At 63.2% G+C, this 57,671-nt stretch carries 45 protein-coding genes and 2 pseudogenes; 20 read left to right on the top strand and 27 right to left on the bottom strand.

Going from position 1 to position 57,671, the window contains the following annotated elements:
* Positions 1 to 212, bottom strand: a pseudogene (locus tag BMYO_RS03745) (hypothetical protein); the annotation flags it as partial.
* 416 nt (positions 213 to 628) lie between these two features.
* On the opposite strand from BMYO_RS03745, the gene BMYO_RS03750 reads away from it, so the two are divergent.
* Positions 629 to 898, top strand: coding sequence for a hypothetical protein (locus tag BMYO_RS03750; protein ID WP_094667205.1), 270 nt, complete (start codon positions 629 to 631; stop codon positions 896 to 898).
* 162 nt (positions 899 to 1,060) lie between these two features.
* On the opposite strand, the gene BMYO_RS03755 is transcribed toward BMYO_RS03750, so the two are convergent.
* From BMYO_RS03755 to BMYO_RS03775, 5 genes are all read right to left on the bottom strand, one after another.
* Entirely contained in the window at positions 1,061 to 2,800 is a 1,740-nt protein-coding gene (locus BMYO_RS03755) for an LpqB family beta-propeller domain-containing protein (protein WP_094667206.1), read from the bottom strand.
* Positions 2,797 to 4,524, bottom strand: a complete 1,728-nt coding sequence (mtrB, locus tag BMYO_RS03760) for an MtrAB system histidine kinase MtrB (RefSeq protein WP_233428128.1) — start codon at positions 4,522 to 4,524, stop codon at positions 2,797 to 2,799. The genes BMYO_RS03755 and mtrB overlap by 4 nt, the downstream gene beginning before the upstream one ends.
* 5 nt (positions 4,525 to 4,529) lie before the next feature.
* Positions 4,530 to 5,255, bottom strand: coding sequence for an MtrAB system response regulator MtrA (gene mtrA, locus BMYO_RS03765; protein WP_094667208.1), 726 nt, complete (start codon positions 5,253 to 5,255; stop codon positions 4,530 to 4,532).
* Between the two features lie 108 nt (positions 5,256 to 5,363).
* Positions 5,364 to 6,731 carry a replication-associated recombination protein A gene (locus BMYO_RS03770; protein WP_094667209.1) on the bottom strand — a complete coding sequence of 456 codons (1,368 nt, stop codon included), beginning with the start codon at positions 6,729 to 6,731 and terminating at the stop codon, positions 5,364 to 5,366.
* 225 nt (positions 6,732 to 6,956) lie between these two features.
* A complete protein-coding gene (locus BMYO_RS03775) occupies positions 6,957 to 9,596 on the bottom strand; it encodes a DEAD/DEAH box helicase (RefSeq protein WP_233428129.1) in 2,640 nt (879 codons plus the stop codon).
* Positions 9,597 to 9,695: 99 nt separating this feature from the next.
* On the opposite strand from BMYO_RS03775, the gene BMYO_RS03780 reads away from it, so the two are divergent.
* Positions 9,696 to 10,796: a zinc ribbon domain-containing protein gene (locus BMYO_RS03780; RefSeq protein WP_094667210.1), complete on the top strand. Its 1,101-nt coding sequence runs from the start codon at positions 9,696 to 9,698 to the stop codon at positions 10,794 to 10,796.
* 11 nt (positions 10,797 to 10,807) lie between these two features.
* Here the strand turns inward: BMYO_RS03780 and BMYO_RS03785 are convergent, their stop codons facing one another.
* From BMYO_RS03785 to BMYO_RS03805, 5 genes are all read right to left on the bottom strand, one after another.
* On the bottom strand, positions 10,808 to 12,289 hold the full coding sequence (locus BMYO_RS03785; RefSeq protein ID WP_094667253.1) for an acid phosphatase: 1,482 nt from the start codon (positions 12,287 to 12,289) through the stop codon (positions 10,808 to 10,810).
* Positions 12,290 to 12,602: 313 nt separating this feature from the next.
* A complete protein-coding gene (locus tag BMYO_RS03790) occupies positions 12,603 to 13,862 on the bottom strand; it encodes an amino acid ABC transporter permease (RefSeq protein WP_233428134.1) in 1,260 nt (419 codons plus the stop codon).
* Positions 13,863 to 13,866: 4 nt separating this feature from the next.
* A complete protein-coding gene (locus BMYO_RS03795) occupies positions 13,867 to 14,544 on the bottom strand; it encodes an amino acid ABC transporter permease (RefSeq protein WP_094667211.1) in 678 nt (225 codons plus the stop codon).
* On the bottom strand, positions 14,544 to 15,383 hold the full coding sequence (locus BMYO_RS03800; RefSeq protein WP_094667212.1) for a glutamate ABC transporter substrate-binding protein: 840 nt from the start codon (positions 15,381 to 15,383) through the stop codon (positions 14,544 to 14,546). The genes BMYO_RS03795 and BMYO_RS03800 overlap by 1 nt, the downstream gene beginning before the upstream one ends.
* A gap of 213 nt (positions 15,384 to 15,596) precedes the next feature.
* Positions 15,597 to 16,451 carry an amino acid ABC transporter ATP-binding protein gene (locus tag BMYO_RS03805; RefSeq protein WP_395954688.1) on the bottom strand — a complete coding sequence of 285 codons (855 nt, stop codon included), beginning with the start codon at positions 16,449 to 16,451 and terminating at the stop codon, positions 15,597 to 15,599.
* 295 nt (positions 16,452 to 16,746) lie between these two features.
* On the opposite strand from BMYO_RS03805, the gene BMYO_RS03810 reads away from it, so the two are divergent.
* A complete protein-coding gene (locus BMYO_RS03810) occupies positions 16,747 to 17,343 on the top strand; it encodes a hypothetical protein (RefSeq protein WP_094667213.1) in 597 nt (198 codons plus the stop codon).
* Positions 17,333 to 17,665: a transcriptional regulator gene (locus BMYO_RS03815; RefSeq protein ID WP_094667214.1), complete on the top strand. Its 333-nt coding sequence runs from the start codon at positions 17,333 to 17,335 to the stop codon at positions 17,663 to 17,665. Before BMYO_RS03810 ends, BMYO_RS03815 begins: the two co-directional genes overlap by 11 nt.
* An 18-nt stretch (positions 17,666 to 17,683) precedes the next feature.
* Here the strand turns inward: BMYO_RS03815 and BMYO_RS03820 are convergent, their stop codons facing one another.
* The gene (locus tag BMYO_RS03820; RefSeq protein WP_094667215.1) at positions 17,684 to 18,685 is read right to left on the bottom strand and encodes a helix-turn-helix domain-containing protein; all 1,002 of its coding nucleotides are present in this window, start codon (positions 18,683 to 18,685) and stop codon (positions 17,684 to 17,686) included.
* Positions 18,686 to 18,700: 15 nt separating this feature from the next.
* A complete protein-coding gene (locus BMYO_RS03825) occupies positions 18,701 to 19,252 on the bottom strand; it encodes a YbaK/EbsC family protein (protein ID WP_094667255.1) in 552 nt (183 codons plus the stop codon).
* A gap of 338 nt (positions 19,253 to 19,590) precedes the next feature.
* Here BMYO_RS03825 and BMYO_RS11835 point away from each other — a divergent pair, with 338 nt between their 5' ends.
* The gene (locus tag BMYO_RS11835; protein ID WP_211276819.1) at positions 19,591 to 20,568 is read left to right on the top strand and encodes a MerR family transcriptional regulator; all 978 of its coding nucleotides are present in this window, start codon (positions 19,591 to 19,593) and stop codon (positions 20,566 to 20,568) included.
* Between the two features lie 354 nt (positions 20,569 to 20,922).
* Here BMYO_RS11835 and BMYO_RS03840 read toward each other — a convergent pair whose 3' ends face one another.
* Positions 20,923 to 21,483 carry an ATP-binding cassette domain-containing protein gene (locus BMYO_RS03840; RefSeq protein WP_211276820.1) on the bottom strand — a complete coding sequence of 187 codons (561 nt, stop codon included), beginning with the start codon at positions 21,481 to 21,483 and terminating at the stop codon, positions 20,923 to 20,925.
* A 498-nt stretch (positions 21,484 to 21,981) separates the two neighbouring features.
* Here BMYO_RS03840 and BMYO_RS03845 point away from each other — a divergent pair, with 498 nt between their 5' ends.
* Entirely contained in the window at positions 21,982 to 22,974 is a 993-nt protein-coding gene (locus BMYO_RS03845; protein ID WP_094667257.1) for an endonuclease domain-containing protein, read from the top strand.
* 384 nt (positions 22,975 to 23,358) lie between these two features.
* Here the strand turns inward: BMYO_RS03845 and aspS are convergent, their stop codons facing one another.
* A complete protein-coding gene (gene aspS, locus BMYO_RS03850) occupies positions 23,359 to 25,158 on the bottom strand; it encodes an aspartate--tRNA ligase (RefSeq protein WP_094667217.1) in 1,800 nt (599 codons plus the stop codon).
* A gap of 49 nt (positions 25,159 to 25,207) precedes the next feature.
* Positions 25,208 to 26,599, bottom strand: coding sequence for a histidine--tRNA ligase (hisS, locus tag BMYO_RS03855; protein ID WP_094667218.1), 1,392 nt, complete (start codon positions 26,597 to 26,599; stop codon positions 25,208 to 25,210).
* Between the two features lie 100 nt (positions 26,600 to 26,699).
* On the opposite strand from hisS, the gene BMYO_RS03860 reads away from it, so the two are divergent.
* Positions 26,700 to 28,157 (top strand): DUF349 domain-containing protein, encoded by a 1,458-nt coding sequence (locus BMYO_RS03860; protein ID WP_094667219.1) that lies wholly within the window; start codon positions 26,700 to 26,702, stop codon positions 28,155 to 28,157.
* A gap of 594 nt (positions 28,158 to 28,751) precedes the next feature.
* Here BMYO_RS03860 and BMYO_RS03865 read toward each other — a convergent pair.
* The gene (locus BMYO_RS03865; protein ID WP_094667220.1) at positions 28,752 to 30,683 is read right to left on the bottom strand and encodes a bifunctional metallophosphatase/5'-nucleotidase; all 1,932 of its coding nucleotides are present in this window, start codon (positions 30,681 to 30,683) and stop codon (positions 28,752 to 28,754) included.
* Between the two features lie 213 nt (positions 30,684 to 30,896).
* On the opposite strand from BMYO_RS03865, the gene BMYO_RS03870 reads away from it, so the two are divergent.
* Positions 30,897 to 32,585 (top strand): acetolactate synthase large subunit, encoded by a 1,689-nt coding sequence (locus tag BMYO_RS03870; protein ID WP_211276821.1) that lies wholly within the window; start codon positions 30,897 to 30,899, stop codon positions 32,583 to 32,585.
* A gap of 386 nt (positions 32,586 to 32,971) precedes the next feature.
* Here BMYO_RS03870 and BMYO_RS03875 read toward each other — a convergent pair whose 3' ends face one another.
* A complete protein-coding gene (locus BMYO_RS03875; RefSeq protein WP_094667221.1) occupies positions 32,972 to 35,596 on the bottom strand; it encodes an ATP-dependent Clp protease ATP-binding subunit in 2,625 nt (874 codons plus the stop codon).
* Positions 35,597 to 35,746: 150 nt separating this feature from the next.
* Here BMYO_RS03875 and BMYO_RS03880 point away from each other — a divergent pair, with 150 nt between their 5' ends.
* Positions 35,747 to 36,712 (top strand): universal stress protein, encoded by a 966-nt coding sequence (locus tag BMYO_RS03880; protein ID WP_094667222.1) that lies wholly within the window; start codon positions 35,747 to 35,749, stop codon positions 36,710 to 36,712.
* A gap of 1,259 nt (positions 36,713 to 37,971) precedes the next feature.
* On the opposite strand, the pseudogene BMYO_RS12410 reads toward BMYO_RS03880, so the two are convergent.
* The 6 genes and pseudogenes from BMYO_RS12410 to BMYO_RS11760 form a co-directional block, all read right to left on the bottom strand.
* Positions 37,972 to 38,967 (bottom strand): annotated as a pseudogene (locus BMYO_RS12410) (DUF3027 domain-containing protein); the annotation flags it as partial.
* 9 nt (positions 38,968 to 38,976) lie between these two features.
* Complete coding sequence (locus tag BMYO_RS03895; RefSeq protein ID WP_094667225.1) at positions 38,977 to 39,366, bottom strand: cold-shock protein; 390 nt, start codon at positions 39,364 to 39,366, stop codon at positions 38,977 to 38,979.
* 66 nt (positions 39,367 to 39,432) lie between these two features.
* Complete coding sequence (locus BMYO_RS03900; RefSeq protein ID WP_169834038.1) at positions 39,433 to 41,673, bottom strand: HAMP domain-containing sensor histidine kinase; 2,241 nt, start codon at positions 41,671 to 41,673, stop codon at positions 39,433 to 39,435.
* A 13-nt stretch (positions 41,674 to 41,686) separates the two neighbouring features.
* Positions 41,687 to 42,418, bottom strand: a complete 732-nt coding sequence (locus BMYO_RS03905; protein ID WP_094667226.1) for a response regulator transcription factor — start codon at positions 42,416 to 42,418, stop codon at positions 41,687 to 41,689.
* Positions 42,411 to 43,178 (bottom strand): TPM domain-containing protein, encoded by a 768-nt coding sequence (locus BMYO_RS03910; RefSeq protein WP_094667260.1) that lies wholly within the window; start codon positions 43,176 to 43,178, stop codon positions 42,411 to 42,413. The genes BMYO_RS03905 and BMYO_RS03910 overlap by 8 nt, the downstream gene beginning before the upstream one ends.
* Positions 43,147 to 43,374, bottom strand: a complete 228-nt coding sequence (locus tag BMYO_RS11760; protein WP_169834039.1) for a hypothetical protein — start codon at positions 43,372 to 43,374, stop codon at positions 43,147 to 43,149. The genes BMYO_RS03910 and BMYO_RS11760 overlap by 32 nt, the downstream gene beginning before the upstream one ends.
* Positions 43,375 to 43,397: 23 nt before the next feature.
* On the opposite strand from BMYO_RS11760, the gene BMYO_RS03915 reads away from it, so the two are divergent.
* The gene (locus tag BMYO_RS03915) at positions 43,398 to 43,688 is read left to right on the top strand and encodes a WXG100 family type VII secretion target (protein ID WP_094667227.1); all 291 of its coding nucleotides are present in this window, start codon (positions 43,398 to 43,400) and stop codon (positions 43,686 to 43,688) included.
* Positions 43,689 to 44,013: 325 nt separating this feature from the next.
* On the opposite strand, the gene groL is transcribed toward BMYO_RS03915, so the two are convergent.
* The 3 genes from groL to BMYO_RS03930 all read right to left on the bottom strand — a co-directional run bounded on the left by groL (position 44,014) and on the right by BMYO_RS03930 (position 47,150).
* Entirely contained in the window at positions 44,014 to 45,639 is a 1,626-nt protein-coding gene (groL, locus tag BMYO_RS03920; RefSeq protein WP_094667228.1) for a chaperonin GroEL, read from the bottom strand.
* Between the two features lie 348 nt (positions 45,640 to 45,987).
* Complete coding sequence (locus tag BMYO_RS03925) at positions 45,988 to 46,224, bottom strand: cold-shock protein (protein ID WP_094667229.1); 237 nt, start codon at positions 46,222 to 46,224, stop codon at positions 45,988 to 45,990.
* A gap of 215 nt (positions 46,225 to 46,439) precedes the next feature.
* The gene (locus tag BMYO_RS03930; protein WP_094667230.1) at positions 46,440 to 47,150 is read right to left on the bottom strand and encodes a LytR C-terminal domain-containing protein; all 711 of its coding nucleotides are present in this window, start codon (positions 47,148 to 47,150) and stop codon (positions 46,440 to 46,442) included.
* A 115-nt stretch (positions 47,151 to 47,265) separates the two neighbouring features.
* On the opposite strand from BMYO_RS03930, the gene BMYO_RS03935 reads away from it, so the two are divergent.
* The 10 genes from BMYO_RS03935 (at position 47,266) to purB (ending at position 57,599) form a co-directional block, all read left to right on the top strand.
* Positions 47,266 to 47,958, top strand: a complete 693-nt coding sequence (locus BMYO_RS03935) for a uracil-DNA glycosylase (RefSeq protein ID WP_094667231.1) — start codon at positions 47,266 to 47,268, stop codon at positions 47,956 to 47,958.
* 347 nt (positions 47,959 to 48,305) lie between these two features.
* Positions 48,306 to 49,394 carry an AAA family ATPase gene (locus BMYO_RS03940; protein ID WP_094667232.1) on the top strand — a complete coding sequence of 363 codons (1,089 nt, stop codon included), beginning with the start codon at positions 48,306 to 48,308 and terminating at the stop codon, positions 49,392 to 49,394.
* Positions 49,395 to 49,429: 35 nt separating this feature from the next.
* A complete protein-coding gene (locus BMYO_RS03945) occupies positions 49,430 to 50,386 on the top strand; it encodes a DUF58 domain-containing protein (protein WP_169834040.1) in 957 nt (318 codons plus the stop codon).
* Positions 50,383 to 51,018 carry a hypothetical protein gene (locus tag BMYO_RS03950; RefSeq protein WP_233428136.1) on the top strand — a complete coding sequence of 212 codons (636 nt, stop codon included), beginning with the start codon at positions 50,383 to 50,385 and terminating at the stop codon, positions 51,016 to 51,018. Before BMYO_RS03945 ends, BMYO_RS03950 begins: the two co-directional genes overlap by 4 nt.
* Positions 51,019 to 51,020: 2 nt before the next feature.
* Positions 51,021 to 52,079 carry a vWA domain-containing protein gene (locus BMYO_RS03955; RefSeq protein WP_094667263.1) on the top strand — a complete coding sequence of 353 codons (1,059 nt, stop codon included), beginning with the start codon at positions 51,021 to 51,023 and terminating at the stop codon, positions 52,077 to 52,079.
* On the top strand, positions 52,076 to 53,113 hold the full coding sequence (locus tag BMYO_RS03960) for a vWA domain-containing protein (protein ID WP_094667233.1): 1,038 nt from the start codon (positions 52,076 to 52,078) through the stop codon (positions 53,111 to 53,113). The genes BMYO_RS03955 and BMYO_RS03960 overlap by 4 nt, the downstream gene beginning before the upstream one ends.
* Positions 53,110 to 53,760 carry a DUF6466 family protein gene (locus BMYO_RS03965; protein WP_233428138.1) on the top strand — a complete coding sequence of 217 codons (651 nt, stop codon included), beginning with the start codon at positions 53,110 to 53,112 and terminating at the stop codon, positions 53,758 to 53,760. Before BMYO_RS03960 ends, BMYO_RS03965 begins: the two co-directional genes overlap by 4 nt.
* A gap of 184 nt (positions 53,761 to 53,944) precedes the next feature.
* Positions 53,945 to 54,259: a hypothetical protein gene (locus BMYO_RS03970; RefSeq protein WP_094667234.1), complete on the top strand. Its 315-nt coding sequence runs from the start codon at positions 53,945 to 53,947 to the stop codon at positions 54,257 to 54,259.
* Complete coding sequence (locus BMYO_RS03975) at positions 54,259 to 55,857, top strand: PGAP1-like alpha/beta domain-containing protein (protein WP_143249104.1); 1,599 nt, start codon at positions 54,259 to 54,261, stop codon at positions 55,855 to 55,857. The genes BMYO_RS03970 and BMYO_RS03975 overlap by 1 nt, the downstream gene beginning before the upstream one ends.
* Positions 55,858 to 56,162: 305 nt before the next feature.
* Positions 56,163 to 57,599 carry an adenylosuccinate lyase gene (gene purB, locus BMYO_RS03980; RefSeq protein ID WP_094667235.1) on the top strand — a complete coding sequence of 479 codons (1,437 nt, stop codon included), beginning with the start codon at positions 56,163 to 56,165 and terminating at the stop codon, positions 57,597 to 57,599.
* The last annotated feature ends 72 nt before the right edge of the window (positions 57,600 to 57,671 follow it).

Genomic DNA, 57,671 nt, shown 5'->3' on the forward strand with positions numbered 1-57,671 from the left:
CAGCCGAAATCCTGGTGACGCCAACGACGCACGCCGCCGCCACGGTCATAGCCACGACGCTTCCGCCCGCACCTCGAGCACCTGAGCATGCCCGCGCGCGGGCGCACCCGCACCTCGAGCACGGGCTCGGGACGCATGGGACCATCGACGATGCGAACATCCTCGACGACCATGCCTTTGACGTTGAGAAGACGTTTGAATAAGCTGTTCATCAGGCGCTTTGCGGTTGTGTGTTTATCTTGGTCGAAAACATCCTACCCGGAAAGCGCTCTTCTCTTACTCCCCCAACACCTCAACCACGAACCACCACCCACGAAAACAGCAATAGCGCCCCAATTCTTCCTGAAAAACTCCTCCTCGAGCAGTTACTCTGAATGATCGTTCATTCACATTGATGACGTCTTGTCATCGACAATCTCCAGTATGGAACGAACAGCGCGGTTGTTCAATCGTGAGCGGTAACAGTTTGATAACAGGTTTATAACAAATCGATAACAGTGCGGCCGAACCGCGAGAATACGCCGTTTCAGGCATGGAAACAGGCCATAATAGACCGTGGTTGCGTAGTGGCAATGCCGCTCGTCAACCGAGCGACAGAGCCGCCGACTCAAGTAAAGGAAAGGTTATTATGAACACCGTTTTTCTCATCATCAAGCAGATTGATGGCGTCAAGCACCTGGCCGGCGTGGCCGCCACCATCGGCGACGCGGCCGACCTGCTGGCCAAGTGGGAGCCGGAGTGCCCGGACAACTTCAACTTCCTCGGTACCAAGCAGGAGTACGGCGTGACCCGTCACCTGTTCAACATCCCGTTCAACATGCAGTACCTCATCTACGAGGTGCCGATGAACTCCGAGGTACCCGCCGAGCTGTTCAAGAAGGAGTACGGCGGCATCTGATCCGCCCATTCGGCCGGGCCGCATCGCTGCTTTGCCGACCTCGCCCAATATCACTCGCCCAATATCAGCGGAAAAGCCTCCCCGCGTGGAATGCACGCCGGGAGGCTTTTCCGTCTGAATGTCGTCCGGAAACCGGCCACTGCACAGGGTCACTGCGCACGGTCACTGCACCCCCAACGCGGTGACCTGACTGTCGGCGATGGACCAGGAGCCGTCGAGCGAACCGGAGACCGAACGCACGATGCCGGCATCGTCCAACACGGCAAGACGGCGGTACAGACTGATCTGCCCCGAGGCCATGGACACCACGGTGGCATCGGGAAGACGCTGCACCTGCGCGGGCCCGGGCGCCACCTGCCTCCACGCCTCCTGATGCCTATCCTCATCGTTGGGGGCCGTCGCGTACACCAGATTGAGATCGTTATAGAAAGTGAGCATGCCGACGTTCCTCGCGACGCTCACGGTGATGGGTGTCCTGGACAGTCCGGTCACCTCGTCGTTCCCGTCGCGCGCCACGCCGATCATCAGCACACCGTTGCGCTCTTCCCCCGACACGGCCAGCGCCAGACGCTCGCCTTCCGGCGAGACGGCGAGCGCGGTGATGACGTCACCGGCCGCGAGCCAAGGCAACTGGATCTCGCTCTCCTTGCGGTTTCGGGATACGTAGAGCGCACGTCCGTTGTCGGCAACCGCCCATATCTCGCCGTCCAGCCCTGCGGCGACGGCGCTCATCGCATCGCCGTCGAACATCCGGCCGCAAGCGGAACCGTCCTTCTCCAGGCATTCCACGATGCCGTCCGCGCGCAATACCGCGCCTCCCGCGGAGTGGAACGCGAATCCCTTGGCGTCGTCGTAGCCCGGCACCTCGCCCACGCGCAGCGGACTTGAGCTGGCCAGAGAGACCACATGCCCGCCGGTCAGCGTGTAGACGCTCACGCTGGGCTGCTCGGTACTGAGCTTCACCTCCGCATCGGCATCGGAATAGTCCACGCCGTCGCCCGTGACCTTCAAGGCGTATTCGGTATTACCGTCACCCAATGTCAGACGGATGCGATGCACGAGGATGGCCCGGTCCTCGGCGGTGAGCGTACCGATGCCTTGGGTGAGCTGGACCGTGATCGTGCTGTCCTTGAGCGGCACCGAATCCACGGCGAGCGTGGTGCCGCCGGTGACGGACCCGCGCACCGCGCCGGACAGCCAATCGGGCACATCGTCCAGCACTTCCTTGACCGCCTGGGTGCGCCAATTGCGCCAGCTGAGCCAACGCACGTCCGGCACCAGCTGTCTGCCCGATGCGGCGACCTGGTAGACGGATACCTGACGGAACACCTGCTCGAAATCCGCGGAGGAGATCACCACACCGCCGTCAAGCGAGGAGATGCGCCATTGTCCCTTCGTCTTGATGAGCGTATAGGCAAGCTTGCGGGTCTTGGTACCATCCTCGGGACGGTACAGACCGTGCTCGTCGAGCGAGCCGACCACCTGCAGCTCCACCTCCACGATCAGCGAGCTCTCCGCGCCCTGCGGCGCGCCCATGGTGTTCGCGCGACGCCGGAAATCGGGCGTCCCTTCGTACACCACGGCCGCCGTGTCGCCGTCCCAATCCGAGGATGCGGACGGCGTGAGGAACTGACGGGCCACATGGTAGCCGTCCGACTGCACACCGGCCGGCATGGCGTCGTAGAACCCCTTGACGATGGTTTCGGGCTGGGCGTCGTCAGAGGGACCCTCCGGATTGGTGTATACGCGCCGCGTCTGCTGTTGCGCGGGGGCGAATGTCTGCACGGCGCCTTTGGTGGGCAGACCGAGCGGGCTGGAGCACGCCGACAACGCCAGACAGCAGGCCAGCGCCGTGCCCGCAGCGGCGATCGCACGCATGACGCTTCCGTTCCTCTTGCTCATAGCGGCCTTCCCATCATGCTGTCAACGGTGTCCCGGCGACTCTCCTGTGCTCCGGCGACATGGCTCTCCGCCACGCCGAACCCTCCGGTGATACGCAGGTCGTCCGGCTTTGCAGAGGCGAAGTCCACGGGCAGGTCAGCGTCCGCCACCTCACCCTGATCGGGGTCGCGCGGCAGCAGCACCAGAAACCATGTGCCCTCCCCCAGTTCGGAGCGCACACGGATGATGCCATGGTGCAGCAGCGCATCGGTCATCGAGATGGACAGACCCAAACCGGTGCCGCCGGTGACCCTCGAGCGGGAGGGATCGCCTCGCCAGAACCGGTCGAAGACATGGGAGATCTTGTCTTCGGCGATGCCGACACCATAGTCGCGTACGCTGATCGCCACGGCTTTGCGGTTGGCGGCGATGCGCACCTCCACCGGACGGTCCTCGGCGAAGTCGACGGCGTTGGCGAGCAGATTGCGCACGATGCGGATCACGCGGCGTGAATCGATGCGCGTAAGCACCTGAACGTTCGGCAGATACAGGTGGATCGGCACCTGTTTGGCCTGCGCGATGCCCGCCACCTGATCGGCGGCGGTGGACACCGGCTCGCGCAGGTCGGTCTCGACCAGGTCCAGTGCGGCGTATCCGGCGTCGTAGCGGGAGATCTCAAGCAAATCGGCGAGCATGTCCTGGAACCGGTTGATCTGCCCGGCCAGCAGTTCCACCGTGCGCTTGGCGGACGGGTCGAAGTCGTCCTTCTTCATCTCGAGTAGATCGGAGGCCATGCGCATGGTGGTCACCGGCGTGCGCAGCTCGTGGCTCACATCCGAGACGAAGCGTTTCTGGGAGGCGCTGGCCTCCTCAAGCTCGTCGATTTTCTGGTTGAGCGAATCGGCCATGGTGTTGAACGAATGCTGCAGCACGCCGATCTCGTCCTTGCGGTCCACCGCCACGCGCGTGTCCAGCTCGCCGGAGGCCAGGACCTCGGCGGCGGATGCCACGCGCTCTATCGGTCGTACGATGCCGCGGATCACCAGCCACATCACCACGCCCACCATGATGGACAGCAGCACGCAGATGGCCACCAGATTAAGCTGGATCTGGGTGAGCGACTGCTGTTGCAGCGTATACGAGTAGATGGCGAAGAACTCGAGGTTGCCTGCCACGCCGAATTCGAGCGTGGTTCCCAGGACCGCGCCTGGCGTGCCCCCTCCAGGCATGCCGGGGATGCCCGCCATCCCCGATTCAAGGGTCAGGTCCACCGGCTGATAGAACACATTCTCGTTCACATCGGAGGCCACCGCGGACCGCATGTCGTCGGAGATCAGCGGTTCGTAGCTCGGTTCGGTGGAGACGGGGATGATGGACCGCGGCGAGGAGGTGTCCCGGCTCCACAGATAGACCCCGACGAGGTTCGAGGCGCCGTCGGACTGCAACGTGGAGGCCAGATCATTGGCCAGCTGCTGAATCTGCACCGTGGCGGACACATCCGCCGCGTCAAGGCTGGTCTGCGCCTGCTGGATCATATTGGAGTAATCCGCCCGAGACTGCGAGGTGATCTGCGTGAGCAGCGAGACGCGCACGGAGACCATCGAGACCATCGACAGGACGATGGCGACGGCCAACGTCAGTATCACCGTCAGCGCCACCGTACGCGCCTGCAGCGAACGGCGCACCTCGGAGCGCCCGTGGCGCAACAGCCGTGTGAAGCTGAAGCTGCGACGCAGTTTCGGCACGTTCATCAGCCTTCGGGGGTGACGAACTTGTAGCCGATGCCGCGCACGGTCTGGATGATCTGCGGATTCTCCGGATCATCCTCCACCTTGGCCCGCAGACGCTGGACGTGCACGTTGACCAGGCGCGTATCGCCCGAATTCTCATATCCCCAGACGTTCTTGAGCAACGTGGAACGGCTGATGGCCTCGCCCGGCGCGGCCGCAAGCACGAACAGCAGCTCGAACTCCATCGGCGTCAGGCCCAGGTCCTTGCCGTCCTTGGTGGCGGTGTGCTCGAGCCGGTCGATGACGATCGGACCGCGTTCGAGATGGTTCTTCTGTGCGGCGGACGCTCCCGACGCCGAACCGGCCGTGCCCGCCTCGCCTGCTGGCCGTGCGATGCGGAAACGCGCGCGGATGCGGGCCAGCAGTTCTGCCACCTTGAAGGGCTTGGGCACGTAGTCGTCCGCACCGGCCTCGAGTCCGGCCACCACGTCGAGGGTGTCCGATTTCGCGGTGAGCATGATAATCGGCACATCGGAAACGGCGCGGATGCGTCGCGCAACCTCGGTGCCGTCCAGTCCCGGCAGCATGACGTCGAGCAGAATCAAATCGGGTTTGACGGTCGGGAACATCTCCACGGCCCGCATGCCATCCATGCAGGTCACGGTCCGGAACCCCTCGTTCTCCAGCACCAGACTCAGCATCTCACCGATGGCCTGATCGTCATCCACGATGAAGATGGTCGTCATTGCCCTCTCACGCTCCTCTAGTCATGCCATCATCTCCGATGGTTCTCCGTCATTCCGCCGACGGCCTCGCCACCGGCATCGTTACCGCTTCGTTACACTGTACTCCCCTCATCCCTCCCCGTGAAGGATGGGACGAATCTTGGCCAGCCGCTGGCTCACCTCGTGCTCGTAGCCCCGGTCGTTGGGGTGATAGTACTCCGTGCCGCGCAGCACCTCGGGCATGTACTCCTGCGGCGCCACCGCGCCGGGCCAGTCGTGCGCGTACTTGTAGCCCTCGTGGTTGCCCCACTCCTTCATGAGCTTGGTGGGGGCGTTACGCAGGTAGAGCGGTACCGCGCCGATCTTGCCGGCGTCCACGTCGGCGAGCGCCGCATTGATGGCGTTGTAGCTGGCGTTCGACTTGGGCGCGGTGGCCACGGCGATCGTCGCCTCGGCCAGAATGATGCGCGCCTCGGGCATGCCGATCATCGCCACGGCCTGCGCGGCGGCCACGGTGACCTGCAGAATCTGCGGGGCCGCAAGCCCGACCTCCTCGGCGGCGGCGATCATGATACGTCGGGCGATGAACCTCGGGTCCTCGCCGGCCTTGAGCATGCGGGCCAGATAGTGGATGGCTGCGTCCGGGTCGCTGCCGCGCATCGATTTGATGAACGCGGAGATCACGTCGTAGTGGTCGTCGCCGTCCTTGTCGTAGCGCACAGTGGCGGTGTCCATCACGTTGGCCACGACGTCCGGTGTGATGATGGGGCGGCGGGCGCCCTTCTTGCGCGCCTCGTCGCCGGTGACAGCCCCGGCGGCCGCCTCGAGGATGGTCAGGCTCTTGCGCGCGTCTCCCCCGGACATGCGCACGATGTCGGCTATGGCCGCGTCCGTGGCCTTGACCTCGCCTTTGAGTCCGCGGTCGCTGGCGAGGGCGCGAGTGACCAGTTCGGTGAGTTCGTCCGGCTCCAACGATTCGAGCTTGACGACCACCGAGCGGGACAGCAGCGGTTTGATGACCGAGAAGCTGGGGTTTTCGGTGGTGGCCCCGATGAAGGTGACGTCCCGGTTCTCGACGGCCGGCAGCAATGCGTCCTGCTGGGATTTGGAGAACCGATGCACCTCGTCGATGAACAGCACGGTCTCCTGACCGCGCGAGACGAGCCGTTCGTGGGCGCGGGCGAGCACGTCGCGCACATCCTTGACACCGGAGGTCACGGCCGACAGCTCCTCGAACACGCGGCCGGACTGCCCGGCCACGATGGTGGCGAGCGTGGTCTTGCCCACTCCGGGAGGCCCGAAGAGAATCACCGAGCTCGGGGCCGTGAGGCTTCCCTTGCTGGCCGGATTGGCGAGGCGGCGCAGGGGACTGCCCTCCCCCAGCACATGTCGCTGCCCGATGACCTCGTCCAACGTGCGCGGCCTCATACGCACCGCCAGCGGCCTTGTGACCGACTCAGGCGCGTCCATCGCCCCAAACAGATCGTTCTCGTTCATGGTCCCACCCTACCGCACTGCTCGAACATCCGTTCGACGACGGCGCCGACGCCCTGAAGGGACGGGACGTGGAGACCGTACGTGGAGACTGTAAGTACGCGTTCCGTCGAAGGTCCCGCGTACTTACCGTCGGTTTCGGGCCTCTGAGCGACTGTATGTACGCGGCCGCTTCGTCGCGCCGCATACATACAGTCCCCGAAGTCCCCGAAAACGCCGGCACAGCTCTTAGTTGCCGACGTTGTAGTCGTAGAAGACCACTTCACCGCTCTCCTGGGTGGCGTCGAGGTCCACAACGCCTTCGATGGCCCAGTCGTGGTCGCCATCGGAGTCGTCGATGATCTGGCGGACCTTCCACGTATGCTCGTCGCGTTCGTGCGAATCGTCCAGCATGAACAGCTTGGGCGAGCGCGCGGCCGCGTCGATGCCCACGTATTCATGCTCGTCGTAGTAGTCGTCGAGCGCGTCCTCCCATTCGTGCACGCCGTAGCCCCAGTCCTTGTCGAGGGCACCGAGCGCCTCCGGATCATCGAGGTCCATGAGCTGCACGCGGCGGAACAGGGCGTTGCGCACCAGCACGGTGAGACCGCGACGGTCCTCCACCACCTCGTCGCGCTTGCCGGGCGCCGCGAGCGAAGCGGCCGCCTCGGAGGCGTCGGACGAATCGGCGCCGGCGCTCTCCCACTCGTCCACCAGCGAGGAGTCGATGGAACGCACGAGCACGCGCAGCCAGGCGATGATGTCCTTGAGCTGCTCGTCGCGCTTCTCCGGCGGCACGGTACGAGCCAGCGTGCGGTAGGCGTCCGACAGGTAGCGCAGCAGCGTGCCCTCGGAACGGGCGATGTTGTACCGGGCGATGTAGCCGGTGAAGTCGGAGGCGGTCTCCACCATGTCGCGCACCACGGATTTGGGGCTCAGGAAGTAGTCGTTGGCCCACGGCACATCGTGGCGGTACTGGTCGAAGGCGGCCTCGAGCATGTCCTCCAACGGCTTCGGGTAGGTGATCTCCTGCAGCTTGTCCATGCGCTCGTCGTAGTCGAGGCCATCGGCCTTCATATCCGCCAGGGCCTTGTCGCGCGCGGCGTGTTCCTGCGCGCGCAATACCTGCTTCGGGTCCTCGAGCGTGGCTTCGGCCATCGAGATCACGTCCAGCGCGTAGGTGGGCGACTCGGGGTCGAGCAGCTCCAGCGCGGCCAGCAGGAACGGGGAGAGCGGCTGGTCGAGGGCGAAGTCGTCCGGCATGTCGAGCGTCATGTAGTAGTTCTTGCCGCCGTCGGAGCGGGGTTCGGTCTCGATCACCTCGGTGTCGAACAGGGTCTGGAAGATCTCGTCGGCGCGCTGGTGCAGATGCTCTTTCTGATCGGGGGTCTGCGCGGAGTCGTCGATGAGGTCGTCGATGCGCTGGCGGGCGTCGCCGCCCTGCTCCACCTCGTTGAGCACCATCGAGTGCGTGATCTTCAGGTGCGGGACCAGCGTTTCGGGTGCGGCGTCGATGAGCTTGTCGAACGTGTTCTCGTTCCATGTCACGAAGCCTTCGGGCGCCTTCTTGCGCTTGACCTTCTTGAGCTTCTTCGGGTCGTTGCCGGCCTTGGCGAGCGCCTTCTGGTTCTCGATCTCGTATTCTGGCGCCTCGGCGATCACCAGTCCTTCGGTGTCGAAGCCCATGCGCCCCGCACGTCCGGCGATCTGGTGGAACTCACGGGCCCGGAGGCGACGCATCTTGGTGCCGTCGAACTTGGTCAGGGCGGTCAGCACCACCGAATGAATCGGCACGTTGATGCCCACGCCGAGCGTATCCGTGCCGCAGATCACCGGCAGCAGGCCCTGCTGGGCGAGCTGTTCGACTAGACGACGGTAGCGCGGCAGCATGCCGGCGTGGTGGATGCCGACGCCCGTGCGCAGCAGTCGCTGCAGGATCTTGCCGAACGCGGTGGTGAACTTCACGCCTTTGATGGCCTCGGCGATGGCCGCGCGCTGCTCCTTGCTCGACACCCCGGTGGAGGCGAGCGCCTGTGCGGTCTCAAGGGCGGCGTCCTGCGAGAAGTGGACCACGTAGATCGGCGTCTCGCCGTTGCGGAAGGCGAGCTCCACGGTCTTCTCGAGCGGGTCGGTCGTGTATTCGTAGCTCAGCGGCACCGGGCGCGGCGCGTCGGCGATCACATCCACATCCGGGGTGTCGTTGAGGTCGGCGAGCTTGTCCGCGATGGCGTCCACATTGCCGAGCGTGGCGCTCATGAGCAGGAACTGGGTCTGCGGCAGGGTGAGCAGCGGCACCTGCCACGCCCAGCCGCGTTCCGGGTCGCCGTAGTAGTGGAACTCGTCCATCGCCACAAGGCCCACGTCCGCATGTTCGCCCTCGCGCAGGGCCTGATTGGCAAGGATCTCCGCGGTGCAGCAGATAATCGGCGCGTCCGCGTTGATGTGGCTGTCGCCAGTGATCATGCCCACGTTGTCACGGCCGAACACCTCGACGAGGTCGAAGAACTTCTCGGAGACGAGCGCCTTGATGGGTGCGGTGTAATAGGAGCGGCGGCCGGTGCACAGCGCGGCGAAGTGCATGCCAAGCGCCACCAGTGACTTGCCCGAGCCGGTGGGCGTGTTGAGGATCACATGGTCGCCGGCGAGGATGTCCATGATGGCCTCCTCCTGATGCGGCCACGGCTCGATGCCCTTGACGTCCGCCACCCAGCCGAAGAACCGCTCGTAGATGTCGTCGGCCGTGAGGTTGCGTTCCCGTTCGTCGCCATCCCATTCGGGGGCGAGCCGGCCCAGCGAACCGTAGGCCCTATCGTCGTCCTCGCCGCCACGGCCATTGCCGTTGTCCTCGCCACGCACGTCCACGTCGTCGTATTCCTTCTCGTCAGTCATGCTTCCCCAGCTTACTAGCGCTCGAGGAACGGGAGCGCCCCGCGCCGTACAATGGGGAGGCACAGGTCCGGCAACGGGCCGGAGAGGGGAAAAACGGCCATGAACTGTCCTCAATGCGGCACGCCGCTCGAGCCCGACAGCCTGTTCTGTTCCGAATGCGGCTATCATCTGTCCGATGCGGAGGCGGCACAGGCGATGCAGGCGGCACAGGCGGCACCATCACTGTGGCCGACACCATCAACGTATCCGGCATCGGCGTCACCGATCCCCCAGCCTGTGAGGCAGTCGGGCATCCCCACCCAGCCGCTGCCGGTCATGCCCGGGCTCGGCTCCTCCCTATCCAACGGCGCGGATGCCAGTGCCTCGGCGGCGAGCGCAGCCGGCAATCCCCCGGCATACGCCAGTTACGCCACGTCCTCCGGCGTGCGCCCGCCCGCCTCGGCGGCTCCCGGCATCGCAACCACCACGGCCACGGCGACCGGGCTGACGCGAGGGCAGAAGATCATCGTCGCCTTGGGCGGCATGCTGGCGGTGCTGTTGATTGTGCTGTGCGTGATGCTGTGGATGTCGATGTCCGGCTCGTCCGGCGCACCCGCCGCCGGCTCCTCCACGACCTCGCAGTCCAGCGAATCCGGGGCGTCCGACAATGCGAACGGTTCCTCGAAGGACTCGAACGACACTTCGGACGGCGATGCGTCGAACGGTTCCTCATCCGGCACATCAAAGAACTCCGGCACATCCGAGAATCAGAACGACGATTCCGACAAGGCCGACAGCCAGTACGGCTCCACGAGCGAGCCGCCGTCCCCCACACTCAAGTCCTATTCCAAGAACGGGTTCATGGTGAGCGTGCCGGACAATTTCAAGGAATACGGCACCAGCACGAACGAGAGCCCCGGCTACACCTTCACCGGTTCCGGCATGGAGATCACCGCTTGGCGCGTGGCCAATAATGGCGTATCATCCGCCGACGAGCTCGCCCGACTCAAAGCCAGTGCCGAAGTGGACGTCGCCTATGAGCTCGACGCAGACCCGTCCGTCTATGTCAGCTACGAGCGGGACGGCGACATCTATTACATCCGCGAGATCGTCTCGGACGAAGGCATCATCGGCGTGCAGCTGCGGTATCCGAAGGCCCACCGGTCCATGTACGACTCGCTGACCGAGACCATCCCGCCCACACTCACATTCAGCGAGTGATCTGAACTCGCCTACGCCCTCCGCCGCCTGACAACAGTGACTGCCACGCCGGCGATCACGGCCACGGCCAGTGCGATGCCCACGGCGATGACCGCGGAGCGCTGAGCGGTATGCATCGTGGTGAGGTCTGGCCCGGCGGCTGCCGCGCTGTTCTCACCGGCAGCCGCGTCGGAGGCGGGGTGACCGCCCTTGTCGGCGTACTGGGCGTTGACCACAGTGGGACCATCCAGGGCGACCTTATCGGCGGTCTCCACCTTGGCCACATCACCGTTCTCGTCGAGGGTCACGCGGGCGGACAAGGCCTTGGCCCAATTGATCCGCTGCCAGCCGTCGCTCGACTTCCACAACGGATAGCCGGAATCAAGCGCGGTAGCCTTGAGGATGGCCTCGCGTTGGTCGGCGTGCAGCTGCGGGTAGGCGAGCCGCAGCACATCGGCTGCTCCGCGCGGCGCCTTGAATTCGGCACCCGCCTCGGACTTGACCTGCGGGAAGGTGTAGGTCATGCGCGCGGTGTAGACACGCACAGCGGAGGCCTGGTCCTTGACCGGTTCAGTGGCCACCGGATCAAGGAAGTCATTGGAATACCCGCCCGAACCGTTGGCCTTGAGATCGGCGATGCACTCGGCGAGCGTCGAGCCATGGCCATCGGCCTTGCACCGTTCGGTCAGGTAGTCGCGCAGTTGTCGGGCGGCGGGCACGATGGCCGAGGAGTATTCGTTGTGCCAGTACTGCCCGTTCTGCGCGGAGGCGCCGATGCGCCCGCCCATGATGTCGAGCGGGTAATGGACGCCCAGCACAATGCGGTTGTTGCCCGCCTCGGAGGCACGGGCGAGAATCTGCGGGGCCAGCTCCGGAAGGATGCCGGCCAGCGCGATGCCCCACGAATAGGCTGCGGTGGTGTGCCCGGAGGGGTACGAGCTGTTCTTCTGCAGGTTGGAGTACCCGGGGATGTGTTCGAGCCACGAAGGCGACAGCTTGATATCGAGTGTGGCGGGCAGTCCGGCAAGGTCGTTGGTGCCGTCGAAGGTGCTCACGCTGCGGTCGAGGTACGGTCGGGGATGCATGGCCGCCCTCTTGGATTGGTAGGTGGAGGCCACGTTGAACTTGAACAGGTCGGAGATGCGGTTGAGTCTGCCCTGCTTGAAGCCCTCGCTCATGTACTTGCCGAGTACCGGACCGAGCGCGTCGGGCATGGTCTCCTCGCCGTACAGGTCGGAGTCGATGAGGGCGCGTTTGCGCTGGTCGGTGAGTCCGTTCTCATCAGCCCCTTCGGCCGCGCGATGGTTGATGTCGAGGGTGATGTCCTCGTCGAGCTTCATGGTCGTGGCGTCCAGCACCTTGCCGCCCTGCTGCTTGCTTTTCGGTGCCTGCCAGTAGTCCTTCTCGTAATCGGAGAGCAGGGCGACCCAGTCCGGGTTCGGCAGTTGGTCGGCTTGGGCGACGGCAGGGGTCGCGGCCGACAGGGCGAGCGGGATGAGCAATGCCGTCGTCATCAGCGCCGCCAGCGGGATGCGGGCGCGGGACCGGGAACGAGCACCGGCAGGGGCGCAGGCGCGGGAGCATGCATCGGCAACAGTACGGACGGCGGCCGGGACGCGCACGGAATTAAGCCCGGAAACGAACACGGCGGATAGGTTTCGGAACAGCTTCATGTGTTCCAACCTATCCGCCGTGCCGCTACGTAGTGCGGAAACCAGTCGAATACTCGGTGAACTCTTCGTGCCGCCCTAGCGCATGGCTAGTGGACCGCTCCGCATAAGAGAGAATCCATAACGAAACGGAGCCGGCGGCTGCACTATCCAAAAGTCAGATCTTCGGACGCCCTCCGAGGTCGGTGTGTCCCTTGCCGATGTCGTTGCCGTGCTTGAAGTTGCGCTCGATCTTCGGCATGGGATTGACATGACCATTCTTATGCTGCTCGGCTCCGGACGCCCCGCCATCGCCCTGCGCATGACCTTGCGCCCCCTTCGGCTTGCGCTTCGGCTCGGGCATAAGGAACGCCGGGAACTCGCCGGTGGGCGGATCGATCTGCGACTCGGGCTGCGTGGCATCGTATCCCTGCTCGTACCGGGTGCGACGCCAGTTGCGAATCGAGGCATTGGTGCCACGGTGATGCACATGGTACTTGCGCGGCGTGCCGCCGAGCGGCAGTTCCTCGACCTCCTTGGCCACGGCGATCTGGTTCACGTTGGAGGCGTCGCCGGCCGCGATGGGCGCCACCGGCTCGGGTTCGGCAGGTGCGGCAGTGCGCTGCTGCATACGAGCGGGCAGCCATTCGGCCAGTCGCGACAGCAGCCAACAGGCGATGAAGTAGATCACGGCCGCCATGACCAGCGTCTGCAGGATGTTGAAGTACATCGAGCCCAGACGGCGCGATTCCTGCAGCAGGTCGGTGTACATGATGATCGAGCCGAGCGCGGTGTCCTTCAGCACCACGACCAGCTGGGTCACGGCCGCCGGCAGCATGGCGTACACGGCCTGCGGCACCTCGATGGACATCAACGACTGCGATTCGGTCAGTCCCAAGGCAAGCGAGGCCTCGCGCTGGCCGTTCGGCAGATTGCCGACGCCGGAGCGCACCAGCTCGGCCACGACGGAGCCGTTGTAGAGCACGAGAGCCAGCACCACGGCCCAATAGGATGGACTCGGCAGACCGGCGAAGGCGAACCAGCGCCAGAAGAAGATCATGAGCAGCAGCACGGGCACGGCGCGGCAGAACTCGACGATGACTGCGGACACGCCGCGCACCAACGGGTTCGGCAGCAGTCGGCCGACACCGAAGACCAGACCGAACGCCACGGCGCCGATCACGGCCACCACCGTGGCCTTGACGGTCATCCACAGGCCCGGCAGGTAGAAGTCGGTCCACGCCTCACGCTCCAGCGCCGGCTTCCACAGCTCCCAGCTGAGCTGGTTCTCACCGTCCGGCGGATTGTGCAGCCGCATGAGGATGAGCACGAGAACAACCGCGAACACCAGACCGGCGATCCAGTTGGCGATGCGGATGGTGCGCCGGCCCTTGGGACCGGGCGCGTCGAACAGCACGGAATTCGAAGTATCGGCCATGACGTCACCTCCTCACGGCGAGCTTGTTGGACAGGTACGTGGTGAGCATGCCGATCGGGATGATCAGAATCACGTAGCCAAACGCGAAGATCAGGAAGATCTGGACGATCACGTCGGGGCGGAACTCGATCATCTGGCTCATCAGCGAGGACGTCTCCGTGGAGACGGACGCCGCGGCGGCCACGGTGGAGTTCTTGAGCAGCGCGATGAGCGTGTTGCCCAGCGGCGCCACCGAACCACGGAAGGCCTGCGGCAGGATGATCTCGGTGGCGGACTGCATGAAGCCCAATCCGAGCGCGCGTGCGGCCTCGGCCTGTCCGAGCGGCACGGTGTTGATGCCCGAACGCAGCGATTCGCACACGAACGCCGCCGTGTACAGGCTCAGGCCGGTCACCGCCAGCCAGAAGAAGTTCGTGGCGAAGGTATCGGAGAAGGTGAGTTTCAACTGCGCGTAGGCGCCCAGCACCATGAACACCATGATGATGGTGAGCGGCAGGTTCTTGAACAGCTCCACGTATGCGGCGGCGACCGCGCGCAGCGAAGAGATCGGCGAGATGCGCATGACCACGAGGATCACGCCGAGGATCAGCGAGAACAGTGCGCTCCACAGGGTCAGTTCGATGTTGACCAGGAAGGCGCCCGGCACGTCGTATTGGCCGAGCAGACTGAGGAATCCGTTCATCAGGCATCCTCCCCCTCATTCGGCGTGGGCGGGTTGTAGCGCACGTCAGGCGTGTAGTTGGTGCCCGACGTGTTGTCGCTGACGGCCTTCTCCCACGAACCGTCCTGAATCATGTCCACGATGGCGTTGTTGATCTTGGTGGCGAGTTTCGTATCGCCCTTCTTGATGCCCACGCCGTAGTATTCCTGCGTGAACGGCTTGCCCACCACCCGCAGCTTGCCACGCGACGCGGAGGCCAGGCCGGCCAGAATGATGTCGTCGGTGGTCACCGCGTCCACGATGCCGGAGAACAGTGCGGTGGCGCATTCGGCGTATCCGGGCTGCTCCATGAGCTGCACCTCGGAGGCGAACTTCTCCTTGACCGTGGCTGCCGAAGTCGAGCCGGTGACCGAGCAAAGCCTCTTGCCGTTGAGATCCTGCGGACCGTTGATGGACTGGTCGTCCTTGCGCACCAACAGGTCCTGGCCGGCCACGAAGTACGGGCCGGCGAAGGACACGGCCTTCTTGCGTTCGTCGGTGATCGAATAGGTGGCGAGGATCATGTCCACGTCACCGTTCTGGAGCATAGCCTCGCGCTGCTTGGACGGGGCCTCCTTCCAGACGATCTCGTCCTCGGAATAGCCGAGCTTCTTGGCGATGTACTTGGCCACGTCCACGTCGAAGCCGACGTAAGTGCCGGACTTCTTGAAGCCGAGTCCGGGCTGGTCGAATTTGATGCCGATGCGGATTTTGCCCGCCTCGTCCGCGCCGCATGCGGCCAGCGACATCGTGCAGGCCACGGCGGCGAGCGCGGCTATCGTCCGCACGGCCATCCGTTTCATGGTTCTGGTGAAAGTCATATGCGTATTTGCTTCCCTTGCGTTCTTCCTCTTCGTGTTCCTTGAGCTCTCGCGTCCTTCGCCCGTCGCCGATGGACGAACCCCTGCCGGTACTGGGCATCCGTATCGACCATCTTGCGGCTGCCGATGCGACCGCACCGAGCGTGTTCCGTGGTTCGCCTCATATCCGAACGATTCCGCCGGCTTGGTGGACCGTTCCGGCGAATCCCGGCGTCAGTGGGTGAGGATCTTCGAGAGGAAGTCCTTGGCGCGCTCGGTCCGGGGGTGTTCGAAGAACTCGTCGGGCGTGTTCTCCTCGAGAATCCGGCCCTCGGCCATGAACACGATGCGATCGGCGGCCTTGCGCGCGAAGCCCATCTCGTGGGTCACGCAGATCATGGTCATGCCCTCGTGCGCGAGTTCGACCATCACGTCGAGCACCTCGTTGACCATTTCCGGGTCGAGCGCGGAGGTGGGCTCGTCGAACAGCATCACCTTCGGGCGCATGGCGAGCGCGCGGGCGATGGCCACGCGCTGCTGCTGGCCGCCGGAGAGCTGGGAAGGCATCTTATTGGCCTGCGAGTCCACGCCCACGCGGGCAAGCAGGTCCATCGCCAGGTCCTCGGCGTCCTTCTTGGCCATGTGACGCACCTTGATGGGGGCCAGCGTCACGTTATCGAGGATGGTCTTGTTGGCGAAGAGGTTGAACGACTGGAATACCATGCCCACCTCGGCGCGCAGGTTGGCCAGTTCCTTGCCCTCCTGGGGCAGGGGCTTGCCGTCAATGCGGATGTCGCCGGAGTCGATGGTCTCGAGTCGGTTTATGGTGCGGCACATCGTGGATTTGCCGGAACCCGAGGGGCCGACCACCACGAGCACCTCACCCTTGGTGACCCTGAGGTTGATGTCCTTGAGGACATGCAGATCGCCGAAGTGCTTCTCGACGTGGGTGAGCTCCACCAACGCGCGGTTCGGGTCCTCAGCGCCGGGCACAAGCGGGGCAAGAGGCTTGGCGTTGACTGCATCCGGCTTGGCTTGAGTTGTGGCTGTCGTGCGCGAACGCACTGCTTCCATGTTCGTTTCAGACATGAAGGGGAGAATAACACAGCTCTGTTTCCTGCGTGTTCACATCATGTCCACATGTTGACCGGGACGTGGACCACGTTGACTGCATCAGCCGTTCATGCGGCGCGTCGTCGCTGCAACGAATTTGCTTTACTCGAAGTAAAGAGTTATGCTTTACTTGCATGCAAGTAAAAGTGATAATCACACCGGAACGCAACCAGCCAATACAACACCGTCGAGGCAACGCGGCACATACGCAACGCCATCAAACGACCCGTTTGAACCATCCCAACAAACCAGCTCACGAACGGAGACCACCATGACCACCAACAAGCCCCACATCCCAACTTCGAACGACACAACCGACCCGACCGCCATCGACCGCACCGCGGCCACGAATCTTCTGGCCCAGTTGCAGCAGGACCGCGAGGTCAACGCTGACCGCATCATGGCACCGAAATGGTACTACGCTATCAGCGGCCTGATCGCGATGATCGTATGCCTCACATTCAGCGACTTCGTATCCGAGATGGGCTTCCACTCCGACGCCAGCGGATGGTGGATCGGCGCGTCGCTTCCCTCCGCCGACATAATGGAAATCATCCTCCTTCTAGTGGCCTCGTACGTCGGACTCCAGGTGAACGCCTGGCGCGCACGTCAGATCGGCTCGGACTTCGACACGTTCGGAGGGCTGATCGCTCCGCGTAATGCAGCGATGTGGGCGATGGCGGTGGCGCTGTATGCACTCAGCCTCCTCGGATTGGCCCTCATCCTCTTGGGCGGTCTGGGGCTGCAGTGGCTTCCCGACCAGACGTCGGTCATCACCCTGGCAATGGGTGCGCTCGGCTGGTTCGGCGAATACGGCTACGACCGCTACTGCGCCCGACTCGTGAAGCGGGGTGACTATGTCATCTGATCACACGCACAGCAGCGTCGAGCCCCGCTTCGACGAGATCATCCACGAACCGATGCGACTGCGCATCTGCGGACTGCTCTCCGGCATGAAGGAGGTGCCGTTCGCCACAATCCGCGAAACGCTCGGACTGAGCGACGCGATGTGCTCACGGCACCTCAAAACCCTCGCCGACTGCGGCTACGTAATCCTGACCAAGCGCCGGGGCGAATCGAACCGGCACATGGTCGTCTGGGCGAGCATCACCCCCGAAGGCAGGACCGCGATGACCGCGCATCTCGCCGCTCTGCGCGCCATCGCCGCCGGAGACCTGCTCGACGGCTGACGCACCGAAACGATTCCGTCACCCCAAGCGGTGGGCCCGCCGGTATTCGGACGGAGTCATGCCGGTCTCCTGCCGGAACCGACGGTTGAAGTTCGACAGGTTCGCATACCCGCACTGCGCAGGTATCTCGGAGACCGAATCGTTGCCGGACACCAGCAACCGACAGGCGAGCGCGATGCGCAGTCGCCGCACGAAATCCGAGAACGTGCGTCCACTTATCCGATGGAAGGCGCGGGAGAACATCGACGGGCTCATGCCCACGCTCGCCGCGGTGGATTCCAGACTCAGCGTACCGTCGGTCAGATGGATGGCCACATAGTCAAGCGCCGCATTCACGCGGTCGTCGCCCTCAGCCAACCGGGAGCCGTCCGGCACATAGTCGTGCAGCAGAATCGTATGCCATTCGTCCCGCGGGGCTGCGGCGAACACCTGCACGAGTTCCAGCAGATCGATGAACTGGCTCAACCCGCTGTGCTCCCCCATGCGCTCCAGCAACCGCCACCCCTCGGCGGCGGACGCGCCGGTCAGACTGATCACCCGTTTCGACCGTTCCATCAGCGCGGCGAGCGCGGCGGTGTCCGGAATCATGCGGATGAGCTGTTCGAACACGCGCGGACGCACCTGACAGTACACGTCACGGTGCGGGAATTCGCGGGCGGTGTTGAGGTTGGAGAGCCACATATGCGGCACATTGCTGCCAATCATCGTCACCTGCCCTGCGGAGAACGGCACCATCGCATCACCGATGAGCATGGTGCCCGGCCCCTCGCGGATGAGATGGAATTCGATGTCCTCATGGTGATGCCATCGGATGCTGGAATCAGGATAACCGTGCCGGTTCCAATGAATCACCGAATCGGCGGGCGGCATCACGAATTCGACCTCGCCCAAATCCTTCCTGCCCCGGAAGGCGTCGGCGTCCGGCAGTACACCGTAATACTCGCGGGGAACCGCACCAGGCAGACGTTCCTCACGATCCTCGGCTTCATGCGTAGCGGCGTCGCCGCTTGGTTTCCGCATATGATATCGCTTCGGTTACCCGCTTGGCTTGCCAAGGGCGGGCACGAACTGCACGCCGGGGATGTCGGCGAAGATGGAGCCGTCCACCACCAGCTTGGACGGACGGATGCCCGAGCCCAGATACAGCTTCGGAATCGAGAGGATGTGCTGGTCCACCAGCAGCGGCCAGCCGTCCGGCAGACCGATCGGCGACATGCCGCCCGATTCCATGCCGGTGGCCTCCACAGCGGCGTCGATGGGCGCGAAGCTCACCTTGGAGACCTCGAGCGTGTGCTTGACCACGCCGTTCAGATCGGCGCGGGTATCCGCCGTGACGAACGCCGCAGCGAACTCCGGCGGCGCCTTGCGGGTCTTGTGCGTGTGGACCACGACCACGTTGCCCGTAATCTCGAACGGGATACCGTACTTCGGGCACCACAGATCGGTGTCCGACTCCTCGTCCGAATTGATGGTCACGCCAAGGATCTTGCTCTCCGGCACGCCGGCCGCCACCAGCTCGTTGAGCTTGTCGAATACCGGCTTGGCCAGTAGGTCGCCGTCATGCCAGTCCAGAATCTCCAACGTCATGTGCATCATCCCCCTATATCGTCCGTCATGTGCCATCGACGAGCGCCCGCCGTCTCGCCGCCCAGCATAGCGTTATCAGGCGCGGACAGCGGCGGCGCGGCTATACGTTTTGCCTATGACCCGTTCCGTACCGCTTCGAAACCGGCGAGAGCGCCCGACCTTGACGACGAGCATATCCTGCCGTTGATTACCCATCAGGTAGTGGATTCATAGCAGCGCTTGAAGCTCGGCAGGATGCGGCTTGCGGTTGACGTTGCGTAAAGGGCTACGCTGTTTGCAACGACGCAGACTGCGCGTCGTAATCAGGAACGGATGATTTCTTGCAAAGGAGATGGGTCATGAGCGAGCATGACAATATAGCGAGCAACGAGACCTGTATCAATGCCGGTATGTTCGAAGTGGAGGGTGACCTGCCGGATACGAATCAGCTATGGCCGATAAATCAGGCCGCTCTAGTCAGCGGCGTGACGACGCGTACGCTACGTTATTACGACGAGACCGGTTTGATCAGGCCAACCGAGACCTCTGTCGGCGGCGAACGATGGTATGACTGGCCGACCTTGGTCCGGCTCCAGTTCGTGATACTGTTGCGCGATGCCGGACTGTCTGTCGCGGACATCGCCGCGATAGCACAGCCGGGGACACACGACGTCCGACAGATAATCGATGCCAAGACGGAGGATATGCACCGCGAAATCGCAGCAATACAACACAAGCTGCAAGTGCTGCACAACCTGTCTGACCTGTGCAACGATAACGGCGACATTCCCCAGATGAGCCAAACCGAATCCAATCCTGCACTGGCTCGATATGGAATCGCCGCAGCGGAACGATGGAGCGAACTATCCGAAGAGCAACGCAAACGAGTAGAACGGGCGCAGGACGATGCCAAACGCCATGCACATGAAACGATCCTTGCCGATGCTAAGCAATGGGAACAACTGTTCGAGACTGGTGTCTCCCCGGATTCGACGGAAGCGCAACAACTGGCCGAACGCATCATGAACCGGAACATTCAAGCGGCAGCGCGAACGGCACTGCCGGCCGGTCAACCATCCGAAGCAACGGCGAACACCACAATGTCCGATGCCGGTTCGCCGTTACCGGCCACGCCGTTGTCGGCCACGCTTGGTGCGATTCGCACCGCGTTGACTGGCGACCCACGTTTTGCCGACCCATGCGGTGCGGCGCTTTACGGCAGCAAGGCCTGCGCGGACTTCGTCAACGAGGCCACCCGCATCCACACGCAGCATGTCGCCGAACGTTTTGCGAATGATGCACGGCCAGACAGCTTCTTAGCGTCAGCGGATAGTTGATACTCAACAATAACGGAAAGTTCCCTACACGGTGAGGCAATCCCTACACGGTGGACACCAGCACGGAACTCCCGTCATATACGCGAAGTGCCCGCACGGTGATGTCCCACGTCATCCGTGCCGCGACGGCAATCGCACCCTCCACATCGTGACGTCGCCTGCATGCCACCCCGCCCGCACTTCGCTCCACGGTGTAGGGATTACCCCATGATGTAGGGATGCGTTTTTGAAAAATGGCGGAAATAAGCCGTTTTGCATCCCTACAAGGTGGGAAGTTCCCTACATCATGAGCAATTCCCTACATGATGGGAAGCTCCCTACACGGTGAGGCAGTCTCTACACGGTAGGGCACCCCTACGCCGCGGACTCCTCCTCCGACACCCCGAAACCGGCGAGGCGCAGGAACCATTCGTCATGGGACACCACGACCAGTGCACCGGGATACCCCGCCAGCATGCTGGCCAACGCCTTCTTGGACGACAAGTCGACATGGTTCGTCGGCTCGTCGAGAATCAGCACATCGGGCCGCAACGTCAACGCACAGGCGATCTGCACACGTTTGCGTTCCCCGCCGGACAGTCTCGCGAACGCATACGGCCAGTCATCACCCAATTGCAGATCGTCACGCACGGCGATGGCCTCGGGCGACCAGTCGGCCGCGAAATCCTCGAGGTTCGCCGGCCGGACAGCGATATCCTGCGGACAATACCCGATAACCAACCGCCGGGGATTGGGCGTCACGGTTCCCGAATCCGGGCATAGTTCGCCGCGCACGATCGACATCAGTGTGGATTTGCCGATGCCGTTGTCGCCGAGCACGGCCGTCCAACCCAGCGGGAACGTTGTGCCGACGTGTTGGAACAGGGGTTCCGGCGCGTGGGGGTAGGTGAAGGTGACATCGTTCACAGTAAGCATGGTTGGTTGCATAGTCACGCCTTTCGTTCATGGCGTGCCTCGATAGTCAGGCTGGGCTCGCGCCCGGTGATGACGGTATGGAACCGATGGGGAACGACGACAGACCCGCTGGCTGTTTGCGGTTCATCGATGCTGACTCATGCATCGATGTTGACCCATAATGCAGCCGATACGACCCAGTGACTCAATCCCTCGAATGATGACACGCGGCGGCACGCTTCAGCGCGTGGGTTCCGCTTCTTGCCGTCATCATTCACAGACGCAACGTCGATCGATTCCTTTCGCCGGTCTCCTTGGCATATGGGGAAGACCTCCAACAATGCACGTTCACGATATAACCGACTTGTGACATGAGCAAAGTCACGAGCGGCAACTGCATCGCGGCTCTTCGTACGCATGTTCGTCATTCGCATCGCAGAAGCGAACCATGCACGTTGAGTTATCCACATTGCCCGTTTTCATGCCGATGCCGCTCGCGAATCGGTTATCATGCCCGGCATGAGTACCGCATACAACTATCGTGAGACGACGCAGTCCGGGGAAATCCAGAACTACGTGCGTCAGGACCTCTCCGCCCAGTCCGCCGCGAAATCGGCGGACTGTCAGACACTGCTTTCGCACATGCGCACCGACCGAACCATCTGCTTCTCGCTGCATACGGCGCTGGAGCTCTATGCCATCGAACGCCCACGACGCTGCACGCTGCCGGCGAGCGATTTCTACATCACCACTCGGGACCACAGACACCGCTCCACGATGAACAACGTCTTGTATCGAACCTGGAACCAGCCGTTCGCAATATGCACGTTGACGAACGGCCTGACATGCATGCATCCGCTGGATACGTGGATCCAGTACGCGCAATATCTCGACCTTGACGAGCTGGTGGTGCTCGGCGAGGCGATCGCCCGACGGTTCCGGTATTCCGTCGATCAGTTCCGAAACCGGCTTGCGGCGTTCCGGCGCATCGTGGGACGTACGCGCTGCGAGAAGGCGCTGGAATTGCTCCGAACCTCCGATTCCGTCCAGGAGACACGCGCCCGGCTCGCACTGCTGCGGTTCGGACTTCCCTCGCCGGACATGCATCACGTCATCACCGGGGCGAACGGCAATGCCGGATACACCGTTGATATGGCGTATCCAGCCAGCAAAGTATGCATCGAATACGATGGCGACCATCACCGTCGCTTCCGCAGCCAATACGTGCGGGACCAGCGCAAACGCCGCGAATTGCGGGCCATGGGATGGACGGTTATCGAGGTGTTCGCGGATGATCTGTGGAACGAGCCGAATCAGCGCGAATTCGCGCAGCATGTCGCCAACGCGTTGCATGTTCCGTTCACCGGCCGGCCGGAACGCCCATTCCGAGCGCTGGCCGACCCGACGATTGCGGTCAACGCACGTCAAGGCGAACACCAGCGGCGCGCACGCAGGCAAAATGATGCCCGTTCGCACCCGCAACAACCCCACGGTGTAGGGATTACCCCATGATGTAGGGATGCGTTTTTGAACAATGGCGGAAACAAGCCGTTTTGCATCCCTACACGGTGGGAAGTTCCCTACATGGTGGGAAGTTCCCTACACGGTGGGGCAATCCCTACACGGTGGGCGCCGGCACGAGACGCCCGGCATATACGCGAAGTGCCCATACAGCCGAAAGCCATACGGGCACTGTATATGTTCAGGCGACTTGTGCGTCCCTCACCACGTTACGGTCGCAACACCGCAGCGCTGCAACCACAAAGCAACGACGAAGACACTCCGTCACTTAATTTTCGTAGAAAACTGATTTGCGCGTGCGGAGACCGCCGTCCGAAGCCGAAGGCGCACACACGGTGCGTCGAGGCTGAGGAAAGGCGGTATACGCTCCGCAAATCAGTTTTCGTCTTCGTCGGGGTCGTAGTCGACGCCAGTCTCTGCGCGCTGCTCGTCCGAAATCGGGGCCGGGGCACCGGTCAGCGGATCGCGGCCACCGCCAGCCTTCGGGAAGGCGATGACGTCGCGGATGGTGTCGGTGCCAGCGAGGATGGAGACGGTACGGTCCCAACCGAGGGCGATGCCCGCGTGAGGCGGGGCGCCGTACTTGAAAGCCTCGAGCAGGAAGCCGAACTTCTCCTCGGCCTCCTCCTTGCCAATGCCCAGCACGTTGAGTACACGGTCCTGGATGTCGTCGCGGTGGATACGCACGGAACCGCCGCCCATCTCCTCACCATTGCAGACGATGTCGTAGGAATCGGACATGGCGTGCTCGGGGTCCTGATCGAACTTGTCGATCCAGTCCTTGCTCGGCATGGTGAACGGGTGGTGCATGGAGGTCCACTTGGAGTGGCCCACGGCCACATCGTCATCGTCCGGATCGTCGGTGGGCTTGAACAGCGGGAAGTCCACAACCCAAGTGAAGGCGAACTTCTTCGGGTCGAGCAGGCCTTCGCGGCGGGCGAGCTCCACACGCACGGCGCCGAGCAGCAACTGCGAGGACTCACGGGAACCGGCGGCGAAGAACACGGCATCGCCCGGCTCGGCACCGACGGCCTCGCGCAGGCCGTTGCGCTCCTCATCGGACAGGTTCTTGGCGACAGGTCCCTTGAGCTCGCCGTCCTCGGCGAAGACCACGTACGCAAGGCCCTTGGCGCCACGCTGCTTGGCCCACTCCTGCCATGCGTCGAACTGACGACGCGGCGTGGCGGCGCCACCCTTGAACACGACGGCGCCCACGTACGGGGCCTGGAACACACGGAACGGCGTGTTCTTGAAGTAGTCGGTGAGCTCGACGAGCGGGTTGCCGAAGCGCAGATCCGGCTTGTCGGAACCGTACTTGTCCATGGCCTCCTGCCAGGAGATGCGCGGCAGCGGCAGCTGGACGTCGTAGCCGGCGACCTTCCAGATGGCGGCGATGACCTTCTCGGCCATGGCCATCACATCCTCCTGGTCCACGAAGCTCATCTCCATGTCGAGCTGGGTGAACTCGGGCTGACGATCGGCGCGGAAGTCCTCATCGCGGTAGCAGCGGGCAAGCTGGTAGTAACGCTCGACGCCGGAGACCATGAGAAGCTGCTTGAGCAGCTGCGGGGACTGCGGCAGGGCGTACCAGGAGCCGGGCACCAGACGGGCCGGCACCAGGAAGTCGCGTGCGCCTTCCGGCGTGGATTTGATGAACGTCGGCGTCTCCACCTCGGTGAAGTCCATGTCCTCGAGGGCATGGCGGGCGGCCTTGGCCATGTCGGAACGCAGCTTCAGGTTGTACTGCATGGACGGGCGACGCAGGTCGAGGTAGCGGTACTTCAGACGCACGTCCTCGCCCGGCAGCTTGTTCTCGGACTCGTTCTCGAGCGCGGTGGACACCTGGAACGGCAGGGCGTCGGCCTTGGCGAGAATCTCGATGTTCTCGGCCACGACCTCGATCTTGCCGGTGGCCAGATGCGTGTTCTCGTTACCGTCCGGGCGCAGGCGCACCTCGCCGGTCACCTGGATCACGAACTCGCTGCGCAGCGGGCGGGCCACTTCCTCGTCATAGATGACGACCTGCACCAGACCGGTGTTGTCGCGCAGATCGATGAAGGCCACGCCACCGTGGTCACGGCGACGATCGACCCAACCGGCGAGGGTGACCTTCTGGCCGACCAGGGCCTCGGTCACGTCGGTGGCATGATGTGTTCTGTAAGCCGTCTGGCTCATTATCTTGCTTCTCCTCGATTTGACTCTGACTCGAATGGATTCGAATACGTCAGATTTCGACGGTTTGCTGGGCAACCACAGTATCCGGCTCCCACGACGTGCAATCGGCGGGCACCTGCTCGCCGGTGACGATGTTCTTGACCTCGTCGCCGGCGGATTCCTCGCCCTCGGCGGCACCGGCCGGGAACCACACGTACGGGATGCCGAGCTTGTCCGCATACTTGATCTGCTTGCCGAGCTTGGCTGCGGTGGGGGCCACGTCGGTGGCGATGCCACGGGCGCGCAGCTGGGCCGCGATGCGGTTGGCCGCGGGACGGTCGTCCTCGTTCCACACGGCCACGAGCACGGCGGCCGGCGAGACGCGGCTGGCGTGCGCGCCGGCGGTGTGGAGCATGTAGCTCACCAGACGGCTCAGGCCGATGGACAGACCCACGCCCGGGTACTTGCGGTTGCCCTGCGAGGCGAGGTTGTCGTACCGTCCGCCGGAGCAGATCGAGCCAAGCGATGCGGCGCCGTCGAGGAAGGTCTCGTAGACGGAACCGGTGTAGTAGTCGAGTCCGCGGGCGATCTTGAGGTCCGCGATGACGGAGCCCGGACGGATGGCGGCGGCCTCATCCACGATCATGGCGAGGGTGTCGAGTCCCTGACGGGCCAGCTCATAGGCCTCGGAATCCTTGGCGATGCCGTGCGCCTCGCACAGAGCGTCGAACTTGGCGGCCAGTTCGCTGCCATCGGCGGCGGTCAGGCCTGCGAGCTCGAGACACGCGCGGGCCTGGCCCTCGGTGGCACCGCAGGTTTCGACCAGCAGCTTGGCCACCTCATCGGCGCCGATCTTGTCCAGTTTGTCGATCTCGCGCAGCACGCCCTCGATGTCCGTCAGTCCCAGCCCACGGTAGAAGCCCTCGGACAGCTTGCGGTTGTTGGCGTGCACGGTGGCCTTGGGCAGGCCGAACGCGCGCAGTTCCTCGAGCGCAGAGACCATGACCAGCGGCAGCTCCACCTCGTAGTGGTCGGGCAGCTCACCGGCGCCGATCACGTCGATATCGGCCTGGACGAACTCGCGGAAGCGGCCCTCCTGCGGACGCTCGCCGCGCCACACCTTCTGAATCTGCCAACGCTTGAACGGGAAGGCCAGATCGCCGGAATGCTCCACCACGTACCGGCTCAGCGGCACGGTCAGGTCGAAGTGCAGGCCCAGACGATCCTCAATCGGCGTGTCCGATTCGTGACCGACCTCCTGCAGACGGCTCAGCAAGTAGATCTCCTTGCTGGTCTCGCCCTTTTTCAGCAGAGAAGCGCCGGTTTCCACCGCTCTCGTCTCGATGCCGATGAAGCCATTGAGCTCAAAAACCTTACGAAGCGTATCGATGACACGCTGCTCCACAACACGCTCGGAGGGGAGCCACTCCGGAAATCCTGATATTGATGCACCTTTAGCCACGAAATCAATATAATAAGTGAGGGCTGCGTCAAAGCCTCCCGTTCATCCGGGATGCGGAGGCGACCCACCCACTTACTCTACGCTTGTTAAGGAGCTGGCCATGGCCGACGAAACTGTCACCGAAACCGAACACACCACCGCACCCGAGGCGCAGGCATCGACGCCCGCGCCCGCAGCACCCGCGGCCAGCCCGGCGGTCAAGCCGAGCCCGGTTTCCATCCCGAAGCCGCACGCCCCCTCCCCCGCCGCGTTCGCCAAGAAGGCCCCTGCCGTGAAGCATGCTACCCCGGCCCCAGCTGCGCCGGCCGGCTACTCCGAAGAGGATGTCAAGGCCGCCGAGGCGTTCGGCCGCGTGGACGACAACGGCACCGTGTTCGTCAAGGAAGGCGACTCGGAGCGCGAGGTCGGCCAGTTCCCGGATGTCTCCAAGGAGGAGGCTCTGGCCCTGTACGCCCGTCGCTTCCTGGACCTCAAGGCCAAGCTCGACCTGCTGGCCGGCCGTCTGGCTTCCCCGAACGTCAAGGCCCGTGAGATCGACGACTCCCTGAAGCTGCTGAGCGAGGAGACCGCCGAGCCGGCCGTCGTGGGCGATATCGCCGCCCTCAAGGCCCAGCTCGAGGAGCTGAAGGCCGCCGGCGAGGCGCGCAAGACCCAGCTGTCCGAGGCGCGCAAGGCCGCTGTGGCCAAGGCCGTGGCCGAGCGCACCGCCATCGTCGAGAAGGCCGAGGCACTGGCCGCTTCTCTGGGCGACAACACCAACTGGCGTTCCACCGCCGACAAGTTCCGCAACCTCTTCGAGGAGTGGCAGAACCACCAGCGCACCACCGTGCGCATCGACAAGCCGGAGGCCGAGGCCCTGTGGAAGCGCTTCTCCGCCGCCCGCACCACCTTCAACCAGGCCCGCCGCAAGTGGGCTCAGGCGCGCGACACCGAGCGCAACCACGCCAAGGAGGTCAAGGAGGCGATCATCGCCGAGGCCAACGAGCTCAAGGACTCCACCGCTTGGGGCGAGACCTCCCGCAAGTTCAACGACCTCATGGACCGCTGGAAGAAGGCGGGCCGCGCCGGCCGCAACGAGGACGACGAGCTGTGGGCGAAGTTCCGCGAGGCTGCCGACGCCTTCTTCAACGCCCGTCAGGCCGATCGTGACCAGATCAACGCCGACGAGAAGGTGAATCTGGCCAAGAAGGAGGAGCTGCTGGTCAAGGCCGAGGCTCTGGTGCCGGTCAAGACCGATGCCGAGGCCAAGAAGGCCCGTCAGGAGCTCGCCAAGATCCAGGAGGAGTGGGATCAGATCGGTTACGTGCCGCGTGACGACATGCGTCGCATCGAGAACCGCCTGGACGCTGTGGACAAGCAGATCAAGGCCGTCGAGGACGCCGCTTGGAAGCAGTCCGACCCGGAGGCCGACGCCCGTCGTTCCAGCTTCGAGGAGCAGCTCAACGCGCAGCTCGCCGAGCTTGACGAGAGGATCGCCGCCGAGTCCGACCCGAAGAAGAAGGCCAAGCTCGAGGCCGAGAAGGCCACCAAGGAACAGTGGCTCAACGCCATCAAGTGAATCCGGCTACGGCTTGATGAACTGACCGCTTGCAGCTGACTCTCGAAAGGCTCCTTCCCCTGTGTGGGGAGGAGCCTTTCGCATGTCACAGCACACGGAATCCAATCGCCCGTAACCGTACATGCCGGATACATTCGGCCCATAACCGCCGCCACCATGCCGACCTCATGGCTGGCCGTGTCCTCAAGCGCCGCAGATGTCATGCGCGGCACGACCCCCAGCCTCAAGTCACCGAAAGACTGCCGGATTCCGACGGTTCACTGTCGGATATCGACGCATTACTGTCGGTTCTCAACGGTTGACTGTCGGATTTCGTACATATACGGTACGAAATCCGACAGTGATGCGTCGTCATCCGACAGTGATGCGTCGTCATCCGACAGTGATGCGTCGTCATCCGACAGTGAACTGTCGAAATCCGACAGTCAAGTGTCGAAATCCGACAGTCAGACGGTCAGACAGTCAGTCAGACACGAGGACAGTCCGACAAGTCCGACAGTCACAAGAGATAGGCAGCAGACGGCCGATTGGAACCGGTTTCCAGGCTGGAAACCAGACTGGAAACCGCACCGAAAGACGGCTCACATGGCCGCCCTATGCCTGCGTGCCGGTCTCCGGAACCTCGGGCTTCAACATCGGATGGGTGTTGAGATATTCAATCAACGGCTGACTGTAGCCCATCGCGAGCTCGCCGTAGTTGCTGCCTGCGCGGAAGGCCGTGTACTGGTCGCCACCCTGCAGCAGGTAGGAGTTGGATGCGATGATCACCAGATCGTCGTCGGCGATCGGCTTGCCATCGATGGTGAGGTCCACGATGCGCACCGGGGCCTTGCGATAGTCCTTGTCCGCCTTGGATTGCGCCTTGGTGAGCGACTGACGATCCTGTCCGCTGTTGCTCTCGGCGGAATCGCCGGCAGCCTTATCGGAATCGGTGGAACCATCGGAACCAGCGCCATCAGTCTTGTCGGCACTGGAATCGGAATCGCCGACATCCCCGTTATCCCGACCGGTCTGCGCGTCCACGGCGTCGCAGGGGTCGTCCACTCCCCCGCATTCGACGTACCGATACGCCACATTCGAGGAGATGCCGAGCCACCGACGCTCGATCCGGCCATCGTCGCTGCGGTGGAACTGCTGGGCGAGCGCCGCCTTGAGCATACGACCCGTCAGCGTTTCGTGAGCCGCCTTGAATTGGAGCGCCAGCAGACTGTCCACTTCCCGCACGGTGACGATGCCGTCACCATTCAGATCGAGCTGACCGGTCCGCAAGCTGCCGTCGTTCGAGAAACCCGCCACCGGCAGCCGGTCACCAGCATACACATGCCGCATGATGGCCGACCGATTGGCATCCGCCACGAGCATCCCCACGGACCCCTCATGCCCCGGCGACGTCCGCTTGTCGAAATTCGCGCCTTTGGCGAGGGAGCCAACCACCTTGCCACCGACTGCATCCGCATGGCTCTGTGCGCTGGCGTACAGCCGCTGCGCGCGCACGACCATGCCGTTCGCATCCGCCCCTGCGGACATCCACGCCGCCTGACGCACCGGGCGCTCGTTCAGCCCCTCGACGCTCACCACTCCATCCGCATGGGTACGGGTGACGCCGTTGCCGAGGTCCACATCGGCCACGCTCACCTTGGCGTTCCTGCCGTGACCGGTGATGATGAGGTCCTGCACCGCCATCTCACGACCATAGCTGCCGGCCTCGTAAATCGGCGCCCCACCTTTGGTGACCAGCCGCTTAATCGCGTGGGTATGTCCGGCGTATGCCACATCCACGTCACGCCCGAGTTCTTCCGCGGCGGAGGCATCCGCATGCAAGAGTGCCACGACGGCGTCCACTTTGCCGGAGCGCTTCAGTTCGCCCGCCACCCGGTTGATGGCGTCCACGTCATGCTCGCTCAGATCCGCGTCCCGGGTGATCTGCGGAGTGGCCACCGAACCGAGCGCATCGGTCAGCGCGCCCACGAACCCCACCCGCTTGCCATTGACGGTACGAATCGTGTAATCCTTGACGTTGCTCAGCCTGCCGCCGGGCCGCTTGACGTCGGCGGAGGCATTGGCGCACAGCCAGTCGATGCCGTTGGCCGGGTCGGCGATGCGATTGTTGAAATCGGCCACGGACCTGTCGAACTCATGATTGCCCACTGCGGAAATCGTCAACCCCCACTCGCGGGCCATATCAAGCGTGGGCCTGTCCTTCTGCACGGCCGATTCGTAGGGAGAGCCGCCCACGAGATCGCCTGCGGACACCGCGACCATATTGCCGGAATTATGCCCTTCCGCCAGCGAGAAGGCGGTCGCCACATCCGCGCCGCGTTCGATATGACCGTGAAAATCGGTGATGTCCGCAATGGTCACCGTGCGCGTGCCCGTGGCTGGGTCGTCACCGGAAAAAGGGACGGCTCCCGAGGCTCCCGCCATTGCGTTGGGCGCCACGAGAGCCGTCAGAATGCTCACGATAACGACGATAAGGGCGACCCCCGGCCGCCTCAGTCCGCCGGTCCACCTGCGCCGACGCTTCATACCTTCCTTCACGCCTCACAATGTAGGGTTGCCGATTGAACGGGCATCCGCCCCAACACGACGCGCAGGTGAACTCTGATTGTCCTTTCAGGCAAATCGGCTACCACGCGCAAATGCCACCGAGGCGTCCACATCCCTGTGCAGCCGTCGAATCCCACGCCAGCTGTCAATCGAAATCGGCAAGAAACAGCCCGCCTGTTACACTTCCCAAGCGTGAACGCAGCGATTACGAACGATGATCATATCCGCACCGTGGCCGACCTGTTCGTCGAGTGCCTGGTCAACGAGGGCGTCGAGACGATGTACGGCATCCCCGGCGAGGAGAACATCCCACTGATGGAGGCCATCGCCCGTGACGGCCGCATCCGGTTCATCCTGACCCGTCACGAGCAGGGCGCCGGCTTCATGGCCGCCACGCAGGGACGACTGACCGGCAAGCCGGGCGTGTGTCTGGCCACACTCGGTCCGGGCGCGCTGAACCTCACGTTGCCGGTCGCGCAGGCGAACAGCGCCAACACGCCACTGGTCGCCATCTGCGCGCAGGGCAACGTGACCCGCCTATACAAGGAATCGCATCAGATCATCGATCTGGTCTCCGTGTTCCGCCCGCTGACGCAATGGACGTCGATGATCGTCGAGCCCGCCTCGGTGCCGGAGATGGTGCGTAAGGCGTTCTCCATCACCCAGCGCAACCGTCCGGGCGCCACCTGTTTGATTCTGCCGGAAGACGTGGCGGAGATGCCGGCACCGGCCGACGCCCATCCGTTGCCGTTGCCGGAGCGTATGCGGTTCGCGCCGACCGCGGATACCATCGAACGCGCGGTGAACATCATCCGCAATGCGCGGCATCCCATCATTCTGGCCGGTAACGGCGTGGCACGCGGCGACGCGGAGAACGAACTGCTGGCGCTGGCCGAACAGCTCAACGTGCCGGTGGCCACCACGTTCGAAGGCAAGGGCGTGATCTCCGACCGCATCCCTCTGGCACTCGGCGTGGTGGGCTTCATGCGGCATGACTACGAGAACTTCGCGTTTGACGAGTCGGACCTCATCATCGCGGTGGGCTTCTCGATTCAGCAGTTCGATCCGAAGAAGATCAATCCGAACGATGACAAGACCATCATCCACATCAACACGTTCAGCGAGGATACGGACGCGCATTACTCGACCGCGCTCAACATCATGGGTGACATCAGCGCCACGCTGCAATCGCTCATCGCGCGGCTCAAGGCTGAGCGGATCACCTTCGGGGTCTCCCATCCGAAGATCCACGAACTACTGACCCATGAATACGAGGCGTACACGCACGACGACTCATTCCCGCTGAAGCCGCAGCGCATCGTCGCGGACACGCGCCGCGCCATGGAGACGGACACGGACATTGCGTTGGTGGATACTGGCGCCCTGAAGATGTGGATGGCCCGCCTCTACCCCACCTACTACTCGAACACCTGCGTCATCGACAACTCCCTGTCCACGATGGCCTGGACGCTGCCTGGCGCGGTGGCGGCCTCGCTCGAGCATCCGGGGCGTCCGGTGCTCGCCATCATGGGTGACGGCTCGTTCATGATGAACGTGCAGGAAATCGAAACCGCCGTGCGCGTGGGCGCCCGCATCGTGATTCTGGTATGGGTGGACGAGGCATACGGCCTGATCAAATGGAAGATGGACCTGCACGACGGCGCGCACGAGTATGTGGACTTCAACAATCCGGACGTGGTGGCGCTCGGCATGAGCTTCGGCGCCAAGGGCCATCTCATCGAATCGGCCGACGAACTCTACCCCACGCTGCGTGCGGCCTTGCGCTCGGGCTCGGGCATCGACATCATCGCATGTCCGGTCGATTACTCCGAGAACATGAAGCTCATCGACAAGCTCGGCGAGGTGGATTTCGGCGGCTGACGACAACATTGGATGGCCGTCCGGCGGGCGTCCCATGACTATCGACAGTTGGGTATGACGTCCGGCGGGCGTCCGGCGGGCGTCCAGCGCGGCCGTTCGGCCAACACTATTACAAGTCTGACCCTGTCGATGGGGCGGACGCTGGTTGGTTGGGGGTGCCATGCCCCGACACACTCAAGGCCGTTCGGCCAAGCTTACGGTCGGGGCATGGCACCCCCAACCAACCACCTACGAGTTGCGTTTACCAGACGGATACTGCGGCCTTGTGCAAACACACAGTTGTAGACAGATACGACGCCAATCTCCAAAGTCAACGAAGAGCCCCGGTTCCATATCGGAATCGGGGCTCTTCGTTGACTTATGCGCTGTCAGACTGTTCCTGACTATTACTCAGCGGACTGCTGTCCGGAGTCGTCGCCGGAATCGGCGGCGGCGTCCACCAGTGCGGGCTTGTCGCCGGAACCGGCGGTACCCTCGTCAGACGAGGCGGCAGCGTCAGTACCATCCGCGGCGTCCGTAGCGGCGGCGGGCTCCTCGAACTTCTCGCCCTTGAAGGTGAACTCGCCCAAGATGCCCTCGCCTTCGGCGTCGACCACCACGCGCTGGCCGTCCTGCAGATCGCCCATGAGGATCTTCTCGGAGATGGCATCCTCGATGTCGCGCTGAATCACACGACGCAGCGGACGGGCGCCGAGCAGCGGGTCGAAGCCCTTCTGCGCGAGCAGGTCCTTGGCGGCGTCGGTGAGCTCGAGCGACATATGACGGTCGAACAGGCGGTCGTTGAGCTGCTTGACATCGAGATCCACGATCTGGCGTACCTGCGGCTCGGTGAGCTGCTTGAAGACGATGATGTCGTCCAGACGGTTCAGGAACTCGGGGCGGAACTGCTGCTTGAGTTCGGCGCTCACCTGCTCCTTCATGCGCTGGTAGCTCGACTCGGTGTTGGACCCGAGGTTGAAGCCGGTGTTCGCCATCTTCGCGATGTCGCGCGTGCCGAGGTTCGTGGTCAGGATGATGATGGTGTTCTTGAAGTCCACCTTACGGCCCTGCCCATCGGTCAGATGGCCGTCATCCAGCACCTGCAGCAACGTGTTGAAGATGTCCGGGTGGGCCTTCTCGATCTCGTCGAACAGCACCACGGAGAACGGCTTGCGACGCACCTTCTCGGTGAGTTCGCCGCCCTCCTCGTACCCAACGTATCCCGGAGGCGCACCGAACAGACGCGAGGCCGCGTACTTCTCGGAGAATTCGGACATGTCCACGCGAATCAGCGCATCCTCATCGTCGAACAGGAACTCGGCGAGGGCCTTGGCCAACTCGGTCTTGCCCACGCCGGTCGGTCCGGCGAAGATGAACGAACCAGCCGGGCGCTTCGGGTCCTTGAGGCCCACGCGCGTGCGGCGGATGGAACGGGACAGCGCGGACACCGCCTCATCCTGACCGATGATGCGCTTGTGCAGCTCGGCCTCCATGTTCAGCAGCTTCTTGGATTCGGCCTGCGTGAGCTTGAACACCGGGATGCCGGTGGTCGAGCTGATCACCTCGGCGATCACGTCCTCGTCCACGACCCTCTTGACATCGGACTCGCCCTCGCGCCAGGAATCCTCCTTGGCCTTGCGGTCGGCCTCCAGCTTCTCCTGCTTGTCGCGCAGTTCGGCGGCTTTCTCGAAGTCCTGCCCCTTGATGGCCTCGTCCTTGTCGGCAGCCACCTTGGCGATCTTCGCGTCCAGCTCCTTGAGCTCGGGCGGGGCGGTCAGACGCTTGATGCGCAAACGCGCGCCGGCCTCGTCGATCAGGTCGATGGCCTTGTCCGGCAGATGACGGTCCTGAATGTAGCGGGCCGAAAGCTCGGCGGCGGACTGCAGAGCACCGTCCGTGATGGTCACATGATGGTGGTTCTCGTAACGGGAACGCAGACCCTTCAGAATCTCAATGGTCTCGGCGATCGTCGGCTCGTGCACCTGAATCGGCTGGAAACGACGCTCAAGTGCCGCATCCTTCTCGATGTACTTGCGGTACTCGTCCGTGGTGGTTGCGCCGATGGTCTGCAGTTCGCCGCGGGCCAGCATCGGCTTCAACATGTCGGAGGCACCCAGCGCGCCATCAGCCGAACCGGCGCCGACGATGGTGTGAATCTCGTCGATGAACAGCACGATATCACCGCGGGTCTTGATCTCCTTGAGCACCTTCTTCAGGCGCTCCTCGAAATCACCGCGGTAACGGGAGCCGGCCACCATAGAGCCAAGATCCAGCGAGTAGACCTGCTTGCCCTTCAGCGTCTCCGGCACGTCGCCCGCGTTGATCTTCTGGGCCAGACCCTCCACGACTGCGGTCTTGCCCACGCCCGGCTCGCCGATCAGCACCGGGTTGTTCTTGGTACGGCGGGAGAGCACGACCATCACACGTTCGATCTCGTTCGTGCGGCCGATGACCGGGTCGAGTTTGCCCTCGGCGGCCTCGGCGGTCAGATTGCGGCCGAACTGGTCGAGGATGGCGGAACCGGACTTGTTCTGCTTGTCCGCCACGCCGCCGGCGTTGGCCAGATCGCCCTTGCCGTCGGCCGAACCGGTGCCGGAGTTGCCACGGATCATATCGATGGTGGCGCTCCTGAGCTCGCCCAGATCCACGTCCATCTTGATGAGCACCTGCGTGCCCACGCCCTCACCCTCGCGGATCAGGCCCAGCAGGATGTGCTCGGTGCCGATGTAGCTGTGACCGAGCTGCAGCGCCTCGCGCAACGAGAACTCCAGCACCTGCTTGGCGTGCGGAGTGAAGGGGATGTGCCCGTTCGGAGCCGCGTTGCCCTTGCCGATCATTTCCTCAACCTGCTTGCGGGTGGCGTCCAGCGTCACGCCCTTCGAGGCGAGCGCCTTGGCGGCCACGCCCTCACCCTCGCGGATCAGGCCCAGCAGCAGGTGTTCGGTGCCGATGTAGTTGTGCTGCAGGGACCTTGCCTCTTCCTGCGCCAACACGATCACGCGCCGTGCACGGTCGGTAAACCGTTCGAACATGCTTGTCCTTCCTCAATAGACATTCCGTTTTACTCTACCGATTCGCGGTGACGTTTATTCGCCTGATTCCATGAATTGCGCTGTAAGAGGGAAAGAAAACGATATGCTGGTTCTGGATGCATCTCCATCGTTGATTCCAAGGAGGATGTGATGAACGAGTTTGACGTTGATGCTGACATCGTCGTCGGCGTGGATGGCTCCGATGAGTCCTTTGCCGCACTGAAATGGGCGCTCACAGAGGCGTCGCTGACCGGGCAGAGCGTCAATGCCGTATTCGGGTGGACGAATTCATGGGACATGGGGTCCGAGCCGGACAGCGATGAGGCGTGGGCCAAGGTCCGTCACGACATCGCCAACGAACTGCGCGACTGGGCGGATCACGCCTCCCAGGGCATCGATTTCGATCCGGGCAAGCTCAAGCTCACCTCGGTGAAGGCTTCCGGAACGGCCGCGTTGCTGCAGATCGGCAAGGATTCACAGCAGATCGTCGTGGGCCGTCGCTCGCTCGGCCGCGTGGCCCGCTGGTTCATGGGATCGCTCTCCGCCTCGCTGGCCGAGGAGGCTCAGGTGCCGGTGACGGTGGTGCGTATCGCCGGCAGCGAAGACGAATCCGTGACCGATGCCATTGCCAACGCATTGACGCCGGGCAACAAGACGGTTCACTATGTGCAGCCGCGCCCGGCGTTGGAGGAGTCCGGAAGACCGGTCGTGGTGGGTGTCGATGGGTCCGAAGCCTCACGCCGCGCATTCGACTTCGCCCTGCACGAGGCCCGGTTACACGACCGGCCGCTCAGCGTGCTGTTCTGCTGGCAACTCAAGGATCTGGGCACGGTGCCCGGATACGAGAACGCCGTGGCACCCGTGGAGATCGGTCAGCGCCGCGCCGAGGAGATACTGTCGGATCTGATGAATCGGGTGACCATTCCCGAGGGCGTCACCGTGGATACCCATGCCTTCCATATCCCCGCATCCAAGGGTCTGATCGCCGCATCCCGGTATGCGAGCCATCTCATCGTCGGTTCACGCGGTCTGTCCGGTCTTGACGCGCACTTCCTCGGTTCGGTGTCCCGCCAGATCGTCAATTTCGCCGAGTGCACCGTCACCGTGGTGCACTGAGCCGATCCGGGGCCAGTATGGTCTCTCTTGGTTTTTGGAACTGTGGAACTCAATTCCCACGGTTCCAAAATCCAAGAGATCTGTAACTCACGGTCCAAGATTCAAGGCCCAAGTCCCACGGTCTGAAGTGGCCTGGTTTTGTTCCATCTCTACTGTGAGACGGAACAAAACCAGGCCACTTCAGACAGACTCAGCAGCATAAACGGGACGAAACGCAAGTTTCAGACGGCATCGACTTACGTTTCGTCCCGTTTCGATACCCAGAAATGGGACGAAACGTAACATGACCTCGTTCCTGACTTACGTTTCGTCCCGTATCAGATAGGCAAGTGATTGCCGCGTACATCCAGTGCTTCCTGACTACCGTCAACGATTAGTCGACATTGCCCCGTCGGGGTCGGAGTCTTCGACATCGTCACCGGATTCAGAAACGTCACCATCGTTACCCTCGTCGACTGCGTCAATGACATCGGAATCCGTGTCCGCATCATCAGCATCATCGTCGATATCGGCATCGACTACCGGCTCATCGTCCGACTCGTCGGATTCGTCATCCGGTACCCGTCCGACTCACCAAAATCATCATTCGACCCACCAGACTCACCGTCCGACTCATCCCCATCACCGGAATCACCGGAACCGTCGGAATAAACCAAATCCTCGTCCGAATCATCAGACTCATCGAGCCCATCACCCGACTCGTCCAAATCACCGGAACCATCGGCCGACTCGTCGGACTCGTCATCCGATGTCCCGTCCGACTTGCCATTCAACTCGTCGTACGACTCATCGGAGATTCCCTCGGTCTCATCTTCGTCAGAGGCATCCCCGTTGTTCGCTGCGTCACCGTCCGACTCATCAGAACCGTCATTCGACTCGTCGGACTCACCAGACTCACCGTCTGACTCATCCCCATCATCGAAATCATCGGAACTGCCGGAATCATCCAAATCCTCGTCCGAATCATCAGACTCATCGAGCCCATCACCTGACTCGTCCGACTCATCTGAATCATAGGAATCATCGTCGGCGTCCTCTTCGATGGCGCGCTTCGCCTCGGCGTCGGCCCGGGCCTGACGCAGCTGCTCGATGAGATCGACCACGGCCTCAAGGCCCGGAGCCACCGTGTCGTCCACGGACACCACGCCATCGGCATCCTCATCGGATTCATCCTCGTCAAGGTCGTCGCCGTCATCCGGTTCGGTGTTCTCGAGAATGTCCTGCTCGGTGGCCTCGTCGGACTCGTCGTCATCGGATTCGTCCTCGTCACCGGTGATGAAATCATCCGTGTCATCCGTGTCATCGGTACGACTAGAACCATTCGAGTCCACGGCGGTCCCGGCTTCCGTAACATCAGCCGCATCTTCCTCGGAGTCTTCAACGACGGTCGAGGTTGAATCGTCAAGATCGACCGCATCGGCCACGACGCCGGCGAGGGCCTCTTCACGGGTCTCCTCCCGATCGTCGGACTGCTCCTGGTCCGAATCGGTTCTGTGCTTCTTTGGCGCGGCCACGATATCCACATGCAAGTCGTCGAACGCGGGCTTGGACTGAATCCACAGGTGACTCGGCTCCGGAGGCTCGATTTCGGAATGCTCGCCGCAACCGTGATCCAACGAAACCACGCGGCCGTCATCCGGACTCCACTTGTTGGCGCATACGCCGAACATGCGGTCGAGCTCACCGGTCAGCGGCACGAAGAAGCCGCAGGTGGAGCATAGATTGCCCTCTGCGGTCTTGGTGCTCAACGCCTTGGGGCCGCGCGGGCCCTCATACCACCGCTTGGCCGCCTGGGCGCGCCCCAGCGGGCTCAGCACATGCCTGCGCGTGAGTCGAAAGGTCTGGACGGCGTCGTTCACGTCCTCAAGCGACGACGGCTCCACCTCCCCCGGCTCGATGCGCTCGTCGTCGGGATCGGTGCCGATTGAATCGGTGGGCGACAAATCGGTCGGCTCCAGACGATCCTTCCACGGAACCCATTTGGGAGGCATGAGCGCGCTGTCCGTCGGAACCAGCGACGATTCATTGACGGTCCAGGAATCCAACTCGATGTCGTGGAACAGGGTCACCGACCATTGCCAGCCCTCGTATCCTCGTACATCGGACTGGAAACGGAAGTCGGTGACATGGTCCTCGAGTTCAATCGCCTCGACGAACTGACCCACCTGCTCGGGCTCGTCGGCCACCTCGAGCAGCACGGCCTGTGCGATGGCGCGCGGGTCCGGGGAGACGGCGGTTTCAGTGTTGTCGGTCATAAGGCGATCTCAGTCCTGTACGTCGAATTGATCCGCCACGGCACGCAGCAGCGTGGCCAGCTTCTTGCTCTCGGCGGCGGAGGGGTAGCGGTGGCGGCGCAGCGTGTTGCCGGCGGCGTCGAGCATCTTGATCAGATCCTCGCAGATGGCGGCCATGTCGTCCGCCTTCGGGCGAGTGGCCTTGACCAGACTGGGCGCGGAGGCGATGGTGTGGACGTCCATGGCCTGCGGCCCGCGACGCCCGTCCACCACGGAATACTCCACCTTGGCGCCCTTGCGCAGCGTGTTCACACCTGCGGGCAGGGCCTGAGCAGGCAGGAACACGTCCTTGCCTTCATCACTGGTGATGAAGCCATATCCCTTGGCTGCGTCAAACCAACGAACTCGACCGGTGGGCATTGCAAACCTTCCTTAAGTACTTACAGTAATAAACCAAAGGAACAGTTTACCCCACAGGTCTTGACCTCACGCTTTCGGCGGAGTCGGCTGCGTCGCAAGCCCGTCCCGTCCTGCGGTATCAACCGGTTGTACGGACTGGGCCGGGGCCTCCTCATGCGGTTTCGCCTCACTGGGGCCGGAGAACCACGATCCCTTCTGCTTCGCGCCCTTCCCAGTCCGACCGGTCTTGCCGCCCTTGGACTCCTTGGGGCCGCCCGCCGTGCCCTGCTGAACTGAGGCCGGCTGCACCGGCTCGACAGGCAGCACCACGGTGAGGGTCAGACCGCCCCCGTCGGTGGCGGTGGCGCAGATGAACCCATGATGCGCCCGCACCACGGACTGGGCGATGGCCATGCCGAGTCCGGTGCCGCCCTTCTGCCGGGCGCGGGAGGGATCGGCCGTGTAGAAGCGCTCGAAGATCTGCGATCGTGAGGCATCCGGCACACCGGGACCATGGTCGATGAACTGCAGCACCGCATACCGGTAGCCGGTCTGCATGGATGCGCCCACCTCGGCCGCGTCGATGAACCGCCGCAACGAAGCGTCGGTAGAGGGCATTCTGCCCAGCTGGCGCGGATCGATGGCCGCCGGAATCACGCCTATCGCCGATTCGGCCGGGGAATCGGTCGGCGTGTAACGATGGATGTTGCCCACGATGTTCGTCACCACCTGGCGCAGGCGCGAGGCGTCGCCCGGAAGAACGACCTTGGTCCAGTCGCCGTCCACGGCTTTGAGCGATGCCGGGTGATTCAGGTCTCGGGCCGGTTCCAGCTGGATGATCTTGCGTGTGATGACGCGCTCCGGGTCGAGCGCATGCAAATCGTCCACGGCATCGGTGACCAGCGAGGAGAGATGGACCGTGCCGGTCACGTCGATGCCACGTCCCTCATCGAGGCGGGCCAGCGACAACAGATCCTCGACGAGCACGGTCATGCGCTGGCTGGACTTTTCGATGTGCTCGATGGATTCGTCCGCGCGCTCCAACGCGCCGGGCATGTCCCGTTGCATCTTGTACAGCTCGGCGTAGCCGTGGATGGCGGCCAGAGGGGTGCGCAGCTCGTGGCTCGCGTCGGAGACGAACCGCTTCATCTTATTGGTCGTCTCCTCCTGCTCATGGAAGCTGGATTCGATTCGCGAAAGCATGGTGTTCAGCGATGCGGCGAGGGACCCCACTTCGGTGTTCTCCGGTGCGGAGGGGATGCGCTGGCTCAGGTCGCCGGCGGCGATCTTGGCCGCGGTCTTCTCCATGCGCTTCAGGGGGGCTAGCGTCTGCTGGATGATGAGCGTGGAGAGCGACCCGCCGAGCAGCAGCACGGCGATGCCCACCACCACGCAGTATCGGGTCAGTGTGTTGAGCGTGTCCATCTGGTCGGACAAAGACAGTCCGATGTACAGCACGCCGCGCACCTTCTCATTGCCGTTCGCATCCTTCGCCGTCCATTGCAAAGGCAGGATGCGCCACGGCGCGTTGGCCGACGCCAACGTGGCATGGCTCACGTTGCCGCGCGGGTTCGCCAGCACTTTGGTCACGCTGCTCGACGACTGCGACGATTCCCCGCCGTCTGTGCCGTTCGAGCCGCTCTGTCCGGATGATGAACCGTTGCCGCCCGTCCCCGAATCACCCGGCGTCGCGCCGTCCGGAGCCGGCGACTGGGTGGTTTCGCTCTGCACCTGGATGATCTGCTTGGCCACGGCGGGCGCGGTGAAGACCTGTCCGAGCGTGATGCCGGACGTGTCTCCGTCGGTGGGCAGCACCGGCATGGAGACGATATTGTCGCGCAGCTGCGGCAGAAGCGGCGTCACCGTGAGCGGATTGCCGTCCGCGTCCTTGGTGCCGTCGGTGTACTGCAGCTGGAGGAAGTACGAATTGGGGCTGTTCAGACCGCTGGAGTTGTCGTTCTTGGTGAGCAGGTCGATGTTGTTGAACACGAGCTGGCTCTGGACGCGCAACTGGGTATCGGTCTTCTCCAGCATGTAGTTGCCCACCAGCGTGCGGATGGAGAAGGAGATCACGGTCACGCCCACGAGCAGCACGACGATGGTGCAGGCCACCAGCTTGCTGCTCAAGGAGACTCGATCCAAGTGACGCAGGAACAGGTTACGCTTGCGCTCATGCCGTTCTTTGGCATACCGTACCGCATCCGGGCCGGGAGCCGCACTGGGAGCGGCGGCCGGGGCGGGTATGGGAGCCGCCGGCGTCGGGCGCGAATCGGGGGCGGGGGTGGACGGATTCGGATTCGGATTCGGAGACTGACGGGGACTGGTCATGGGCGACCGCCGCTCAGTTCTTGGGTTCGCGAATCATGTAGCCGATGCCGCGCTTCGTTTCAATGAGCGGGGTCACTTTATGGGTTTCGCCATTGTCGTCGGTGTAGGTCACGCCATCCACCTTCTTGCGCAGGTAGGAGATGTACGATTCGACGATGGCGGCGTCCCCGCCCCAGTCGTACTGCCAGACATGGTCCAGAATCTGGGCCTTGGACAGCACTCGCCCCTCGTTGTCCATGAGATAGCGCAGCAGCTTGTATTCGGTGGGGCTCAGGTCCACCGGCTGACCGGCGCGGGTCACGTCGTGGGAGTCCTCGTTGATCTCCAGGTCGGCCACGCGAATGATCGGGTCGTCCTCCACCTGCTCGCGGGTGCGGCGCAGGATGGCGCGGATGCGGGCCACGACCTCTTCCAGGCTGAACGGCTTGGTCACGTAATCGTCACCGCCCACGGTCAGGCCCATGATCTTGTCCTGGGTATCGTCGCGCGCGGTCAGGAACAGCACCGGGGCGTCGATGCCCTCCTGGCGGATACGGCGGGTCACGGTGAAGCCATCGATGTCAGGGAGCATGACGTCCAGAACGATGAGATCCGGCTGCACCTTCTCGATGACTTCGATGGCTTCGGAACCGGATGCGGCGGTGTTCACCTCGAATCCGGCGAAATGAAGGGATGCGACGAGCAGTTCGCGGATGGACGGCTCGTCATCTACAACTACGATCGATGCTTCAATAGGCTTACTCATGCTTCCTAGAGTGTCGCGTTCGTCTGGGCGTTTCCTGAATGTCGCCTTGAAGTTCCTTCCTGGCTTGTTCACGGGCCTGCTTGCGGGCTTTCCGCTCCCGCCGACTCAACGGCTCCTTGCTGGCACGGCGCGGTTTCTTGCCACCGCTGCGCACCCGGATCACGACCATCAGCACCACCACGATCACCAGCACCACGAGAACCGCCGCCATGACGATGATGCCGATCCTCACCGAGGATGACGACGTCGAGGTCTTCTGCGATTTGACGATCTGGTCCATCATGGCGGTGGCCGACCCGGCCCAGTTCGGCGTACTCTCCATCAATGGCTGCTGGGCCGCCTCCGAAAGCTTATCCACGGTGTCCTGGCTCTTGAGCCATTCGTCGGAGTTCGAGGAGACCGCCACCACCAGATTGCCGTCGTTCGAGGCGACAGCCAGCAGTACGGTGTTGGGCTTCGGTTCCATCGATTCGAGTACGTTCTTGGCCCACTTCTGCGGGGCGAGCTTGGTGCCGAAGGTGGGCAGGTAGAGCAGATGGACGTGAACGCCCGTCTCCCGCTCCGTGTTGGCGACAGCATCCGAGACTTCGGAAACGTGCGAGCCCAGCAGGTTCTGTGTGTCCGTGATGTTCTCGGTAATGGTCACGCCACTGTCCGAATTGTCTGACGAACCACTGGATGAACCGTCATTCGAACTGCTGTTCGTATCGGTGGACCCGCCATCCGAGTTATCCCCATACGCCGGAGCGGTTATCCACATCATCGTCATCAGTACCGCCACGACCACACAAACGCAGCGAACAAGCCATTTTCGAGCGTTCACCGCCACCGCGATTACGGTAGGAGCCGAAGCTGGAACCACATCGGTCGATGTTCCCTGTGCCCAATTCGTTTCTGCCATAGGCTCCACCATAGCGGCCGGTATTGGCATTGGCGGTCGCATCATCATGATTCATCCAATGCCATGAAAGGAGCGACGATGCCCCAATACCAAGTGGATTCCGAACGGATTCAGTCATCTTCGGCCGCGGTGGCCAATTCGGTCGCGCAAATCAGGCAGGCCGTTGCCGGCATGTACACCAATCTCAACAGCCTGCAGGAGGCATGGCGCGGCTCGGCGGCCACCCAGTTCACTTCGGTGGCGGCCCAGTGGCGTTCGGCACAGCAGCAGATGGAGGCTTCGCTTGAATCCATCCAACGTTCGCTGACGCAGGCATCCACCGTTTACGCCGACGCCGAATCCCAGGCCTCCCGCCTGTTCGCAGGCTAGGGGGAAGGCGACTCTGCGGCATCGCCGCACCCCGGCGTTGCGACTCCGTAACGCCGACCGCTGCAGGCTTCGTCCTATGGCATCATCGCCGCAAGAGACTCAGGGAGGGTTTATCCTATCCAACTCCCCTTCATCGCCTTTCCTGACCAATCTTGCGGCAACGGGGTCAGCGCAACGGCGGAACCGATGGTGACGCCGACGGCAAACGGAAGAAGCCCGCAGCATACAACAAGAGGGGACTCCCGAAGGAGTCCCCTCTTCATTCAGTGCCGTTCAGCCTGAATCAGTCAGCCGTTGATCCTTGGAGATAATCCTTGGAGACTGATCAGTATCCCATGTCGGCGCCGGCTGCCGGGGCGGCGGCCTTCGGTTCCGGCTTGTTGGCCACGACGGCCTCGGTGGTCAGGAACAGGCCGGCGATGGAGGCGGCGTTCTGCAGGGCGGAGCGGGTCACCTTGACCGGGTCGGTCACACCGGCGGCCAGCAGGTCCTCGTAGGTGTCGGTGGCGGCGTTGAAGCCCTCACCCTCCGGCAGGGAACGAACCTTGTTGATCACCACGTCGCCGGACACACCAGAGTTCTCGGCAATCTGCTTGATCGGGGCCTCAATGGCGCGGAACACGATGGCGGCACCGGTGGCCTCTTCGCCGGTCAGGGAGGTCACAGCCTCATCCTTCTCGGCTTTGGCAGCGGCCTGAACGAGGGCCACGCCACCGCCGGGCAGCAGGCCTTCCTCGATGGCGGCCTTGGCGTTGCGCACGGCATCCTCGATGCGGTGCTTGCGCTCCTTGGCCTCGACCTCGGTGGCGGCGCCGACCTTGATGACAGCCACGCCACCAGCCAGCTTGGCCAGGCGCTCCTGCAGCTTCTCACGATCGTAATCGGAGTCGGTGTTCTCAATCTCGGCGCGAATCTGGGCCACGCGAGCGTCGATGTCCTCCTTGGCGCCAGCACCCTGAACGATGGTGGTCTCGTCCTTGGAGACGATGACCTTCTTGGCGTGGCCGAGCACGGACACGTCCACGGAGTCGAGCTTGAGGCCCAGCTCGTCGGAGACGACCTGAGCACCGGTCAGGATGGCCATATCCTGCAGCATGGCCTTGCGGCGGTCGCCGAAGCCCGGAGCCTTGACGGCGCAGGACTTGAAGGTGCCACGGATGTTGTTCAGAATCAGGGTCGGCAGAGCCTCGCCGTCAACGTCCTCGGCGATGATCAGCAGCGGCTTGCCGGTCTTCATGACCAGCTCGGCCACGTGCACGATGTCCTGCTGGGAGGAGACCTTGCCGGAGGTGAGCAGAATGTACGGGTCCTCGAGGACGGCGGTCTGGTCGTCCTGGTTGGTCACGAAGTACGGGGCGATGTAGCCCTTGTCGAAGCGCATGCCCTCGGTGAACTCGAGATCCAAGCCGAAGCGGTTGTTGTCCTCGACGGTCACGACGCCGTCCTGGCCGACCTTGTCCAGAGCCTCGGCGATCTTCTCGCCGACCTCGGGATCGGCGGCGGAGATGGTGGCGGTCGCGGCGATCTGGTCCTTGGTCTCGACGTCCTTGGCTGCGGCGACGAGCTCCTTGACGATGACGTCGGTGGCCTTCTCGATGCCGCGACGCAGCGCGATCGGGTTGGAGCCGGCGACCACGTTCTTCAGGCCCTCGTGGACCAGGGACTGGGCCAGCACGGTTGCGGTGGTGGTGCCATCGCCGGCGACGTCGTCGGTCTTCTTGGCGACTTCCTTGACCAGCTCGGCGCCGATGCGCTCGTACGGATCCTCAAGATCGATTTCCTTGGCGATGGACACACCATCGTTGGTGATGGTCGGAGCGCCGTAGGTCTTGTCGAGCACGACGTTGCGACCCTTCGGACCCAGCGTGACCTTGACGGTGTTGGCGAGCTTGTCAAGGCCCTCCAGCATACCCTGACGGGCTTCCTCATCATAAGCAATGATCTTTGCCATGGTTGTGTGTTCCTCCAAATGGCTGCATATGGACAGTGTCCACTCGTAGGGAGCCGAGCCGTGAATCCCGACCGTCAGCTGCCGGTTATCACTCTCGACCTCCGAGTGCTAACCCAGACATTAGCACTCGAGGCTGCCGAGTGCCAACATCGGCCTCGGCGATTGTGCTGTGGGCATGAAATCAACCGGACGGATGGGAATGTATGGGGACGTACGGGCAACTGGTACGCGAGCACCGATACGAGAGCGGGTGCCACAACACAGTGCTTACGAACAAGCGCCTACAAACAAAGAAACCCCGGCCGCTTGTGCGGTCGAGGCTTCTGCGCATCCTTGCGTGCGCTGCTATCAGGCGCGGTCTTCACCGGAGGACAGCTTCACTACGTCCTTCGCCTGCGTGCCCTTGCCCGATGGGACGGGCGTATACTCCACGCGATCGCCCTCGTACAGCATTTTGAACTTGTTGGTGCTGCCGTCGTCCTTGATTTCCGCGTAATGCACGAAAACGTCCTCGCCGCCGCCGTCCGGCTGGATGAACCCGAACCCTTTCTTGGCAAGGAAGAACTTCACGGTACCTTGTGCCATATCTGATCTTTCCTTTGTTCCCTGAGGTGTCGCGACAAACACTTATAGGGAACGTAGAAAGAACCGCATCGCGCTCCCCCTACCTCGCGACTAGAGATTGATTGTACAGTGACGAGGGAACATTACCAACCGGGACGATAGGAAAACGTCCATAAATATGAGAACGTTCACACGTAGGAAGCGTTGTTTTCCCTGTGTTTTCGCCCCTTTGGCCACTAGTTCAACAATACCACCGTAATCGGCGTGGACAACCCCTGAACCTGCTCCACGGCGCTGATGCCGAGCGTGGACGCCACATCCTCGGCGGTCGCCTTGTCGGTCTCGTTCTGGTACCACACCACGGTGTATCCGGGCAGCGTGCCGCCGCTGGGGTTGGACGCCGAGACGCTCGTGTAGCCGGAGGTCTGCAGCACGTCGCTCTTCTGGCCGGCATATCCCTGGATGCCGGTGGCGTTGATCACCAGCACCTGCGTGGCCTTATTCACCGTGGAGGCCGGCTGGCTCTGCTGTGTGTTCTGGTCCGCATTCGCATCGGCATTGGTCGAGTCGGTGGAGTCGGACTGGTCCAATTGGTTCGCATCCGACGAACCCGTGCCGTCCGTGGAGGTACCCGAGGACGAGGAGTCCTTGTTCGCGGTCGAGCCGTCTGTGCCGTCCGACGACGCATCGGCCGCATCGGACTTGGACGAGGAGTCGCCGGAAGCGACCTGGGACGTGTTCTCCTGGCCCAGAATGACCTTGTATTCGCCGGAGACGACCAGCCAGGCACCCACACCGCACAGGGCCGCCACCAGAATGACGATGAGGAACGGGGCGATGCGGGCCATCACCGGGCGCGGACCGCGGTGGACGCCCACCGGACCCTTCGGCGGATTGTCGAAGATATCCCGTTCATACGAGTCGTAGGTCATCTTGTCGCGTGCCATGGCCGCCCTCCTGTATGAGACAAACTACCCACGAGTCTAACCGCCAATCGGGAGAAGCGACAGGGCGTGCCGCGATGGGCGGATGGATATGCACGTCTGGCTACAGTGGTGAGCCATGATCAAACCGTTACGAGAACTGGTCGAGCCGGGTTGGGCCGAGGCGCTGACCGACGTGGAGCCGACCATCCATCACATGGGCGATTTCCTCAGGGCGGAGAACGCCGCAGGACGCCCCTGGCTGCCAGCGAGTCATAACGTCCTGCGCGCCTTCACCATCCCCTTCGACTCGATCAAGGTGCTTATCGTGGGACAGGACCCGTACCCCACGCCCGGACACCCGGTGGGACTGAGCTTCTGCGTGGCACCGGACGTCCGCCCATTGCCGAAAAGCCTGATCAACATCTATAAGGAACTGGTCGACGATCTGGGTGTGCCGATGCCGTCCAACGGCGACCTGACGCCGTGGACGGAACGCGGGGTCATGCTGCTCAACAGATGCCTGACCGTGGGTGTCGGACGTCCGAACTCCCATCAGGGCAAGGGATGGGAGGAGGTCACCGAGGCGGCGATCAGGGCGCTCAACGCCCGCACGGATGCCGAAGGAAGGCCCAGGCCGCTTGTGGCGATTCTCTGGGGACGTAACGCGCAGAGTCTCGAGCCTTTGCTTACCAATGCGTTCATCATCAAATCCCCGCATCCAAGCCCGCTCTCGGCATCTCGCGGCTTCTTCGGCTCCAAGCCGTTCTCCCGCGCCAACCAAGCCCTCACCTCCATGGGCGCCGAGCCCGTCAATTGGACGCTGCCGTAAAGCGGACAACCCAGTGGGTTGTCCGTAGGCAGCGTGCTCGCCGACAGGCGAGCCAACAAGACGCGGGCAGAGCCCGTCCATAATTGCAGGACCGCTGCCGTAAAACAGGCAGCCCAGTGCCGAACCGTGAAGCGGACAACCCAGTGGGTTGTCCGTAGGTGAGGGGAGTGGCTATGCCACGACGGAAATCCGTAAGGATTTCGGGCTGTAGGCAGCGTGCGAGCCAACAGGCGAGCCAACAAAACGCGGGCGAAGCCCGACAATAATTGCAGGACCGCTGCCGTAAGCTGCCGTAACAGGCGGCATCCGCCAGCCCTCCGTCAGCGCGAGTCGTTACAGTGGTGGGCATGACTCTGTTCCCCACGCAACCGAACATGCCCCCACAACCGGCGATGCCCCGCCCCGTCATGCCGGCGGTCGGCCAACCCCCAGCGCCGACGCCGACGCTGGGGGCCGACGACACGCAGCGGGCCCGTGCCTTGGCGAACACCATCCGCGCCCGTTTCACCCAGACCCTCGTGGGGCAGGACAATCTGCGTGAATCCCTGATCGTGACCCTGGTGGCCGGCGGTCATATTCTCATCGAATCGGTGCCCGGTCTCGCCAAGACCACGGCGGCGCAGACGCTCGCCACCTGTGTGTCCGGCACGTTCAAGCGCGTGCAGTGCACCCCGGATCTCATGCCCTCCGACCTCACGGGAACGCAGGTCTTCGACTTCGCCACGCAGAAGTTCACCACCCAGATCGGCCCGATCCACGCCAATTTCGTGCTGCTGGACGAGATCAACCGCTCGAACGCCAAGACCCAGTCGGCCATGCTTGAGGCCATGGCCGAAGGCTCCACCACCATCGGCGGCCAGCGCATCCAGCTGCCCAAACCGTTCATGGTCATCGCCACCGAAAACCCCATCGAGGAGGAGGGCACGTTCAACCTGCCCGAGGCGCAGATGGACCGTTTCATGATGAAGGCCGTCATGACCTACCCCTCCGCGGACGAGGAGGCACGCATGCTGGCGATGCTCACCCGTCGCGGGTCCGACATGATCGGTCCTGACACCATCACCGGCGATCGCATTTCGGTGACGGACGTGGACTTCCTGCGTCGGGCCGCACGCCGGGTGCATGTCTCCGACGCGATCATGCGGTACGCGGTGGATATCGCGGCCACGTCCCGTGGAGCCGGCTCCCGCCCGATCAAGGGGCTGTCATCGCTGGTCAGGCTCGGAGCCTCCCCACGCGCCACCATCGCGCTGACGCGCATCGGCCAGGCGAACGCCCTGCTGTCGGGTCGCGACTACGTGGTGCCCGAGGACATCAAGGCCTTCGCCCACGAGGTCCTGCGTCACCGCATCATCCTCACGTTCGAAGCGCTGGCGGACGGCGTGGTCAGCGACCAGATCGTGGACAAGATCGTCGAAACGGTGCCTGTTCCGTGAGTTTCGACGTGCGACCGGGCGCAATGGACTCCGATATGGACCCCGTTGCGATCCGCAGGAAAATCGAGGCTCTGGGCACGCAGCTGAGTCTGCCGACCGTACGGAAGGCGCTGGGCGTGCTCGAGGGCGAACACGCCTCCGGCCGTCGCGGCGGCGCCGGTGACGTGATGGATGTACGCGCCTACGAGCCCGGTGACGAATCACGTCTCATCGACTGGAAGACCAGCGCACGTCAGGGACGCCCCATGGTGGTTCAGCGGGAGCGTCTCGCCACCTCCAAGGTGTGGCTGCTGATGGATGTGGGGCTTGAAATGAACGGCGTGTGCCCGTCCGGGGAACGCATCTTCGAGGTGGCGGCCAATGCGCTTCGCATGTTCGCCGCGCTGTCCCTGCGTCGTTCGGACGATATCTCGCTGGTGTTCGGCGATGCCTCGAGCATCACCCGAATCCCGTTCAATGGCGGGTTCGCGCAATTCGAGCGGACATTGGACCAAGCGCTGGAACGCGAGTGGAGTCACCGCCGGAACATCGACGCGCTGCTCGCGTATGCCCGCCGCATCAAGGATCGCGATGCCCTGATCGTGCTGGCCACCGACGAACACGCACTGGCCGAACGTCATCTTGTCGAATTCCGTCGCGTGGCCCGCACCCATCCCGTGGTGCTTATCGATATCGCGACGCTGAATCCGTTCCTCGGATTACGGCCGGGGCATGCCGCTCCCGTCGACGGGCTGACGAACCGTCGCGTACCCGCGTTCCTGAGGTCCGCCAAGGCCGCATCAGAAGTGGAGTCGCATCGCGCGTACATGGCCGCGGCCCTTGAGCAGGAGCTTGGCCGCACCGGCTCCCACATGATCCACGCCGGTTCCAGCGAGGTGATGTTCGACCGGTTCGTCCATCTGGTCTCGGCCGCGCTGGCACGCACCACGCGCAATCGTCTGGGTGCGGCGCCGGACCTGTCCGCGATGCTGACACCGGGAGGTGCCCGATGACGGTCCCATCACTGGCATGGCTCCCCGTTTCGCACGTCATCGCATGGTCGTCGAAGGCATCCGCGGCGATCGTCACGACGGACCTCACAGCTCCGGCGCTTCTCGCCGATTCCGGTGATGCCGGCGATCTCAAGCCGGTCGAGGCGTTGTCCCTGACCGGCCCGCTCGTCGCGGTCATCGCCGTATGCATGGTGCTCGTCGTGGCACTGATCGTTCTCGCGGTCGTGCTGTCGCGCCCCGCCAGACGTCCCCGTCGCGACGCTTCCCCGCGCGGCGCCCACACTGAGGCCAGTGCCAAAGCCGTCTGGCGCAAGCGCATCGACGACGTGGTCGCCCAGCATGAGGCGGGAACGCTCACTCGCGAGGACGCCTTCGCCCAGCTGGCGCGGATCGCGCGAGAATTCGCCGGTTCCGTCTCCGGCAGGGAGCTATCGTCAAGCACGCTCACCGATCTGACACGACTGAACCGTACGCCGGCGAACCGGCAGGGACTGGACACGCTGCGGCAGACCATCAGCGCGCTGTATCCGCCCGAGTTCGCCGATGCCGCGCGCAACAGCGCCGCACGCGAGACGAGCGTGCGCGATGCAGCCGAATGGGTCTCCAATCTGGTGGAAAGGTGGCGTTCATGACCATCACCCTGACCTGGCACTGGCCTTGGGCGGCGCTGGCCGGCGTGCTGGTGGCGCTGGCGATCATCCTGCTGACGGCCGTCTTCGCCGGACGCCGCCGAGCCGGCGACGAAACCGTCTTTTCACTGGATGACGATCTCAATACCGAACACGCCTCACAGTTGTTCCGGCAATGGCGCGCGCTCGGGCGCGTGGCAGTCGCGTCACTGACGGTGACCCTGCTGCTGGCCGTGACGCTCGTGGCACGTCCCAGTCAGGTGGATGCCGGCAGCGAACGCGCCTCCAGCCGAGACATCGTGCTGTGCCTGGACGTCTCCGGATCCACCCTCCCGTATGATCGCGAGGTCATCGATACCTACCGCGAACTGGTCGGGCACTTCCAAGGCGAGCGCATAGGCCTGAGCATCTTCAATTCCACCTCCCGCACGGTGTTCCCGCTGACCGATGACTACGCACTGGTCACCAAGCAGCTTGACGAGGCCAGCAAGGCGCTCAAGGGCGTGGAATCGCAGGATGACATCGACAAGATGTCCGACGAGGAGTACCAGAAAATCGCCGACTGGCTCGATGGCACGCAGAACCGCAAGGACGCCACTTCGTTGATCGGCGACGGCGTGGTCTCCTGTGCAGCCATGCTGCCGGGCTTCGCATATGGCGAGGCGGACCAGGAAAACACCCAACGCGCGCGTGCCGCCTCGATCGTGCTGGCTACCGATAACGTGGTCTCCGGCAAACCGACCTACTCGCTCGACGAGGCGCTGGACCTCACCCGTCAGGCCTCGATCACCGTGGACGGCCTGTATTCAGGTCCGCGGTCCAGCGAAACCGATCAGACCACCACGGATATGAAGTCGGCCATCGAATCGCATGGCGGCGTGTTCCTGACCCAGTCGAACGGCTCGAGCATCAACGGACTCGTGCGGGATATCGAGTCGCGCAGGGATACCGAGAACGACAGCAAGACGAAGGCCGCAATGGTGGATGCACCCGGTCTGTGGTCGCTGGCCCTGGCAATCGTGCTGGTCATATGGATCGCCTGCGCTTGGAGGTTGCGTCGATGAACGGATTCACCTTCTCCCCCGCCCTCGGATGGCTGACCGGCGGCGTGCTGGCAGGCATCCTGACCGTGCTGGCCGTCGTCGAAATCGTGCAGTTCACGCGCCGCCGCGGCACCGGAACCACCGACGAAACCGTTTGGGCGTGCGTGCGACGCACGCTGATGCTGCTGCTCGCGGCAGTGATGACGCTCACCCCAAGCGTCGTCGCCCCGACCACATCGCGCGCTATCAATGCCACCGACGTGATTCTGGCGGTGGACGTGACCGGATCGATGGCCGTGTCGGATGCCGCCTATGGGGCCGACGAGCCCATCACCCGCATCGATGCGGCCCGCAAGGCCGTGCATGACGTGACCGCCGCCTATCCCGGCGCGAGCTTCGCCGCAATCCGTTTCGGCGCTTCGGGCACGCTCGACGTGCCGCTCACCCCGGACGCGCCGGCGATCGACAACTGGGCCGATACCCTGACGTTGGAATCCACGTCCGTGTCCACCGGCTCGAGTCTGGATGCGCCGATCGACCAGCTGCTGGTCACGGCCAAGTCGATTCGCGAATCCCACCCCGATGACGCCATCGTGCTGTATCTCATCTCCGATGGCGAGCAGACGTCGGATAAGACGCGCCGCACCTTCTCGTCATTGCGCCGATATCTCGACGACGGGTTCGCCGTGGGCGTGGGTTCGGCTGAAGGCGGCAAGATACCGGCCATCGCGGACGGCGTCGGTACCGCCGAATCGAACGTGACCAATCAGTGGGCCATCGATCCGGACACCGGCCAGCCGGGTATCTCGAAGATGGACGAAACGAATCTCAAGGACATCGCCGATGAAATCAGCGGCTCGTTCGTGGCCCTCGACGCCGCGACGACGTTGAAGGACGCGGTGTCCGCCAAAACCTCGAACCAGTGGCGGGTCACCTCCACGGTCAAGCAGCGCACACGCACCACGCCGGTGGTCTGGCCGCTTGCCATTGCGCTCGGCGTATTGCTGGCCTGGGAGCTCGGCGCGTGGATCGCGACTTCAAGGAGGCTGTTGTGAACGCACGGGCCATACGGGATACGAACGGCAGCGACGCGCCGCAGAACGAGCGTCCGCACGCGCAGAAGCAGCAGCTTGGCCGCGGCAACGCACGAGGTCCGTTGGGCGTACGTATCGCGCTCGTCGTCGCAGCCTTGATGCTGGCGGCGGTCGCCGCAGTGGCGGTGGTGAACCTTGCGGCCACCATGCGGTTCAATCAGGCCACCGCCTCACTTACCGCCAACATCAAGGCGGCGCAAGACCCATCCACCGATGTTGACACGCTCAGTGCGCGTCAGCAGCAGACCGACGCGCAGTTCGCTGAAGCAGGACGCATGCGCGCATTGCTGATGCCGCAGGTGCGTGATGCCATCGATGCCAACACCGCCGTTTCCTCGCAGCTCACCACCATCACGCTGAAGCAGGCGCAGTTGCAACAGGATGGCGCAGGTGCCTCGGACGCCACGAACGGGCAGACCGCGTCGGGCACGTCCGGCTCCCGGAATCGGAAGCAGTCCGACGGACTCACCGAGGAGCAGCGTAAGAAGGTGGAGGAGCTCATGAAGGCCAACCAGCAGGCCGCCGAGGATCAGTCCGCCACGACGACGAATAAGACCGAACAACAGGCCACGCAGAATAAAGGCACCGGCGCGACCAAGCCGTGGTGACATTCGTCTCTTCGCGGTCTCTTCGCGACCTTTCGACACTCTCCTGACGCCGCCACGATTCCGCCCTTCCCTTTTCCGGTTATCCACAACAGTCGTGGATAACCGGCCCGAAAAACGGCAAGCTGGAACCACATGACCCGTTTCGGCTGGACAGCCCATCAGGTCGTCCGTTTAGCTGGAAGACATGAATACCTACAACGATGATCTTTTCCTGCGAAACCAGCCTCTCCCCGCTTTGCCCGATGGCAATCCGTCCGTGTTCAGCACCTGCCGGTGCGCCGTCTACAAGCTGACCGATCAGGACCTCATCAGCCGGCATTACGCCTCCACCATCACCGCCAGTGACAACGCCGCCACGGCAATCGCACGATCCCAAATCGTGGAATGGACCGGCAACACCGCCGACTGGTTCCGCTCCACGCTTGATCGCACCGCATACACCATCAAGATGCTGGCCGAAGATGTGGAAATCACCCGACGACTGGCGATGGAGTCATGATGAGCGAGAACAACGAATACTACTGGCAGGTCGAATCGAAAGTCTACGGCGGTCAAGGTTATTCGACCGCGACACGCGAGGAATACAAGGCCGTGGCCAAGGCGTTGGACCAGGAAGCCAGCGAATTCAAAAAACTCGCCTCCGTCTGGGAAACCGAACGTGAACAACTGGACATACGACACGTCGCCGCGACCTGCCGTGAACACACCGCATTGCCATACACCGTTTTGAAAGTGCGTTGCCAGGAGCATGCGGACGCGTGCAGACAGATCAGCGAAAATCTCTCACTCACCGCCGAACGGCTGCTGCGCGTACTCGGCCTGTATTCGGATGCGGAACTCATCGCGAAACGGCTGTTCAACGAGGTGCTGCAATTCGCCACCCAAGTCAAACCCCATTACGCGGCGGCGGCCGCCACCGCACTGGGAGTGGGAGGATTCCTGACCAACTGGGTCATCGAAGGCAAACCCAATCCATGGTCGGTGTTCACGGCCACGTACCCCATCCACGAAGGTCTGATGAGTGGCCTCGGCTCGTTCATCGGCCGCGTTCCGCGCGGCCTCGGCGCACTCACCACAGATGAGACCAATAGAAGCGCCGGGGTACTCGCTCAGGTCACAGCACCAATGAAAAACCTGTGGCAAGGCAACCACCTTAATGTACGTGAGGTCACCACAAAAGCCGATGTGGTGCGGTCCAGCCAATCGGTGGCGGAATCGATGGATGGCCTGTACCGTTTGGCGAACGAGCGGCTCGGCAAAATCGATCTCGACAGCGGACTCGACTACGCCACCATCGCCGTCCAACGATACGAACGCGCGGACGGCACCAACGCCTGGCTGGTCACCATCCCCGGCACCGATGGGCAACCCGATTCCCCGTTCGGCTGGATGCAGAATCTGGAACTGATGAGTCCATCCGAACGTCAGAGCATGGAGGCGGACAGCGCCAGGATGGTCATCGAGGCGATGCGGCAGGCCGGCATCGACAAGGATGAGCCGGTGGCGATGGTCGGTCATTCGCAGGGCGGCATCGTGGCCGCAACCATCGCCTCGAACTGGGCCGACGACTACAACATCGAACATATCGTCACAGCCGGCTCGCCGATTGCGAATCATGCGATACCGAAGAAAACATGGGTCACCAGCGTGGAGATGGACACCGAATTCATTGCCGCCCTGGATGGCACACCGAATCCGGCGACGCCCACCTGGCTGACCGTGCAGGGGACGGCGTCACGGGCACCGGACGCCACGCCAAGCACCATCAACAAGGACGGCTCCTGCACGCCGGGCTCCACACCCATCGCCGGAGACGCCCCGTACGATGCCGCACCGGTCAAGGGCGGACCATCGAGTGAGATGGAAATCACCCATTGGCTGCAATACCATCAGGCGGCCTATCAGAATGCCACCGACGAGGGTTCTCCCGCCATTCAAAACCATGAGCGGCACTTCCAACACGTCATCCAGGGCGAACTCAAGGAAACCCGGTATTTCGAAGGCCGCATGAGCCACAGACCCGCCAACGAACCAACATGCATCACCCCGGAGTCCGGCAAGGACATGCCAGATATCCAACCGAAGGTCCAGAAGTGACGGACGGACTTGGATGTCGGGCTGACACATCAGCCCGGAGCGGTGTCCACCTCCCCTGCCACGTCGGTCAAGTGTTGCACCAATCACTGGAGCCCGCCCCAGATTCGGACGAAACCGGACGCCCCACCGGGCCGGTCAACCGGTTTCAGATTGGTTCGACCAGTACGGCCGCCCCACCAAACCAGACCAACCCCGGCCAGGCCAAACCGACCAAACCGGTCAAACCGACCGACCCGGCGCCGTGCGAATGCGGGTTCCCTCCAATCGTACACGCCCAGTTCACGGCTGGAAGTACCCTAGAGGGCATGAAGCTTACCGATATTTCCCCTGCAATCGCATTGACCCCGCTTGACGGCCGTTACCACAACGCCACCGCACCGCTCGTGGAATACCTGAGCGAGCCAGCCCTGAACCGCGAACGCATGCGCGTCGAGGTCGAATGGATGATCCTGCTGGCCAACGGCTTCGACGGCAATGGCAACCAGCCCATCGTGGACGGCGTCAAGCCCTTCACCGAGGCCGAAAAGGCGTTTCTGCGCGCGATTCCCGAGGACTTCGGCGCCGAAGGAATCAAGCAGCATGCCGCGCACGAGGCCGTGACCCATCACGACGTGAAGGCCGTGGAGTACTACATCGACGATCAGATCGACAAGGCCCCGGCCGAACTGACCAACATCAACGAGGCGCTCAAGACCCTCGTGCACTTCGCCTGCACCTCCGAGGACATCAACAACCTGTCCATCGCCCGCTGCGTGAAGAACGCGATGAACAACGTCTGGGAACCTGCGTTCAAGGAGATCATCGACCATCTTGCCGCCAAGGCCGAGGAATACAAGGACAAGGCCCTGCTCTCCCTCACCCACGGCCAGCCGGCCACGCCGACCACGCTCGGCAAAGAGCTCGCGGTCTACGTCTACCGTCTGAACCGCCAGCTCAAGCACATCGAGAACCAGGAGTACCTGGGCAAGATCAACGGTGCAACCGGCACGTTCGGCGCACATCTGGCAGCCTGCCCGGATGTGGACTGGATCGCGGTCTCCCGTGAGTTCGTCACGAACCGCATGGGCCTGACCTGGAACCCGCTGACCACGCAGATCGAATCCCATGACTGGCAGGCCGAGCTGTACTCGACCGTCTCCCACGCGAACCGCATCATGCACAATCTGTGCGTGGACGTGTGGATGTACATCTCGCGCGGCGTGTTCGCGCAGGTGCCGGTCAAGGGCGCCACCGGCTCGTCCACGATGCCGCACAAGGTCAACCCGATTCGTTTCGAGAACGCCGAGGCGAACTTCGAGATCTCCTGCTCGCTGCTCGACACACTGTCCGCCACGCTGGTGGAATCCCGTTGGCAGCGCGATCTGACCGATTCGACCACCCAGCGCAACATCGGCTCCGCGCTTGGATACTCGCAGCTCGCCCTGTACAACCTGATGGGCGGCCTGAAGTCCATCCACCCGCATGACGCGGTCATCGAACGCGAGCTGGACGAGAACTGGGAGGTGCTCGGCGAACCCATCCAGACCGCCATGCGCGCCTGCGAGCTCAGGGGCCTGCCGGGCATGGACAAGCCGTACGAGAAGGTCAAGGAGCTCATGCGCGGCCACACCATCAACCAGGCTCAGGTCGAGGAATTCATCGACCAGCAGTCCTTCGACCCCGAAACCGCAGCCCGTCTCAAGGCTCTGACCCCTGCCACCTACACCGGCGTGGCCTCGAAGCTCGTCGCCTTCGACCGCTGACATCGCACGACGCCTGTCCGGCTCTCCGGCAGTCATCCGGCCCGTCACCTCCATGGCTATGGTGACGGGCCG

The organism is Bifidobacterium myosotis, assembly GCF_002259745.1.
Classification (GTDB): domain Bacteria; phylum Actinomycetota; class Actinomycetes; order Actinomycetales; family Bifidobacteriaceae; genus Bifidobacterium; species Bifidobacterium myosotis.

What these genes read in the sequence shown, in the direction of transcription:
- BMYO_RS03750 (WP_094667205.1), top strand. Translation starts at nt 629, where the DNA reads ATGAACACCGTTTTTCTCATCATCAAGCAGATTGATGGCGTCAAGCAC.
- BMYO_RS03755 (WP_094667206.1), bottom strand. Translation starts at nt 2,800, where the DNA reads ATGAGCAAGAGGAACGGAAGCGTCATGCGTGCGATCGCCGCTGCGGGC.
- mtrA (WP_094667208.1), bottom strand. Translation starts at nt 5,255, where the DNA reads ATGACGACCATCTTCATCGTGGATGACGATCAGGCCATCGGTGAGATG.
- BMYO_RS03770 (WP_094667209.1), bottom strand. Translation starts at nt 6,731, where the DNA reads ATGAACGAGAACGATCTGTTTGGGGCGATGGACGCGCCTGAGTCGGTC.
- BMYO_RS03775 (WP_233428129.1), bottom strand. Translation starts at nt 9,596, where the DNA reads ATGACTGACGAGAAGGAATACGACGACGTGGACGTGCGTGGCGAGGAC.
- BMYO_RS03780 (WP_094667210.1), top strand. Translation starts at nt 9,696, where the DNA reads ATGAACTGTCCTCAATGCGGCACGCCGCTCGAGCCCGACAGCCTGTTC.
- BMYO_RS03785 (WP_094667253.1), bottom strand. Translation starts at nt 12,289, where the DNA reads ATGACGACGGCATTGCTCATCCCGCTCGCCCTGTCGGCCGCGACCCCT.
- BMYO_RS03790 (WP_233428134.1), bottom strand. Translation starts at nt 13,862, where the DNA reads ATGGCCGATACTTCGAATTCCGTGCTGTTCGACGCGCCCGGTCCCAAG.
- BMYO_RS03795 (WP_094667211.1), bottom strand. Translation starts at nt 14,544, where the DNA reads ATGAACGGATTCCTCAGTCTGCTCGGCCAATACGACGTGCCGGGCGCC.
- BMYO_RS03800 (WP_094667212.1), bottom strand. Translation starts at nt 15,383, where the DNA reads ATGACTTTCACCAGAACCATGAAACGGATGGCCGTGCGGACGATAGCC.
- BMYO_RS03805 (WP_395954688.1), bottom strand. Translation starts at nt 16,451, where the DNA reads ATGTCTGAAACGAACATGGAAGCAGTGCGTTCGCGCACGACAGCCACA.
- BMYO_RS03810 (WP_094667213.1), top strand. Translation starts at nt 16,747, where the DNA reads ATGACCACCAACAAGCCCCACATCCCAACTTCGAACGACACAACCGAC.
- BMYO_RS03815 (WP_094667214.1), top strand. Translation starts at nt 17,333, where the DNA reads ATGTCATCTGATCACACGCACAGCAGCGTCGAGCCCCGCTTCGACGAG.
- BMYO_RS03820 (WP_094667215.1), bottom strand. Translation starts at nt 18,685, where the DNA reads ATGCGGAAACCAAGCGGCGACGCCGCTACGCATGAAGCCGAGGATCGT.
- BMYO_RS03825 (WP_094667255.1), bottom strand. Translation starts at nt 19,252, where the DNA reads ATGACGTTGGAGATTCTGGACTGGCATGACGGCGACCTACTGGCCAAG.
- BMYO_RS11835 (WP_211276819.1), top strand. Translation starts at nt 19,591, where the DNA reads ATGAGCGAGCATGACAATATAGCGAGCAACGAGACCTGTATCAATGCC.
- BMYO_RS03840 (WP_211276820.1), bottom strand. Translation starts at nt 21,483, where the DNA reads ATGCTTACTGTGAACGATGTCACCTTCACCTACCCCCACGCGCCGGAA.
- BMYO_RS03845 (WP_094667257.1), top strand. Translation starts at nt 21,982, where the DNA reads ATGAGTACCGCATACAACTATCGTGAGACGACGCAGTCCGGGGAAATC.
- aspS (WP_094667217.1), bottom strand. Translation starts at nt 25,158, where the DNA reads ATGAGCCAGACGGCTTACAGAACACATCATGCCACCGACGTGACCGAG.
- BMYO_RS03860 (WP_094667219.1), top strand. Translation starts at nt 26,700, where the DNA reads ATGGCCGACGAAACTGTCACCGAAACCGAACACACCACCGCACCCGAG.
- BMYO_RS03865 (WP_094667220.1), bottom strand. Translation starts at nt 30,683, where the DNA reads ATGAAGCGTCGGCGCAGGTGGACCGGCGGACTGAGGCGGCCGGGGGTC.
- BMYO_RS03875 (WP_094667221.1), bottom strand. Translation starts at nt 35,596, where the DNA reads ATGTTCGAACGGTTTACCGACCGTGCACGGCGCGTGATCGTGTTGGCG.
- BMYO_RS03880 (WP_094667222.1), top strand. Translation starts at nt 35,747, where the DNA reads ATGAACGAGTTTGACGTTGATGCTGACATCGTCGTCGGCGTGGATGGC.
- BMYO_RS03895 (WP_094667225.1), bottom strand. Translation starts at nt 39,366, where the DNA reads ATGCCCACCGGTCGAGTTCGTTGGTTTGACGCAGCCAAGGGATATGGC.
- BMYO_RS03900 (WP_169834038.1), bottom strand. Translation starts at nt 41,673, where the DNA reads ATGACCAGTCCCCGTCAGTCTCCGAATCCGAATCCGAATCCGTCCACC.
- BMYO_RS03905 (WP_094667226.1), bottom strand. Translation starts at nt 42,418, where the DNA reads ATGAGTAAGCCTATTGAAGCATCGATCGTAGTTGTAGATGACGAGCCG.
- BMYO_RS03910 (WP_094667260.1), bottom strand. Translation starts at nt 43,178, where the DNA reads ATGTGGATAACCGCTCCGGCGTATGGGGATAACTCGGATGGCGGGTCC.
- BMYO_RS11760 (WP_169834039.1), bottom strand. Translation starts at nt 43,374, where the DNA reads ATGAATCATGATGATGCGACCGCCAATGCCAATACCGGCCGCTATGGT.
- BMYO_RS03915 (WP_094667227.1), top strand. Translation starts at nt 43,398, where the DNA reads ATGCCCCAATACCAAGTGGATTCCGAACGGATTCAGTCATCTTCGGCC.
- groL (WP_094667228.1), bottom strand. Translation starts at nt 45,639, where the DNA reads ATGGCAAAGATCATTGCTTATGATGAGGAAGCCCGTCAGGGTATGCTG.
- BMYO_RS03925 (WP_094667229.1), bottom strand. Translation starts at nt 46,224, where the DNA reads ATGGCACAAGGTACCGTGAAGTTCTTCCTTGCCAAGAAAGGGTTCGGG.
- BMYO_RS03930 (WP_094667230.1), bottom strand. Translation starts at nt 47,150, where the DNA reads ATGGCACGCGACAAGATGACCTACGACTCGTATGAACGGGATATCTTC.
- BMYO_RS03935 (WP_094667231.1), top strand. Translation starts at nt 47,266, where the DNA reads ATGATCAAACCGTTACGAGAACTGGTCGAGCCGGGTTGGGCCGAGGCG.
- BMYO_RS03940 (WP_094667232.1), top strand. Translation starts at nt 48,306, where the DNA reads ATGACTCTGTTCCCCACGCAACCGAACATGCCCCCACAACCGGCGATG.
- BMYO_RS03945 (WP_169834040.1), top strand. Translation starts at nt 49,430, where the DNA reads ATGGACCCCGTTGCGATCCGCAGGAAAATCGAGGCTCTGGGCACGCAG.
- BMYO_RS03950 (WP_233428136.1), top strand. Translation starts at nt 50,383, where the DNA reads ATGACGGTCCCATCACTGGCATGGCTCCCCGTTTCGCACGTCATCGCA.
- BMYO_RS03960 (WP_094667233.1), top strand. Translation starts at nt 52,076, where the DNA reads ATGAACGGATTCACCTTCTCCCCCGCCCTCGGATGGCTGACCGGCGGC.
- BMYO_RS03970 (WP_094667234.1), top strand. Translation starts at nt 53,945, where the DNA reads ATGAATACCTACAACGATGATCTTTTCCTGCGAAACCAGCCTCTCCCC.
- BMYO_RS03975 (WP_143249104.1), top strand. Translation starts at nt 54,259, where the DNA reads ATGAGCGAGAACAACGAATACTACTGGCAGGTCGAATCGAAAGTCTAC.
- purB (WP_094667235.1), top strand. Translation starts at nt 56,163, where the DNA reads ATGAAGCTTACCGATATTTCCCCTGCAATCGCATTGACCCCGCTTGAC.